This is a genomic window from Curvibacter soli, assembly GCF_029211125.1.
Taxonomy (GTDB): domain Bacteria; phylum Pseudomonadota; class Gammaproteobacteria; order Burkholderiales; family Burkholderiaceae_C; genus Curvibacter_A; species Curvibacter_A soli.
In genome coordinates this window covers 1,756-58,800 of record NZ_JARGEN010000005.1, presented here as the reverse complement: position 1 = coordinate 58,800, position 57,045 = coordinate 1,756, and the positions used below count along the sequence as shown (strand labels likewise).

General features: G+C 65.6%; 51 protein-coding genes and 3 pseudogenes (1 of these 54 only partly in view). 21 read left to right on the top strand and 33 right to left on the bottom strand.

Annotated elements, in window-relative coordinates:
• Positions 1-163 carry the start of a bifunctional demethylmenaquinone methyltransferase/2-methoxy-6-polyprenyl-1,4-benzoquinol methylase UbiE gene (gene ubiE / locus PY257_RS00955; protein ID WP_275737840.1) on the bottom strand. It extends 569 nt beyond the left edge of the window, so 163 of the gene's 732 nt are visible here — the first part of the coding sequence; the start codon lies at positions 161-163; its stop codon lies beyond the left edge, outside the window.
• 179 nt (positions 164-342) lie between these two features.
• Positions 343-759: a gamma-butyrobetaine hydroxylase family protein gene (locus PY257_RS00950; RefSeq protein WP_275737838.1), complete on the bottom strand. Its 417-nt coding sequence runs from the start codon at positions 757-759 to the stop codon at positions 343-345.
• Positions 760-874: 115 nt separating this feature from the next.
• Here PY257_RS00950 and xrtH point away from each other — a divergent pair, with 115 nt between their 5' ends.
• Together xrtH and PY257_RS00940 are read left to right on the top strand one after the other, a co-directional pair.
• On the top strand, positions 875-1,387 hold the full coding sequence (xrtH, locus tag PY257_RS00945) for an exosortase H (protein ID WP_275737836.1): 513 nt from the start codon (positions 875-877) through the stop codon (positions 1,385-1,387).
• Positions 1,371-2,141 carry an exosortase H-associated membrane protein gene (locus PY257_RS00940; RefSeq protein WP_275737833.1) on the top strand — a complete coding sequence of 257 codons (771 nt, stop codon included), beginning with the start codon at positions 1,371-1,373 and terminating at the stop codon, positions 2,139-2,141. Before xrtH ends, PY257_RS00940 begins: the two co-directional genes overlap by 17 nt.
• Here the strand turns inward: PY257_RS00940 and PY257_RS00935 are convergent.
• From PY257_RS00935 to PY257_RS00890, 10 genes are all read right to left on the bottom strand, one after another.
• Entirely contained in the window at positions 2,080-2,517 is a 438-nt protein-coding gene (locus PY257_RS00935) for an HIT family protein (protein WP_275737850.1), read from the bottom strand. The two genes, PY257_RS00940 and PY257_RS00935, sit on opposite strands and share 62 nt — an antisense overlap.
• 5 nt (positions 2,518-2,522) lie before the next feature.
• Positions 2,523-6,455, bottom strand: coding sequence for an FAD/FMN-binding oxidoreductase (locus PY257_RS00930; protein ID WP_275737831.1), 3,933 nt, complete (start codon positions 6,453-6,455; stop codon positions 2,523-2,525).
• A gap of 344 nt (positions 6,456-6,799) precedes the next feature.
• Positions 6,800-7,075 (bottom strand): hypothetical protein, encoded by a 276-nt coding sequence (locus PY257_RS00925; protein WP_275737829.1) that lies wholly within the window; start codon positions 7,073-7,075, stop codon positions 6,800-6,802.
• A gap of 113 nt (positions 7,076-7,188) precedes the next feature.
• Positions 7,189-7,731 (bottom strand): shikimate kinase, encoded by a 543-nt coding sequence (locus PY257_RS00920; RefSeq protein ID WP_275737828.1) that lies wholly within the window; start codon positions 7,729-7,731, stop codon positions 7,189-7,191.
• On the bottom strand, positions 7,728-9,605 hold the full coding sequence (locus PY257_RS00915) for an Ig-like domain-containing protein (protein WP_419095638.1): 1,878 nt from the start codon (positions 9,603-9,605) through the stop codon (positions 7,728-7,730). Before PY257_RS00915 ends, PY257_RS00920 begins: the two co-directional genes overlap by 4 nt.
• Positions 9,606-9,660: 55 nt before the next feature.
• On the bottom strand, positions 9,661-11,811 hold the full coding sequence (gene pilQ, locus PY257_RS00910; RefSeq protein ID WP_419095636.1) for a type IV pilus secretin PilQ: 2,151 nt from the start codon (positions 11,809-11,811) through the stop codon (positions 9,661-9,663).
• On the bottom strand, positions 11,808-12,260 hold the full coding sequence (locus tag PY257_RS00905) for a pilus assembly protein PilP (RefSeq protein WP_419095637.1): 453 nt from the start codon (positions 12,258-12,260) through the stop codon (positions 11,808-11,810). The genes pilQ and PY257_RS00905 overlap by 4 nt, the downstream gene beginning before the upstream one ends.
• A gap of 89 nt (positions 12,261-12,349) precedes the next feature.
• A complete protein-coding gene (locus tag PY257_RS00900; protein WP_275737821.1) occupies positions 12,350-13,015 on the bottom strand; it encodes a type IV pilus inner membrane component PilO in 666 nt (221 codons plus the stop codon).
• A gap of 7 nt (positions 13,016-13,022) precedes the next feature.
• Positions 13,023-13,640, bottom strand: a complete 618-nt coding sequence (locus PY257_RS00895) for a PilN domain-containing protein (protein ID WP_275737819.1) — start codon at positions 13,638-13,640, stop codon at positions 13,023-13,025.
• On the bottom strand, positions 13,637-14,716 hold the full coding sequence (locus PY257_RS00890; protein WP_275737817.1) for a pilus assembly protein PilM: 1,080 nt from the start codon (positions 14,714-14,716) through the stop codon (positions 13,637-13,639). Before PY257_RS00890 ends, PY257_RS00895 begins: the two co-directional genes overlap by 4 nt.
• 388 nt (positions 14,717-15,104) lie before the next feature.
• Here PY257_RS00890 and PY257_RS00885 point away from each other — a divergent pair, with 388 nt between their 5' ends.
• On the top strand, positions 15,105-17,381 hold the full coding sequence (locus tag PY257_RS00885) for a penicillin-binding protein 1A (RefSeq protein WP_419095635.1): 2,277 nt from the start codon (positions 15,105-15,107) through the stop codon (positions 17,379-17,381).
• A 7-nt stretch (positions 17,382-17,388) separates the two neighbouring features.
• Here PY257_RS00885 and cyaY read toward each other — a convergent pair whose 3' ends face one another.
• The gene (gene cyaY, locus PY257_RS00880; protein ID WP_275737814.1) at positions 17,389-17,718 is read right to left on the bottom strand and encodes an iron donor protein CyaY; all 330 of its coding nucleotides are present in this window, start codon (positions 17,716-17,718) and stop codon (positions 17,389-17,391) included.
• A 12-nt stretch (positions 17,719-17,730) separates the two neighbouring features.
• On the opposite strand from cyaY, the gene lptM reads away from it, so the two are divergent.
• The 3 genes from lptM (at position 17,731) to PY257_RS00865 (ending at position 20,220) form a co-directional block, all read left to right on the top strand.
• Positions 17,731-17,931, top strand: a complete 201-nt coding sequence (gene lptM, locus PY257_RS00875; protein ID WP_275737813.1) for an LPS translocon maturation chaperone LptM — start codon at positions 17,731-17,733, stop codon at positions 17,929-17,931.
• A complete protein-coding gene (gene lysA, locus PY257_RS00870; protein ID WP_275737811.1) occupies positions 17,928-19,208 on the top strand; it encodes a diaminopimelate decarboxylase in 1,281 nt (426 codons plus the stop codon). Before lptM ends, lysA begins: the two co-directional genes overlap by 4 nt.
• Before the next feature lie 181 nt (positions 19,209-19,389).
• The gene (locus tag PY257_RS00865) at positions 19,390-20,220 is read left to right on the top strand and encodes an oxygen-binding di-iron domain-containing protein (protein ID WP_275737809.1); all 831 of its coding nucleotides are present in this window, start codon (positions 19,390-19,392) and stop codon (positions 20,218-20,220) included.
• On the opposite strand, the gene PY257_RS00860 is transcribed toward PY257_RS00865, so the two are convergent.
• From PY257_RS00860 to PY257_RS00840, 5 genes are all read right to left on the bottom strand, one after another.
• Complete coding sequence (locus PY257_RS00860) at positions 20,180-20,803, bottom strand: protein-methionine-sulfoxide reductase heme-binding subunit MsrQ (RefSeq protein WP_275737846.1); 624 nt, start codon at positions 20,801-20,803, stop codon at positions 20,180-20,182. The genes PY257_RS00865 and PY257_RS00860 overlap by 41 nt on opposite strands.
• A 13-nt stretch (positions 20,804-20,816) precedes the next feature.
• Positions 20,817-21,803 carry a protein-methionine-sulfoxide reductase catalytic subunit MsrP gene (gene msrP / locus PY257_RS00855; protein WP_275737807.1) on the bottom strand — a complete coding sequence of 329 codons (987 nt, stop codon included), beginning with the start codon at positions 21,801-21,803 and terminating at the stop codon, positions 20,817-20,819.
• A gap of 146 nt (positions 21,804-21,949) precedes the next feature.
• Entirely contained in the window at positions 21,950-23,311 is a 1,362-nt protein-coding gene (gene ccsB, locus PY257_RS00850; RefSeq protein ID WP_275737844.1) for a c-type cytochrome biogenesis protein CcsB, read from the bottom strand.
• Positions 23,311-25,479, bottom strand: coding sequence for a cytochrome c biogenesis protein ResB (locus tag PY257_RS00845; RefSeq protein ID WP_275737805.1), 2,169 nt, complete (start codon positions 25,477-25,479; stop codon positions 23,311-23,313). The genes ccsB and PY257_RS00845 overlap by 1 nt, the downstream gene beginning before the upstream one ends.
• 93 nt (positions 25,480-25,572) lie before the next feature.
• Complete coding sequence (locus tag PY257_RS00840) at positions 25,573-26,217, bottom strand: c-type cytochrome (RefSeq protein WP_275737803.1); 645 nt, start codon at positions 26,215-26,217, stop codon at positions 25,573-25,575.
• A gap of 76 nt (positions 26,218-26,293) precedes the next feature.
• Here PY257_RS00840 and yihA point away from each other — a divergent pair, with 76 nt between their 5' ends.
• Positions 26,294-26,983, top strand: coding sequence for a ribosome biogenesis GTP-binding protein YihA/YsxC (yihA, locus tag PY257_RS00835; protein ID WP_275737801.1), 690 nt, complete (start codon positions 26,294-26,296; stop codon positions 26,981-26,983).
• An 85-nt stretch (positions 26,984-27,068) separates the two neighbouring features.
• Here the strand turns inward: yihA and PY257_RS00830 are convergent, their stop codons facing one another.
• Positions 27,069-27,935 (bottom strand): LpxL/LpxP family acyltransferase, encoded by an 867-nt coding sequence (locus tag PY257_RS00830; protein ID WP_275737799.1) that lies wholly within the window; start codon positions 27,933-27,935, stop codon positions 27,069-27,071.
• Complete coding sequence (locus PY257_RS00825; protein WP_275737797.1) at positions 27,932-28,777, bottom strand: lysophospholipid acyltransferase family protein; 846 nt, start codon at positions 28,775-28,777, stop codon at positions 27,932-27,934. Before PY257_RS00825 ends, PY257_RS00830 begins: the two co-directional genes overlap by 4 nt.
• A 150-nt stretch (positions 28,778-28,927) precedes the next feature.
• Between PY257_RS00825 and metK the strand changes: the two genes are divergently transcribed.
• The 3 genes from metK (at position 28,928) to groL (ending at position 32,295) form a co-directional block, all read left to right on the top strand.
• Positions 28,928-30,109 carry a methionine adenosyltransferase gene (metK, locus tag PY257_RS00820; protein WP_275737795.1) on the top strand — a complete coding sequence of 394 codons (1,182 nt, stop codon included), beginning with the start codon at positions 28,928-28,930 and terminating at the stop codon, positions 30,107-30,109.
• Between the two features lie 203 nt (positions 30,110-30,312).
• Entirely contained in the window at positions 30,313-30,603 is a 291-nt protein-coding gene (locus PY257_RS00815; protein WP_275737793.1) for a co-chaperone GroES, read from the top strand.
• 51 nt (positions 30,604-30,654) lie between these two features.
• Complete coding sequence (gene groL, locus PY257_RS00810; RefSeq protein ID WP_275737791.1) at positions 30,655-32,295, top strand: chaperonin GroEL; 1,641 nt, start codon at positions 30,655-30,657, stop codon at positions 32,293-32,295.
• A gap of 441 nt (positions 32,296-32,736) precedes the next feature.
• On the opposite strand, the gene pgi is transcribed toward groL, so the two are convergent.
• Positions 32,737-34,284, bottom strand: coding sequence for a glucose-6-phosphate isomerase (gene pgi, locus PY257_RS00805; protein WP_275737789.1), 1,548 nt, complete (start codon positions 34,282-34,284; stop codon positions 32,737-32,739).
• A gap of 25 nt (positions 34,285-34,309) precedes the next feature.
• The gene (gene tal / locus PY257_RS00800; RefSeq protein ID WP_275737787.1) at positions 34,310-35,257 is read right to left on the bottom strand and encodes a transaldolase; all 948 of its coding nucleotides are present in this window, start codon (positions 35,255-35,257) and stop codon (positions 34,310-34,312) included.
• Between the two features lie 154 nt (positions 35,258-35,411).
• Between tal and zwf the strand changes: the two genes are divergently transcribed.
• Complete coding sequence (zwf, locus tag PY257_RS00795; protein WP_275737786.1) at positions 35,412-36,878, top strand: glucose-6-phosphate dehydrogenase; 1,467 nt, start codon at positions 35,412-35,414, stop codon at positions 36,876-36,878.
• A 6-nt stretch (positions 36,879-36,884) separates the two neighbouring features.
• Positions 36,885-37,730 carry a MurR/RpiR family transcriptional regulator gene (locus PY257_RS00790; RefSeq protein ID WP_275737784.1) on the top strand — a complete coding sequence of 282 codons (846 nt, stop codon included), beginning with the start codon at positions 36,885-36,887 and terminating at the stop codon, positions 37,728-37,730.
• 159 nt (positions 37,731-37,889) lie between these two features.
• Here the strand turns inward: PY257_RS00790 and PY257_RS00785 are convergent.
• From PY257_RS00785 to PY257_RS00740, 9 genes and pseudogenes are all read right to left on the bottom strand, one after another.
• Positions 37,890-38,126, bottom strand: a pseudogene (locus tag PY257_RS00785) (hypothetical protein); the annotation flags it as partial.
• Between the two features lie 515 nt (positions 38,127-38,641).
• On the bottom strand, positions 38,642-39,658 hold the full coding sequence (locus PY257_RS00780; RefSeq protein ID WP_275737842.1) for an ABC transporter ATP-binding protein: 1,017 nt from the start codon (positions 39,656-39,658) through the stop codon (positions 38,642-38,644).
• Positions 39,659-39,706: 48 nt separating this feature from the next.
• Positions 39,707-40,678, bottom strand: a pseudogene (locus tag PY257_RS00775) (ABC transporter ATP-binding protein); the annotation flags it as partial.
• Entirely contained in the window at positions 40,675-41,586 is a 912-nt protein-coding gene (locus PY257_RS00770) for an ABC transporter permease (RefSeq protein ID WP_275737782.1), read from the bottom strand. The pseudogene PY257_RS00775 and the gene PY257_RS00770, both read right to left, overlap by 4 nt.
• Positions 41,587-41,617: 31 nt before the next feature.
• Positions 41,618-43,198 carry an ABC transporter substrate-binding protein gene (locus PY257_RS00765; RefSeq protein WP_275737780.1) on the bottom strand — a complete coding sequence of 527 codons (1,581 nt, stop codon included), beginning with the start codon at positions 43,196-43,198 and terminating at the stop codon, positions 41,618-41,620.
• 31 nt (positions 43,199-43,229) lie between these two features.
• Positions 43,230-44,453 (bottom strand): M20 aminoacylase family protein, encoded by a 1,224-nt coding sequence (locus PY257_RS00760; protein WP_275737778.1) that lies wholly within the window; start codon positions 44,451-44,453, stop codon positions 43,230-43,232.
• Positions 44,453-45,433: an ABC transporter permease gene (locus PY257_RS00755; RefSeq protein WP_275737777.1), complete on the bottom strand. Its 981-nt coding sequence runs from the start codon at positions 45,431-45,433 to the stop codon at positions 44,453-44,455. The genes PY257_RS00760 and PY257_RS00755 overlap by 1 nt, the downstream gene beginning before the upstream one ends.
• An 86-nt stretch (positions 45,434-45,519) precedes the next feature.
• Positions 45,520-47,105, bottom strand: a pseudogene (locus tag PY257_RS00750) (ABC transporter substrate-binding protein).
• 377 nt (positions 47,106-47,482) lie between these two features.
• Positions 47,483-48,562, bottom strand: coding sequence for a porin (locus PY257_RS00740; RefSeq protein ID WP_275737775.1), 1,080 nt, complete (start codon positions 48,560-48,562; stop codon positions 47,483-47,485).
• 267 nt (positions 48,563-48,829) lie between these two features.
• Between PY257_RS00740 and coq7 the strand changes: the two genes are divergently transcribed.
• Complete coding sequence (coq7, locus tag PY257_RS00735; protein ID WP_275737773.1) at positions 48,830-49,447, top strand: 2-polyprenyl-3-methyl-6-methoxy-1,4-benzoquinone monooxygenase; 618 nt, start codon at positions 48,830-48,832, stop codon at positions 49,445-49,447.
• Here coq7 and PY257_RS00730 read toward each other — a convergent pair.
• Positions 49,444-49,893, bottom strand: a complete 450-nt coding sequence (locus PY257_RS00730) for an OsmC family protein (RefSeq protein WP_275737772.1) — start codon at positions 49,891-49,893, stop codon at positions 49,444-49,446. The two genes, coq7 and PY257_RS00730, sit on opposite strands and share 4 nt — an antisense overlap.
• A 280-nt stretch (positions 49,894-50,173) precedes the next feature.
• On the opposite strand from PY257_RS00730, the gene ilvA reads away from it, so the two are divergent.
• From ilvA to PY257_RS00715, 3 genes are read left to right on the top strand one after another with little or no spacing between them, the layout of a single operon-like run.
• A complete protein-coding gene (gene ilvA, locus PY257_RS00725; RefSeq protein WP_275737770.1) occupies positions 50,174-51,721 on the top strand; it encodes a threonine ammonia-lyase, biosynthetic in 1,548 nt (515 codons plus the stop codon).
• Positions 51,722-51,742: 21 nt separating this feature from the next.
• Positions 51,743-52,555: an adenosylcobinamide-GDP ribazoletransferase gene (gene cobS, locus PY257_RS00720; RefSeq protein WP_275737768.1), complete on the top strand. Its 813-nt coding sequence runs from the start codon at positions 51,743-51,745 to the stop codon at positions 52,553-52,555.
• Positions 52,552-53,100, top strand: a complete 549-nt coding sequence (locus tag PY257_RS00715; protein WP_275737766.1) for a histidine phosphatase family protein — start codon at positions 52,552-52,554, stop codon at positions 53,098-53,100. The genes cobS and PY257_RS00715 overlap by 4 nt, the downstream gene beginning before the upstream one ends.
• A 23-nt stretch (positions 53,101-53,123) precedes the next feature.
• On the opposite strand, the gene PY257_RS00710 is transcribed toward PY257_RS00715, so the two are convergent.
• Positions 53,124-53,564 carry a type II secretion system protein N gene (locus PY257_RS00710; RefSeq protein WP_275737764.1) on the bottom strand — a complete coding sequence of 147 codons (441 nt, stop codon included), beginning with the start codon at positions 53,562-53,564 and terminating at the stop codon, positions 53,124-53,126.
• A gap of 54 nt (positions 53,565-53,618) precedes the next feature.
• On the opposite strand from PY257_RS00710, the gene gspG reads away from it, so the two are divergent.
• The 5 genes from gspG (at position 53,619) to gspK (ending at position 56,804) form a co-directional block, all read left to right on the top strand.
• Positions 53,619-54,059 (top strand): type II secretion system major pseudopilin GspG, encoded by a 441-nt coding sequence (gene gspG, locus PY257_RS00705; protein WP_275737762.1) that lies wholly within the window; start codon positions 53,619-53,621, stop codon positions 54,057-54,059.
• Positions 54,060-54,179: 120 nt separating this feature from the next.
• Positions 54,180-54,659 (top strand): prepilin-type N-terminal cleavage/methylation domain-containing protein, encoded by a 480-nt coding sequence (locus PY257_RS00700; protein WP_275737760.1) that lies wholly within the window; start codon positions 54,180-54,182, stop codon positions 54,657-54,659.
• Complete coding sequence (gene gspI, locus PY257_RS00695; protein ID WP_275737758.1) at positions 54,656-55,120, top strand: type II secretion system minor pseudopilin GspI; 465 nt, start codon at positions 54,656-54,658, stop codon at positions 55,118-55,120. Before PY257_RS00700 ends, gspI begins: the two co-directional genes overlap by 4 nt.
• A 2-nt stretch (positions 55,121-55,122) precedes the next feature.
• Entirely contained in the window at positions 55,123-55,815 is a 693-nt protein-coding gene (locus PY257_RS00690; RefSeq protein ID WP_275737756.1) for a PulJ/GspJ family protein, read from the top strand.
• Entirely contained in the window at positions 55,812-56,804 is a 993-nt protein-coding gene (gene gspK, locus PY257_RS00685; RefSeq protein WP_275737754.1) for a type II secretion system minor pseudopilin GspK, read from the top strand. Before PY257_RS00690 ends, gspK begins: the two co-directional genes overlap by 4 nt.
• Positions 56,805-57,045 lie beyond the last annotated feature (241 nt).

The following is a 57,045-nucleotide window of genomic DNA, read 5'->3' as shown; positions in this document are numbered from 1 at the left end:
TGGCCACCGCGACGGCGTAGGCCTTCCACAAGCGGTGCAGGCCACCCGACATCAGGTCGTTCATGATGTCGTACTTGGGCGCGACCGAGTCGAACACGCCGCGCACGCGGCGCGCCTTGTCCTGCTCGTCCACCGTCTCGAAACCAAAATGCGTCGTCGTCATGCGTCGAATGCTAGGCCGCATGGCAGCGTGCGTACAGCCACAACCCCGCACCGACACGGGGAATCGCATGCCGCTTCTGGTGCATGACCATTGCGGAACGTACACCACTCCACGCCATCCACGCTACTTATTTGATAGCTGCAAGCGCTGGTATATCAAGCGCTGGAGGCCAATATGGTTCAATGGTGCCCGCAGGTACCGCAGCCCTTGGGGGGCATGGGTGCATCGCGGTCCAGGCCCGCAGCCTGCAGGCGGGCGATGTATTCCTCCCACAACCGCTGCTGCTGCGCGCCGAGCCAGTAGAGGTAGCTCCAGGTGTAGATGCCGCTTTCATGGCCGTCGGAGAACACAGGCTTGACGGCGTAGTGGCCCACGGGTTCGAGCGCGGCGATCAGCACCTGCCGCTTGCCCGTCTGCAGCACCTCCTGCCCCGGCCCGTGGCCCTGCACCTCGGCGGAGGGGGAATACACGCGCAGCAGCTCGAACGGGATGCGGAACGCCGCGCCGTCGGCAAACGCCACCTCCAGCACGCGCGACTGGCCGTGCACGGTGATGGACTGCGGCGCGGGAATGTCGTCGGGGGTTGTGCCGGGCATGGGGCTTTCACGAAATGACAAGTCGGGGACGGCATTGTCCCACCCATCGCCGACCAGCCGCGGCCCGTGCCGCGCGCGTGCGCAACGGCGTGGCGCTGGCCTAGAATCCGCCACCATGCGCCGCTTCTTCGTGGTCTTCATCGGCCTGCAACTGCTGCTGTTCGGCATCGAGCTGCTGGAGCCCGTGCAGACGCACTTCGTGCTGCCTGTGACGGCGCTGCTGGCGCATGTGTGCTCGTCGCTCATCGGCGCGGTGGACGCGAACGCCGTGGCCTACGGCAAGGTGCTGATGAACCCGAAGACGGGCTTCGGCATCTCCATCGAGCCGGGCTGCAACGGCATCGAGGCCTGCATCGTGCTGCTGGCGGCCATCGTGGCCTTTCCATCCACCTGGACGCACAAGCTCATCGGCCTGGGCGTGGGGCTGGTGGCGGTGCAACTGCTCAACATCGTGCGCGTCATCAGCCTGTTTTACCTGGGGCAGTGGAACATGGCGTGGTTCAACTTCGCGCACAGCTATCTGTGGCAGGCGCTGATCATGCTCGACGTGCTGGTGGTGTTCATGGTCTGGGCGCGGCGCTATGCCCGCCCGCCCACCGGGCCTTCCGTCCATGCCGCAGCAGCCTGAGCCGCAACGGCGCGCGCCGCGCTTTTCGCCGCTGACGCGCTTCTTCGCACGGGCCGTGGCGGCGTTTCTGGCAGCCACCGCGCTGTGGTGGCCGGTGTCGGACTACGCATCGCGCCCGGCGGCTTTCGTGGCGCGCGTCGTGCTGGAAACCGCCTTCGATGGCTGGGTGCGCCGCACGTCGTCCTCGCCGCACAAGCTGGAGGTGGAGACACGGCTCACGGTGCGCATGCCGCAGCAGCCCGGCATGCCGCGCAACATGGTGGCCGAGCTGACCGGCGAGGTGGACCCGGCCAAGTATGGCTACAGCCTGCCGCTGCTGCTGGCGCTGCTGGTGGCGGGCTCGCGCCGGCACCTGCTGCGCAACGCGCTGGTGGGCGCGGCCTGCCTGGTTCCGTTCCACGCCTTCAGCATCGCGGCCACGCTGCTCAAGGACATGGTGCTCGGCGGCGGCCCCGGCGTGCTGGCGCAAACGGGCTTCGCACAGTGGCAGATCGAACTGCTGGCGTTCTGCTACCAGTTGGGCGTGCTGCTGATGCCCACGCTGGCACCCATCCTGGTGTGGCTGGGACTGGACTGCAGCTTCGCATCGACGCTGCTGCGGCAAGAAGAGCCGCATCCCCCGTCGACGCCGACGCAGCCCGAGCCGCCAACCGCCGCGCCTGCGCCGCAAATGCAGGAGCCGCAAGGCCTCGTCAGTACATCGCCTGCAGCCGTGCCGCCACGGCGGCCTCCACCGCCGGCAGCGCCGCGCTGACGGCGGCCTCCCGCGCGGGCTGGCGCTCGCGCTGCGCGGACGCCCAGACGGATGCGGGGAAGTGGCTGTCCCAGCCGAAGCGCGCAATCACGTGCCAATGCAGGTGCGGCACCATGTTGCCCAGCGCCGCGAGGTTGACCTTGGCCGGCGCCAGGTGCTCGCGCAGCACCTGCTCCACCACGGTCACCGCCTCCATGCAGTGGATGCGCTCGGGCGCGGAGAGGTCGGAGAATTCCGCCGCATGGCCGCTCCAGACCACGCGGTAAAAGGCCGGAAAGCCCGCCTCGTCGGCACGGATGACGCGCAGCCGTGCGCCGCGCCAGACCAGCGCACCGCCGTCGGTGCTGCACAGGGGGCAACCGGGCTGGTGCGGCACCGCGGTCACACCAGCACGCGCTCGATGCCGCCGGCGTTGGCGGCAGCCACGTACTGCGGCATCCAGTCTTCGCCCAGCAGCTTGCGCGCCATCTCGACCACGATGTAGTCGGCTTCGAGCAGGCCGTTGCTCAGGTCGTTGCCGTAGCGCGAGAGGCCCTGCAGGCAGCTCGGGCAACTGGTGAGGATCTTCACGTCGGCGTTCTCCCCTATCGCCCCCGATGCACGCAGCGCGGCCTCGCCCTTCCTGATTTCTTCCTCCTTGCGGAAGCGGACCTGCGTGGAGATGTCTGGTCGGGTAACACCCAGCGTGCCCGATTCGCCGCAGCAGCGCTCGCTCTTGAGCACCTGGGGCCCCAGCAGCGCCCGCACAGTCTTCATCGGCTCTTGCAGTTTCATCGGCGTGTGGCAGGGGTCGTGGTACAGGTAGGCGCCCTGTCCTTGCGTCGGCAACGTGATGCCTTTCTCCAACAGGTATTCATGGATGTCCACGATGCGGCAACCCGGAAATATCTTGTCGAACTCGTAGCCCTGGAGCTGGTCGTAGCAGGTGCCGCAGCTCACCACCACGGTCTTGATGTCGAGGTAGTTGAGCGTGTTGGCCACGCGGTGGAACAGCACCCGGTTGTCGGTGATGATCTTTTCGGCCTTGTCGAACTGGCCGCTGCCGCGCTGCGGGTAGCCGCAGCACAGGTAACCGGGCGGCAAAACCGTCTGCACGCCCGCGTGCCACAGCATGGCCTGCGTGGCCAGGCCCACCTGGCTGAACAGGCGCTCGGAGCCGCAGCCGGGGAAGTAGAACACTGCCTCCGTCTCGGCCGTGGTGGCCTGCGGGTTGCGGATGATGGGCACGACCTCGTTGTCCTCGATGTCGAGCAGCGCGCGCGCGGTCTTCTTGGGCAGGTTGCCCGGCATCTTCTTGTTGATGAAGTGGATCACCTGCTCCTTGACCGGCGGCATGCCCACGGTGGCCGGCGGGTGCGCGGTCTGCCGCTTCGCCAGGCCGCGCAGCAGGTCGCTGCCCAGGCGCTGCAGCTTCATGCCCACGCCAACCATGGCGCCGCGTGCGAACTTGATGGTCTCGGGGTTGGTGGCGTTGAGCATGAACATTGCCGCCGCGTTGCCGGGGCGGAAGCTCTTCTGCCCCATCTTGCGCAGCAGGTTGCGCATGTTCATCGTCACGTCGCCAAAATCGATCTTCACCGGGCAGGGCGACAGGCACTTGTGGCAGACCGTGCAGTGGTCGGCCACGTCCTCGAATTCCTGCCAGTGCCGGATGCTGACGCCGCGCCGCGTTTGCTCTTCGTACAGGAACGCCTCTACCAACAGCGAGGTGGCCAGGATCTTGTTGCGCGGGCTGTAGAGCAGGTTGGCGCGCGGCACGTGGGTGGCGCACACGGGCTTGCATTTGCCGCAGCGCAGGCAGTCCTTCACGCTGTCGGCAATGGCGCCGATGTCGCTCTGCTGCATGATGAGCGACTCGTGCCCCATCAGGCCGAAGCTCGGGGTGTAGGCGTTGGTCAAGTCCGCCATCAGGGGGGCATGCAAACGGTTGTTTGAAGCGTTTTTGGCCTCCATCGCCCGTCCAGCCTGCGCTGGCAGCTCCTTATTTCGTAGCAACTTGCCCTTGTTGAAGCGGCCTTCGGGATCGACCTGGGCCTTGTATTCGGTGAACGGGCGCAGTTCCTCGTCGGTCAGGAATTCGAGCTTGGTGATGCCGATGCCGTGCTCGCCGGAGATCACGCCATCGAGCGAGCGCGCCAGCACCATGATGCGTGCCACGGCCTCGTGCGCGGTCTGCAGCATCTCGTAGTCGTCGCTGTTGACCGGGATGTTGGTGTGCACGTTGCCGTCGCCCGCGTGCATGTGCAGGGCCACCCAGACGCGGCCCTTGAGCACGCGCTTGTGGATGGCGCCGCATTCGTCTAGGATGGGCTGGAGCGGCGCGCCGGCGAATATCTGCTGCAGCGGCTGGCGAATCTGCGCCCTCCAGCTCGCGCGCAGGGTGTGGTCCTGCAACTGGGGAAAGAGCGGGTCCGCGTCGGCCAGCCACTGCGCCCACAGCGCGCGCACCTCGGCCACCAGGGCCACGGCCTGCGCCACGCGGTCTTCCAGCAACTCGGCGGACGGTATCTCGTCGGCATCGTCGCTCTTGCCCAGCGGCAGGTTGCCGCGCTCAAAAAAGGCGGTGAGCGCGTCGCACAGCGCGATCTTGTTGCGCAGGCTCAGCTCGATGTTGATGCGCTCGATGCCGTCGGTGTATTCGGCCATGCGCGGCAGCGGAATCACCACGTCTTCGTTGATCTTGAAGGCGTTGGTGTGGCGGCTGATGGCGGCCGTGCGCTTGCGGTCCAGCCAGAATTTCTTGCGCGCCTCGGGGCTGATGGCGATGAAGCCTTCGCCCCGGCGCGAGTTGGCAATGCGCACCACTTCGCTGGTCACGCGTGCCACGTCGTCGGCGTTGTCGCCCGCAATGTCGCCGAACAGCACCATCTTGGGCAGGCCGCCGCCATGCTTCTTGCTCTTGGTGGCGTAGCCCACGGCTTTCAGGTAGCGGTCGTCCAGGTGCTCCAGTCCAGCGAGCAGCACACCACTGCGCTTTTGCTCGGCAAACATCAAATCCTTGATCTCGACGATGCTGGGCACGGCATCCTTGGCGTTGCCGAAGAACTCCAGGCACACGGTGCGCGTGTGCGCGGGCATGCGGTGCACCACCCAGCGTGCGCTGGTGATGAGGCCGTCGCAGCCCTCCTTCTGGATGCCCGGCAGGCCGCTGAGGAACTTGTCCGTCACGTCCTTGCCCAGGCCCTCCTTGCGGAAGGTCTTGCCAGGGATGTCCAGCCGTTCAGTGCGGATGGGGGTCTTGCCGTCGGCCTCGAAATACTGCAGCTCGAAGCTGGCCATCTCTGCATCATGGATCTTGCCCAGGTTGTGGCCGATGCGCGTGACTTCGAGCCACTGCGCATCGGGCGTGACCATGCGCCAGCTCGCCAGGTTGTCCAGCGCCGTGCCCCACAGCACGGCCTTCTTGCCGCCCGCGTTCATGGCGATGTTGCCGCCGATGCAGCTTGCCTCGGCGCTGGTGGGGTCGACGGCGAAGACGAAGCCGCCGCGCTCGGCCGCGTCGGCCACGCGCTGGGTCACCACGCCGGCCTCGGTCCAGATGGTGGGCACGGGCTTGTCGAGGCCGGGCAGCGACACCATTTCCACCTCGGTCATGGCTTCGAGCTTCTCGGTGTTGATGACCGCGCTCTTCCACGTGAGCGGAATCGCGCCGCCCGTGTAGCCGGTGCCGCCACCACGCGGGATGATGGTCAGGCCCAGCTCGATGCAACCCTTGACCAGGGCGGCCATCTCCACCTCGGTATCCGGGGTGAGCACCACGAAGGGATATTCCACGCGCCAGTCGGTGGCGTCGGTGACGTGGGCCACGCGCGAGAGGCCGTCGAACTTGATGTTGTCGCGCCGCGTTTGGCGGTGCAGCGTGCGCTGGATCTGGCGGCGCAGCGCGGCGGCTTCTTCGAACGTGGCGTCGAACGCCTGCACCGCGCCGCGGGCGGCGGCCAGCAACTCGCCCACGAGCGCGTCGCGCGCGGGGTCAGCCTGCGGCGTGCGGCGGCGCTCCACTTCGGCAAGCCGGTGCTCCAGCGCCTCCACCAGCAGGCGGCGGCGCCTGGGGCTGTGCAGCAGATCATCCTGCAGGTAGGGGTTGCGCTGCACCACCCAGATGTCGCCCAGCACCTCGTAGAGCATGCGGGCGGAGCGGCCCGTGCGGCGCTCCTCGCGCAACTGGTTCAGCACCTCCCAGGCGCGGGAGCCGAGCAGCCGGATCACGATCTCGCGGTCGGAGAACGAGGTGTAGTTATAGGGAATCTCGCGCAGTCGAACAGGCTCGGCGGCCTGCGAAACCAGGGCGGTCAGCGCAGTGGGAGCATTCATGGGGTAGACCTGGGCTGGGCGCTGCGCGCCCATGGACCTTGGGGGTGGCGATTTTAAGCGACCGGGGTGAATCGCGCACTGGCGCGAGGCGACTGAGCATTCAGCCTAGAAACGGCAGTTGGATGCGCCTGCCGGTGCCGTGATCGGGGTGCCAGGCAAGGCGCGACGACGCGGCGGGCTACTGCCCGCAAGGAGGAGCAACGCCGCATGGCGCGCCGAGCGCGGTGCTGGCAGGTGCATAGCGCTCTCACCCACGAGGTGAACGCCATTGAAGCCGTCAACGCTTGATTTCATGCGGCTTGTCAAGGGATACAAAGCGGTCAACTGCCGTTTCTAGGTTCAGTTCATACGCCGGCACCCAGGCGTGTTCCATGCGGATTGGTTGTGATCTGCCCGCCGCTGACCAGGCCGCGCGTGGCTATGGCCGCCTTGGGCCATGATCTGCTGCGCGGCCTGCGGGTTGCCTTGGTGTTGGTCACCAGCAGCAGCTTGTCCTCGAGCAGTTCCAGGTAGCGTTTTTTGTCTTCGTCAATCGTGTACTGAACAACTGCGCTTTCAAGACCGTTGAGACCACCGAGGGCCAAACGCTGACCGGCTTGACCGAGATCACGCCCGTTCAAAAGTCGCTGTTTGCGGCCTTGGAATTGACTCCAACCACCCCATCAGACCTCGCCAAACACGTTTTGTAGTCTGCGGTTTGACATCCATTTCTAATGGAATCAAACACTTACATTCAGGAAGTGTCGAACTTATGCGACCCCGAGTCAGACAGTTCCAACTGCATGAGAATCTTGCCGAGCAGTATGTTGACCGTGGGACGCCCGGTCTCGAAAGTAAAGTGCGCCACCTCCGCATACAGGGGATCGCGTTCTTCCTGCAACTGCCGCAAGCGCTCCAGCGGGTCGTCCCCCTGCAGCAAAGGGCGGCTCGCATCATGCCGCAGACGGCGGAAGATGTCCTCGGGCGTGGAATGCAGATAGAAGACGCGGGAGCGCTCGCGCAAGCGCTGGCGGTTTGCTGGGCGCAGCACCACGCCCCCCCCCGTGGCCAGGACGCCCACGCCGTCTGAGCCAGCGGTCAACTCATCGATGACCTGCTCCTCGATGTCACGGAACGCTGACTCCCCATTACGCGCGAAGTACTCGCGGATGGAGCAGCCGATGCGCTGCTCTATCACATGGTCGCTGTCCACGAATGGCCACCCCAGGCGCCGGGCTAGCTGCCGTCCAATAGTAGTCTTGCCCGAGCCTGGAAGGCCGACCAGCGAAACGATCAATTCGGATTGGTACAGTCAGTGGAAACACCAAACGGGCTGACGGCAGATGCCGGAGGCACGTCCGACTTCATGTCTTCGGCCGACGCAGCCAGCGTGTAGTTATACGCAGAGGTCGACTCGGTGCCCGACACGGATGCCCTGGCATTGATAGTCGTCAAACCCCAGTTGGCATACTGCTCACCGTACAGCAGGCTGAAGGTTGCGAACCCATCGCTGTCGGTAGTCACGGTACCGGACAATCCGGTGGTCGTACCGGTTGTCGCATCGGACGCAATCAGCACCACTCCTCCTGGGGTCAGGTGGCCATCACTGTTTCCGGGGGGGGGATTATCCTCTCCCGGATCCAAAAACCCGTTCCTGTTGGCGTCCTCATTGACGCATTGAGTCAAGCTAGCGTAATGCCATTGTGAACCGTCATAAGCCAATGCCCCTTTGCCGTAGTAGTCCATGTAGACCGAAAGCACGATGGCCTGGTTTCCAACAGCGGCACCATTTGCATCGGTCACGTAGAGCGTGAATGGCTTGCTATAGGTATTGGTGTCGCGATTCGTGATCTCGTTGCCCGTCGCGATGCTGATGAAAAGGGCCTTGGTACTGACCGTGAGGGTCGTGGTGCCCGTTACGCTGGGATTGCTGGCGACGAATGCGTAAAGCTCCACCCCATTCGCCGCAGTCGATAGCGTGCCCGGGATGAAGTTGGCTTCCACCGTACCGTTCGAATTCGTGATCCCGGAGGCAGGATTGATGGTGCCGCCACTCAGATCCTTGCTAGCGGCAAAGTTCACGATCGCATCCTTGACTGGATTGCCGTTCACATCACGCACCAATGCCTGCAAAGTCACACGGTTCGCGCTGCTGCCAGCGACATTGGGAGCCACCGCATTCGGATTCGCCTGCAAAATCAGCGTTGCAGGTTCTGTCGCAACGAATTCGATTTGCTGCGTAGCCGTCAAGGTCGTGCCTTGTCGAGCCGTGAGCGTGGCGGGCCCAGCCGTCGTCGAGCGAAGCTTGACAGTCGCGACGCCATTGGCGTCCGTCGTGGCCTGGGTGGGAGTCACACTCCCGCGCGTGGTGCTGAACGTGACCACTTGGTTGGCCACACCAACCCCCGAAGACAGCAGGTGCACCGTCATATCGGTGTCCACGTCGATGGCAACAGTAGCGCCACTTGTAGGTTTCACGAACGAGAAGTCCTGCCCTTGGCCCGATACTGATATTCTCAATTGAGCCTGGGCCCCCAAACCGGTCAGCGTCACCGTATCCGTACCCGAATTCGCAGGCGTATAGGCAATGGAAGCATAACCCGAGGCATCCGTCGTTACGCTGGCAGGGCTCAGAGGATTTCCAAGAGCCGACTTCACGGCCAAGATGGCATTGGCGATCGGCGCACCTGCAGAGTCCAGCGCCCGTGCGGTCAATGGGGCCGGTGTATTCGATAACAGCAGCGCGCTGTTACCCGCCAAGGTTAACGTCGTTCCGACGACAGGAATCTCGATGCTGCCGCTCTTGGAGTTGGCCGTCGCGGTCACGGTAATCATGCGGTTCGATCTATCGACGCCAGGACTCAAAGTCACGGTTGCCGCCCCACTACTATCGGTAGTAGCGGTTGCATTCTGGAGTGTGCCTGAACTAGCTGCAAAACTGATAGCCTGGGATGCCATGCCATTATTTGTGGCATCTTTCACAATCGCAGTCACCGTGACAGTACCAGCAGCGGAGGCAAGGGATTCCGCCGAAGCCAACAGATCCACCGATGCGACAACCGGTTTGTCAGCGCCACCACTCCCTCCCGTTGGTGTGCCAGCGCTCCCCCCCCCACCTCCACAGCCTGAAAGCAAGGCCAATAAACAAGCGCCCCACAGATACTGCCGCATCTGCATTACAGCTTTTCTTAACATACTATTCTCCACTTTTGAATTAATCATCGCCTCACCGAGCCGCAGAACGCTCCGCAATCATCTTGGGAGTAATAAAAACCAGCATTTCCTGTTTATTCGATGAGCGAGAACGGCTCTTGAAGAGATTACCTACCGCCGGGATGTCACCCAATAAAGGGACCTTGTTTTCATTTTCAGATTCTGTTAGCTCAAAAATACCACCGATCACAACCGTGCCTCCATTTTCCACCAGAACTTGGGTCTGAATATGCTTGGTATTAATGGCAACTCCCTGGGTAGTTTCTTCACCTTTGGAGTCTTTATTTATATCAAGATCAAGAATTATGTTTCCCTCTGGAGTTATCTGGGGAGTAACCTCTAGCTTGAGATTGGCCTTCCTGAATGCAATCGAAGTAGCGCCACTGGACGTGGCCTGCTGATAGGGGAATTCGGTGCCTTGCTCTATCAGCGCTTTGGTCTGGTCTGCCGTAATCACACGGGGACTGGAAACAATGCGTCCTTTTCCATCAGCCTCCAGTGCAGAGATTTCCAAATTCAAAAATCGATTTGCCGCAGAATTAAATATAGACACAGCAAAAGATGCTGGATCAGCCCCCCCCTGGGAAACTGCGGGGAGATTTACAAAACTTCCGGCAGTGTTGACCGTGCCACCCGCTCCACTTGTTGCGATTGCATTGCTATAACTGGTTCCAAATGCAATCCGGTTATTGCCGCTCACCCGATACCCAGCATCACCGCCATTTTGAGCCCGTAAATCCGTGCCGCCAAGACGCACTCCCAGTGAACGGCCGAATGTATCAGAAGCCTCCACAATACGTGCCTCAATAAGCACCTGCCGAACTGGAACATCCAATTTGGCCAGCAATTGCCTGATCTCCTCAAGCTTGGTTGCCGTATCAGATACAAATAACTGATTCGTTCGAGGCTCAGCAATTACTGTCCCTCGATCGCTCAAGAACCTGGCATTAGTACCACTCGACCCACCAGATTGGCCAGTTCCAGTCCCATTCAATTGTTTTATCATGTCCCCGGCCTTGGCATAATTCAGTTGGAACGATTGCGTCCGCAAAGGCTCAAGTTTTTCGATTGCTATCGCTGCTTCATAGTCCTTTTTGGTGCGTGCATCAATTTCATCCTTGGGAGCAATCCATAAAACCGTTCCGGTTTTCTTCATGCCAAGACCTTTGGCATCCATGATAATCTGCAATGCCTGATCCCATGGCACATCCTTCAAGCGAAGAGTCAAGGCACCATTCACGCTATCGGAAGTTATAATATTGAAATTCGTGAAATCGGCAATGACTTGAAGCAAAGATCTCACATCGATATTTTGGAAATTCAGCGACAGCTTTTCTCCACTGTACCCAGGGCCTTGCGTCAGTCTGGATAGATCCACTTTTTTCTGCCGCACCTCAACTACGAATTGATTGTCGCTTTGATAGGCGCTGTGCTCCCAGTCGCCTACTGGTTCGATAGTCATCCGTACCCTATCGCCCGCCTGCGTCGACGCAACGGCCCGCACGGGCGTACCAAAGTCCGCCACATCAATCCGGCGGCGCAGGCCTTCCGGCAAGGATGATCGCAGAAATTCCACTACCAGCCCTTTGCCTTGCTGCCGCAAATCCACACCAACCTGATTATTAGGCAAAGAAACAATCACTCGCCCAGAACCATCTGCGCTACGGCGAAAATCAATGTCTTTAATCGGCAAGACATCCGTGTTCTTCCCCTCAGCGAAAACAGTTGCTCCTGAGGACGCTACCGCTGCAGGACCAGCAACAGGCTCCAAAATAACATAAACACTATTGCCTTTTATTTCAGCCTTGTACGAGGTGGCCTGCTTCAAATTCAGGACAATCCGGGTCCGGTCGCCTGCCTGCACCACATTTGCACTTTTGATATTTCCCTGCGAAATGTCAAAAGAGTTACGCCCAGTGGAATTTCCAGTAGCAGGAAAATCCAGAGCAATACGCGCCGGTGACTGGATTGCAAACCCCGAGGGAAGTGCCGAGGGCGGTTGATTCAAATCAATACGAAGAACATCTGATCCGGCCTGCATTAAACCTGATACAGATTCAATCGTTAATTGCGCATAAGCCATCTGACAGCTTAAAAACGCAGCTAACGCCAACATGAGTCGGCAGGCCCACAGCGGCTGATATTTGACGAGGCAATGATTCATTTTTTTCCCTCTTGGAGTTCCAGCGTGGTCGGTCGTTCAATCCAGTCCCCCGTGGAATCCTGAACTATTTCACGCATTACTATCGCAGTTTCGGTGATTTTCAAAACTCTTCCGTAATTTTGCCCAAGATAATCACCAACATGAACTTGGTACAACAGATTGTCCACCCGCAACAACGCTATGGGAGTGCCATTTTTATCAAGGCTTCCCACCATGGCCATTGCATCTAGCGGGAAAGCTTCCAAAGGCTGCTTTCTACGTGTTAACTCGGGGCTGATAAGAGAGGTATTTGCCACGGCTTGGTTACTGTCGCGCCGCAACGCCTGAGTGAGTCTTTGCCGATTAAATGGCTCCAATGCCGATTCCTGTGTGTAATCTTCAGGAGAAAATTTCTTCGGCTCTGTGATGGGTGTCACACGAGGCTTGGTTTGGCTACGCAATTCTGCCATCCATTGGCGTAGGTCATCATCCGATGAGCCACACCCAGCAAGGGAAAATATACCAAAGCATAGTAAAATAGATAATCCACCTATCTTCCTCACTTCTTGCCTCCCGTTGCTTTACGCTGAGCCGCAACTTCGTCGCCATCGAGATAACGGAATGTTCTCACCGTACTGTCCAAGGCAAGGCCACCATCTTTGGTTGGCGTAATCGCCATATTGTTCAGTGTCACAATCCGAGACAGATGCGCTATGTCAGAGGCAAAAGCTCCCATGTCGTGATATTTTCCCGTCACCCGTACTGCAATTGGCAATTCAGCGTAGTACTCTCGCACCACAATCTGTCCCGGTCGAAAAAGCTCGAACTGCAAGCTTCGCCCCAATCCCGCCTGGTTGATGTCGGACAGCAACGCCGCCATTTCAGCTTTGCTGGGAAGCTGCTTCTCCAATTGGAGCACGTACTGCTGTACCTGTTCACGCTGCTTTTTCAGTGCTTCTAGGCTGACGGCCTTTGTCAGCTTCTTTTGATAATCTTCGCGAAGGCCAACTTCTTTGGCTCGCTCCCTATCCAATTCATCTTGAGACTCGGATAGTTTGATAAACCAAAGCACAATAACTACAGCAACAGCGATTACTATGCACAAGAGTAATCTAGGGACGATTGGCCACAATGACGGATCTTTGGGATCCAGATTCTTAAACTGCCGACTTAAAGATCTACCAATGGCAGGAAAATCTATATTGACTATCGTTTTTTTTGCCATGTGCAGCCTACTTTCCCGACGTCGACACGCCCCGCGCAGCGGGCTCTTGCGCCTTTTGCACCTCGCCTGAATTCAGCAAACGGACTCGCATGTTGAAACTTGCAACACGGCGCTGCTCCTTCGGGCTCAAACTCACATTACTGGCAACAATTTCGATAAGTTCCGGCTTGGAAAGCCAAGGCGTACCGCTTCCAAAATTCCGCAGCATTTCAGAAATTCGCTCGTTAGACTGAGCCATGCCCTGAATTGCGATATTTTGGCCTTCCTGGCGCATGTTGGTGACGTACACCCCATCTGGTAATTGCCGGACAATCTCATTCAGCAAATGAACCGGCATATTACGATCGGACTGCAGATCTTCCACCGCTTTTTGGCGCGCACGTAACGCAGCAATTTCCGATTCGATATTGGCAATTTCCTTGATCTGATTTTCAAGAATTGCGATTTCCCGATGCAAAACCGCATTGCGCTCCTGTTGACTCGTAATCATGGCCTGAAAAGCCAAATGAATTCCGCCAGCGATTACCAAGCCCAGCAGCAAAGAAGCAACCATCGTCGCTTGAAATGCCTCTTTCCTCCGCTTACGGGCCGCCTCTCTGTGCGGAAGCAGGTTGATTAAAATCACTGCAGGAACCTCCGCATTGCCAGACCACAGGATGTCAGATAGGAAGGCGCTTCACGCACCATTTTCTTGAGGCGCACTGAACTTCCCATGGCCATGCCCTCGAACGGGTTGACCAAAGTACAGGCAAAAGAAGTCTGCTCTTTGACCGCTTGCGTCAAGCCGGGTAGCGGAGCAGAGCCCCCGGCAAGCATGACTTGATCGATTCTGTTGTACGGCGTGCTCGTGAAGAAAAACTGCAGCGCACGCGCTATTTCCTGTGCCGTACTTTCGACAAAGGGCCGCAAGACGACGGAGTCATAGTCTTCCGGGAGTTCGCCGCTGCGCTTTTTGCTTTCGGCTTCCTCCGGTGAAAAGCCGTACTGGCGCACGATCAACTGCGTCAACTGCGCACCGCCGAATGCCTGGTCGCGTTCATACAGGACTTCGTCGTCACGAATCACCTGCATGCTGGTGGTCAAGGCGCCCACCTCGAAAAGTGCAACCATCACGCCTTTGCCTTTGCCGGGAAATGTCTCGATGAGCCGGCCTGCGGCCAGCCGCGATGCATACGACTCGATATCTATCACCACAGGCTTCAGGCCCGCCGCTTCCGCCAGCCCCTGGCGATCCTGGACTTTCTCGCGACGCGACGCGGCAATCAGCACATCGACATCCCCTGTCGAATTGGTGTTGGGCCCCACCACGCAGAAGTCGAGGCTCACTTCGTCTAGCGAGAACGGAATGTATTGGTTTGCCTCGGACTCCACCTGCACTTCCAATTCCTGCTCGCTCATTCCCCCAGGAAGAATGATCTTCTTGGTGATGACGGCAGAAGGCGGCAATGCCAGCGCCACATTTTTCGTACGCGTTCCGCTTTTCTTGACGAGCCGCCGCAAGGCATCGGAAACCTCATCGAATTTTTCGATGTTTCCATCGGTGATCCACCCCCGCTCCAGCGGCTCGATGGCGCAGCGCTCCAGCACCAATCCGCCCGACTTGTCGCGCCCTAGCTCCACCAGCTTAACGCTGGAAGAGCTGATGTCGATGCCCAGCAATGGTGCTGCCTGCCGACTGAATAACGACCCCAAAGAGATCAAGATTGGTCCCCCGAAACACGCCAAAAAGAGGCAACAAAACTTAACAGTTCACATGAATGCTATCAGTAAGATAGCTATCGGGCAAAGGATTTTCCTTTTGCAATCGTTTCGCATCGTTGTCAAAACCCGACGTTTGCGCTGACTCTGGGCCATTGACCGACGCAGGCCTTCTGCCGCCATGGTGGGCGCCCCCCGGTTTGCGCATCACCCGTTTTCTATAATGCCGGTCTTCCCTTTCCTTCGGAGTGTCATGCCGCCCTCCCGTCCCATCGGCTCCGAAAAGGCTGCCTCAGCCCACCCCGCCTCACCAAAACCTCGCTGGCTTTCATGGAGTCTGCGGCTCGCCGCCTGGGCCCTGGGGCTTTTCGCAGCTTCCGCCATTGCCGCCATGCTGGTGGTTGCGGTCGCATTGAGTGTGGCTTACCCGAACCTCCCCGACATTTCGGCGCTGTCCGACTATCGGCCCAAACTCCCGCTGCGCGTGTTTTCCAGCGAAGGGGCATTGCTGGGCGAGTTCGGGGAAGAGCGCCGCAACCTGACACCGATCCAGGACATCCCCCAGGTCATGAAGGATGCCGTGCTCGCCATCGAGGACACACGGTTCTTTGAACACAGCGGCGTGGACTACAAAGGCATGCTGCGAGCTGGACTGGCCAACCTTGGCCGCATGAAGAGTCAGGGGGCATCGACCATCACCATGCAGGTCGCGCGCAACGTCTATCTCTCTTCCGAAAAGACGTTCACGCGCAAGATCTACGAAATCCTGCTGACCTTCAAACTGGAACATCTGCTCAGCAAGAACCAGATTCTGGAGATCTACATGAACCAGATCTACCTGGGCAACCGCGCCTACGGCTTCGCCGCGGCATCGGAAGCCTATTTCGGCAAGCCGCTCAAGAACATTTCGGTTGCTGAAGCCGCCATGCTGGCGGGATTGCCCAAGGCCCCTTCTGCCTACAACCCCATCAACAACCCCAAGCGCGCGCGCGCGCGGCAGCTCTACATCATCGAGCGCATGGAGGAAACAGGCTTCATCACCCACGCGCAAGCCGAATCCGCGCGGCAAGAAAGCCTCAAGCTCCGATCCGCGAGCAATGACAGTACCCGCGTGCATGCCGAATACCTAGCGGAGATGGCGCGCCAGTTCATCTTTGCGCAATATGGCAATGACACCTACACCCGCGGCCTGAATGTCTATACGAGCATCAACGCCGCCGACCAGGAGGCGGCCTACCGCGCATTACGGCAAGGCATCATGAACTATGAACGTCGGCAGATCTACCGCGGGCCGGAAAAGTTTGTCGACCTTCCCACCGACCCGAAGGAACTGGAAGACGCGATCGACGACGCGCTGGCCGACCATCCCGACAATGGCGATGTCATGTCCGCGATGGTCCTCGACGCCACGCCCAAGAAGATCCTCGCCGTGCGGCAAAATGGCGACAGCGTGGAGATCACGGGCGATGGGCTCAAGCCCGCGCAGTCCGGCCTGGCCGACAAGGCCCCCCCGCACATCAAGATCCGCAGAGGCGCCATCATCCGTGTCGTGCACACGCCCAAGGACACCTGGGAAATCACGCAACTGCCCGAAGTCGAGGGCGCCTTCGTAGCCATGGATCCGCGCAACGGCGCCATCAAGGCACTGGTGGGCGGGTTCGACTTCGGCAAGAACAAGTTCAACCACGTCACCCAAGCCTGGCGGCAGCCGGGCTCCAGCTTCAAGCCCTTCATCTATTCCGCCGCGCTCGAAAAAGGCTTCACGCCAGCGACCGTGGTGAACGACGCGCCGCTCTTCTTCGATGCCGGCGTCACCGGCGGCCAGCCCTGGGAGCCCAAGAACTTCGATGGCAAGTTCGAAGGCCCCATGACCCTGCGAGCCGGCTTGGCGAAGTCCAAGAACATGGTCTCGATCCGCGTGCTGCAAGCCGTGGGCCCCAAGAACGCACAGGAATGGGCCACGCATTTCGGCTTTGAAGCGGAAAAGCACCCTGCCTACCTGACCATGGCGCTGGGAGCGGGCTCGGTCACACCCATGCAGATGGTGGGCGCGTACTCGGTGTTCGCCAACGGCGGTTTCCGGGTCAATCCATGGGTCATCAGCAAGGTCACGGACTACAAGGACCGCGTTCTCTCCGAAACGGCACCTGCCGCGCCGACCGAAGACCAGCGCGCAATCCCGGCGCGCAATGCCTTCATCATGAGCAGCCTCTTGCAGGAAGTCACGCGCGCAGGAACCGCGGCGCGTGCCCAGGCCACGCTCAAGCGCCCCGACGTGTATGGCAAGACAGGCACCACCAACGATGCCATGGACGCATGGTTTGCAGGCTACCAGCCGACGCTCGCGGCGGTCACGTGGATCGGCTACGACACGCCGCGCAATCTGGGAAGTCGGGAAACCGGTGGCGGGCTCAGCCTTCCGGTGTGGATCAGCTTCATGGAAACCGCACTCAAGGGAGTGCCCGTGATGGAGCCGCCCGTGCCGGAGGGTGTTGTGAACGTGGGCGGCGAATGGTTCTATGACGAATATGCACGCAATGCGGGCATCGCCAGCGTGGGCCTGGAAGAGCACGCCCAAGGCGCCCCTGCCGGCTTGCCCGACAGCGGCGCCGCAACGCCGCCTGCGTCCGAGGAGCGCAACCGCATCCTGGACCTGTTCCGCAATTAGGCGCGGCTCAGGCTGCGAATCTGAGGGCTAGCCCAGCCTGGGTCGTCGCGTTGTCGGACAAGGTTGCATAAAACTCGCCCGCGCCCTTGGTGTCGCGCCAGCCTTCGTCTTCGAAACGAAAGTGGTAGCCGCCCGATCGGGCGGCCAGCCATATCTCGTGCAGGGGCTTCTGCAGGTTGACGATGATCTGGCTGCCGTTGCGAAAGGTCAGCGTCACCATGCCCCCGACCCGCTGGCTGTCGATGTCGGCATCGGTCGTGTCGTTGATGCGGTCGCACCCCTCCTCGATGGATAGCAACAAGCGCTCCGCACGGTCCATGAATTCTGTATCGGTCATTACAATTCCGCGATGTTGAATGTTCGCCAAATTCTATGCAGGGGCCTTGTCCTTGCGGCCAGCACGGTGGCTCTTGGTGGCTGCGGGCAAAAAGGGCCGCTGTACCTGCCCCCACCGCCGCCGGCAGTTCCGCCGGCCCATGCGCCGGCAACTCCTGCCACCACATCCCCGCAAGCCACCCCGCCACGCCCCTCGTCCAACACCGCGCCATGAATCCACCCGTGCTACCCGGGCATCCCCACATCGCCTACCAGGGCGCCGATCTTTATCTGGAGGGCGTGCGCCTTGCAGACTTGGCGTCGCATTTTGGCACGCCGCTGTTCGTGTACTCGCAGGCGGCCATGCTGGCCGCACTCTCGGCCTACCAGCGCGGCTTCGCGGGGCGCGATGCGCAGATCTGCTATGCCATGAAAGCCAATTCGTCGCTGGCGGTACTGCAGTTGTTCGCGCACCAGGGCTGCGGGTTCGACATCGTTTCCGGCGGTGAACTCGAACGCGTGCTCGCCGCAGGCGGCAACCCGGCCACGGTGATCTTCTCCGGCGTGGGCAAGACCCGGGCCGAGATGCGCCGCGCACTGGATGCCGGCATCGGCTGCTTCAATGTCGAGAGCGAGGCCGAACTGGACGTGTTGAACGAAGTGGCCCTCGCGGCAGGCCAGCGCGCGAACATCAGCATCCGCGTGAACCCCGACGTGGACGCCAAGACCCACCCCTACATCTCCACGGGGCTCAAGGACAACAAGTTCGGCATCCCGCACGACCGCGCCGTCGCGGCCTACCGCCACGCGGCCGGCCTGGGCGGCCTGCGCGTCGCGGGCATCGACTGCCACATCGGCTCGCAAATCACGGAGGCAGGCCCCTACCTGGATGCGGTAGACCGCATCCTCGACCTCGTGGAAGCCATCGAGGCCCAGGGCATCGCCATCCGCCACCTCGACTTCGGCGGCGGCCTGGGCATCGACTACCACGGCGACATCCCACCCGCCGCGGACGCTCTGTGGGCGCAACTGCTGGGCCGCATCGACGCGCGCGGCTTCGGTCGCCGCAGGCTCATGATCGAGCCCGGGCGCTCGCTGGTCGGCAACGCCGGCGTCTGCCTTACGCAAGTGCTGTACCTCAAGCCCGGCGAGCACAAGAACTTCTGCGTCGTAGACGCAGCCATGAACGACCTGCCGCGCCCCGCCATGTACCAGGCGTTCCACCAAATCGTGCCGCTCGCCACGCGCGCTGCCGCGCCCGCCACCTACGACGTCGTAGGCCCGGTCTGCGAAAGCGGCGACTGGATCGGCCACGACCGCAGCCTGGCCGTGCAGGCCGGCGACCTGCTGGCCGTGCTCTCCGCAGGGGCCTACTGCATGTCCATGTCGAGCAACTACAACTCGCGCCCGCGCGCCGCGGAACTGCTCGTCGACGGCACGCGCGTGCATGTCATCCGGGAGCGCGAAACCGTTGCCGATGTATTCCGGCATGAAAGGCTGCTGGCCTATTGATCCGGCCCCATGGATTTTGAATTTTCGTGAGTCGTTTGCTTGTGGCAGTCCGTCCACGACGATTCTCGACTTCAAAGGGCCGGATCAATAGAAGCATCGCGCTTGATCTTGCTCAAGCCTGCTTGCGCCAGCGCGGCCTACAGTGGCACATCGCTTCCAACAGCACCTGTCAGGGCTCTCCATGTCCATCGAACTCTACCGCGACAAGCAGCACGCCTGCCTGATGTTCACCGACCTCATCGAGGAAGACGGCCAGGCGGTGCAGGCCAACCAGTTCCTCGTGGTGGACAGCGGCACCGGCGCCGTCATCGACCCGGGCGGCAATCTGGCCTTCAACGAGCTGTACCTCAGCATGTCGCGGCATTTCTCGCCGCAGCACCTGTCCTACCTGATCGCCTCGCACGCGGACCCGGACATCATCGCCTCGCTGGACCGCTGGATGACGAGCACGCCGCGGGCCAAGCTCGTCATTTCGCGCCTGTGGGCGCGTTTCGCCCCCCATTTCACGAAGGTTGGCAAAACGGAGGACCGGGTGATCGGCGTGCCCGATGCCGGCGGGCTGCTGCCGCTGGGGAAATCCGAGCTGTGGCTGCTGCCCGCGCACTTCATGCATTCGGAAGGCAACTTCCATTTCTACGACCCGATCAGCCGCATCCTATTCACCGGTGACTTGGCCGCATCGATGGTGTCCGGCGCGGAAGCGAGCCGGCCCGTGACCGACTTGGCTCCGCACATTGCGCGCATGGAAGGCTTCCACCGCCGCTACATGGTGTCCAACAAGATCCTGCGGCTGTGGGCACGCATGGCGCGCCAGCTCGATATCGCCATGCTGGTGCCGCAGCACGGCGCGCCCATCGTGGGCCGGCAGGCCATCAACGACTTCTTCGACTGGATCGAGAACCTGATGTGCGGCGTGGACCTGTTCGACGACCGCGCCTACCAGATCCCCACGGCGCGCATCGATCCCGCGATCAACGATACCCGGGCGCAGTTGCGGGCCGTGTCGCGATAGCGCGCCAAAGGCGCCAGCCCACCAGCACGGCGACGATGGCCGTGTAGACGCCGACTTCGGTGAAGTTGTTCTTGCCCGCACGCATCCAGAGGAAGTGCAGCAGCGCCAGGCCCGCCGCCGCGAACACCAGCCGGTGCAGCATGCGCCAGCGCCGCGCGCCCAGGGCGCGGATGGCCCGGTTGAACGAGGTGGCCGCCAGCGGCGTCAGCAAGACGAACGCACTGAACCCCACGAGGATGAAGGGCCGCTTGGCGATGTCGCGCACGATATCGCCCCAGGCGAAACCCATGTCGAACCACGCATAGCACAGCAGGTGCCATGCCGCATAGAAATAGACATACAAACCCAGCATGCGGCGGTAGCGTGCCAGCGCGGCCCAGCCGGCCAGCACGCGCAGCGGTGTGACGGCCAGGGCGATGCACAGCATGCGCAGGGTCCAGTCGCCCGTGGATCGGATCAGGCGCTCGGCCGGATTCGGCCCCAGTCCATCGGTCAGCGCTCCCGCCAGCAGCCAGGCGAACGGCAGCAGGCACAGCACGAACACCAGCGGCTTGGCCTCGCGGCGCAGCAGCAGCGCATTCACCACCACGGCACGCTCAAAAGTTCCGGCGCAGATCCATGCCAGCGTAGAGCGCGCCGACCTGGGCCTCGTAGCCGTTGAACAGCAGCGTCCTGCGCTTCTTGGCGAACAGGCCGTCCTCGCCGATGCGCCGCTCGGTGGCCTGGCTCCAGCGCGGGTGGTCCACGTCGGGGTTGACGTTGGAATAGAAGCCGTACTCGTTGGCCGCGGCCTTGTTCCAGGCCGTGCCGGGCTGCTGCTCGGTGAAGCGGATCTTCACGATGCTCTTGGCGCTCTTGAAGCCGTACTTCCACGGCACCACGATGCGCACCGGTGCGCCGTTCTGCTTGGGCAGGACCTCGCCATACATGCCGAATGCCAGCAGGGTCAGGGGGTGCAGCGCCTCGTCCATGCGCAGCCCCTCGGCATAGGGCCAGGAGAGCACGCGAGAGCCCACGAACGGCATGGTCTTGGGGTCGGCCAGCGACAGGAACTCGATGTACTTGGCGCTGCCCAGGGGCTCGACCTTGCGGATCAGCGCGGCCAGCGAATAGCCGACCCACGGGATCACCATGGACCAGCCCTCCACGCAGCGCAGACGGTAGATGCGCTCTTCCATGGGGCTGAGCCTGAGCAGGTCTTCCAGCGCGAACTTGGCGGGTTTCTTCACCAGCCCCTCGACCTCCACCGCCCAGGGCGAAACCGGCAGCGTGTGGGCATTGCGCGCCGGGTCGGCCTTGTCGGTGCCGAACTCGTAGAAATTGTTGTAGCTGCTGGCGTCCTGGTACGCGGTGGTTTTTTCCATCGTCGCCGCCCCGGCCACCGCCGACCTGGCGCCCGGCAGCGCCGCCAGCCTGCCCGACTGGGCGCGCGCGTCGCGTGCCGCCCACGCGGCCAGCGCCAGGCCTGCCGCGCCGCCCGCCATGCGCGCCAGCAGCGCGCGCCGCGCTTCGTAGACGCCGCGCGGCGTGATTTCGCTGGCATGCGGGTGGACGCAACCGGAGTCGCGGGAAGGAATCAGCATGGCGGGCCTTTTGCGCAAAGTGCTGGGCTGTTGGACAGGCGCCGGCAGAGATAGTTCGCCGGTGGTCGCAACAGCCCAAAAATGTAAGCCAAATCGGCCCGCAGCGCTTGCAGTATCTGCGGTAGCAGCTACTGTTTTAATAGCGCCTACAGCGTACCATAGCTGTGCAGTCCGCTGAGGAACATGTTGACCCCCAGGAAAGCGAAGCTCGTCACCACCAGCCCCATGAGCGCCCACCAGGCCGCCATGCTGCCGCGCAGGCCCTTCATGAGCCGCATGTGCAGCCAGGCCGCGTAGTTGAGCCAGACAATCAGGGCCCAGGTTTCCTTCGGGTCCCAGCTCCAGTAGCCGCCCCAGGCTTCCGCCGCCCACAGCGCCCCCAGCACCGTGGCGATGGTGAAGAAGGCGAAGCCGACCGCAATGGACTTGTACATCACGTCGTCAAGCACCTCGGCCGATGGCAGATGCGCGGCGATGCGCCGCCGCGCGAACAGGATGCCCCCCACCACCAGCGCGGCAATGCCGAAGTACACGGCCCAGTAGCCGCCGCCCGCCTCCGTGGTCGTCTTGCGCAAGACCAGGGGCTCGAAACACAGCACCACGCCCAGCAGCCACAGCGGCGCCAGCTTGTACCAGCGCTGTTCATCAGGAGGTATGCCGGCCTGCTGCTTGACGAGGTAGGCGAAGGCCACCATGGCGGCGAGCGCGAAGGTGCCGTAGCCGATGAAGTTGGCCGGCACGTGCAGCTTCATCCACCAGCTCTTGAGGGCCGGCACCAGCGGCTGGATCTCGTGCGCCTCGCGCACCAGCGTGTACCAGAGCAGGAAGCCCACCGCCGCGCTGACCACCAGCATGGCGAACGCGCCCAGCGCGCGCGTGCGGTACTGGGCCTCGAAGTACAGGTAGAACGTGGCGGTCATCCAGCAGAACAGCACGAACACTTCATAGAGGTTGCTGACCGGGATGTGGCCGATGTCGGGGCCGATCAGGTAGCCCTCGTACCAGCGCACCATGGTGCCGATGAGCGCCATGCCGACTGCCGCCCAGGCCAGGCGCGAACCCAGCCGCTCCATCGCGGCGGACTGGCCGCGCGCGAACATGCCGATCCAGTAGAACACCGTGCTCATGAAGAACAGCATGCTCATCCAGAGGATGGCCGACTGGCTGGAGAGGAAGTACTTGAGCCAGAACACCGTGTCGGCCCGCGCGAGGCCGGCCTGCCCGTCCGCCCCCGTGTAGGAGCGGATGGCCAGCAGCGAAAAGCCCGCCACCGCCACCATCAGCACCGCCAGCGGGCGCCAGAACCAGCCCAGCCACACGGCGGCGGGAATGGCCGCCAGCAGGATGCCCTTCTCGTAGCCGTCCATGAAGGCGCCGTAGCGCGCGAATGCAAAACAGCCGCCCGCCACGGCCAGCACGGCAAACACCCAGTCGAAGGCGTTGCGGCGCGAAAAATAGCCGTCCTGGAGCGTGATGGTGGCGGTCGTGGCTGCGGCGGAGGTATTCATCATGGTCGAATGGCTTTCAGGGGCTCGGTATTCAGCAGCTTGGCGGCAAGGCGGTTGAACTCGCGGTCCGTCTCCAGCGTCTTGCGGTTGGAGGAATACGCCATCATGGCATGCGCCCCGCCGCCCGCGCGCGGCGCCACCCAGATCCAGAGCCGGCGCTCGCGCACGTAGAGCATGGCAAAAACGCCCAGGATCAGCAAGCCGCAGCCCAGATAGACGACGTTCCTGCCCGGCGCGCGCGCCACCTGGAACACGCTGGCCTGCACCTGGCGAAAATCCTGCAGCGTGAACGCCATGGGCGCCGGGTAGGCGAACACGTCGGACAAGGCCAGCACCGACTGCGTCATGAACGCCTGCGCCTGCTCGCCGGGTGCCAGCGGCTGCAGGCCCGCCTGGGCCCGCGCGAGCTGGTTCAGCTCGAACAGCGCACCACTCAGGATGCGCACCAGCACGTCGCCGGCCCGCGCGCGCTCGGCCTCGGGCACGTTGGCTTCCATGAACTCGGACACCGCCTGCAGCCCGCCAGGGCGGCGGCCCTGCGCGTCCGGCATGCCGCCCTCGCCCGCGAAAAGCGCCAGCGCGCGCGCTGCCGACGTGGCCAGTTGCTGTGCCAGTTCGGGCCGCGACGCATCGATGGCCTGCGCCGTGTAGCGGCGCACCGCCTGTTCGCGCAGCGCCTTGTCGGCCAGCGCAGCGCGCAGGCGCGCGAAGCCATCCATGCCGCCCTGGTCGTCGGCGGGCACGCGCAGGTAGCGGAACGGCTCGCCAGGCGTGTCGCGCACGCCGAGCAGAAACACCGGCGACTGGCCGTCGCCCATGTCCACCGGCAGCATGTAGTTGTGGAATTCGCGCGCCTGACCGGCGGCGTCGCGCAGCTTGTAGGTGATGCTGGGGCCGACGTTGCGCAACTCTTTTTTCGCCTTCGTCTTGTTGGCCGCGCCCAGACGCGCATCGATGGCGGCGTGCAGGTCGACGCGGCGAACGTCCACCGCGCCGCCGGATTCGGCGCCCGCCATGTTCTCGACGTTGATGACCCGCAGCGCGGCGTATTCGAGCGTCATCGCCTCGCCGCCGGAGGCACGCGCGAGCTGCGTGGAGCCGCCGATCACGCCTTCGACCTCGAACGGCTGCACGCCCGCGGCCATGGGCATGGCGCGCAGCCGGACGCTGGAGCCGCCGTCGTCGAAGCTGGACTGGTAGATCTCCACGCCGTCGTAGCGCACCGGGTGGTTGACCTCCACGCGCGCGGGCACCTGCGCGCCCGTGGCCTTGTCGTGGATCACGATGTCGCTGGCGAACAGCTTGGGCATGCCGGTCGAGTAGTACTCGATGACGAACTTCTTGAGCTCCACCGAGAACGGCAGGTCCTGCAGCACCACGCCGTCGGGCTGGCTCAGGATGGCGGTGGCCGACTGCGTGCCCTCGGCCACCAGCAGGTTGCCGCGGAACGTGGGGTTGCGCGCGGACAGGCGGTGCTCGGGCGCCACGTCGGCCACCAGGCCGCCGCCGGTGTAAGGCGTCTTGCCCTGCAGCCACATCTGCGCTTGCACGACCAGATCGCCGTCGAGCAGGCCGCCCAGGCAGATCAGCACGATGGCGCCGTGCGCGGCAATGTAGCCGAGCTTGTTGGCCACTCCCGCCCTGGCGGCCACCATCCAGCCGCTGCCCGCCGCCTCCCCGCCCGCCGCGGATTCGCGCTGCTGCAGCCGCACCTTCCAGCCGCCCCGAACCAGCGCTTCGCCCAGGCGGCGCGCCGCCGCCTCGGGCGCGTCCGCCACGTCGGCCTCGGCGCGCTGGCCGAAGGCGCGCAGGCTCTGCTCGCGTATGCCTTCCTTGAACGATTTCAGATCCTTCACGATCCTGGGCGTACTGCGCGCGATGCACAGCGACGTGCTGGTCACCAAGAAGGCCAGGATCAGCAGGAACCACCAGGCACCGTATACGGAATACAGGCCCAGCAGGTCGAACACCTGGGCCCAGAACGGCCCGAACTGGTTGACGTAGTTGGGGTATGGCCGCTGCTGCTGGAGCACGGTACCGATGACCGAGGCGATGCAGATGACCGTGAGCAGCGAGATCGCGAACCGCATGGACGACAGCAGCTCCACCGCCGCGCGCAGCGCGTGCGAGCGGGTGTCAAGGCGCAGGCCGTGGGTCGATGGGCGCATGGAGGGGGACTGAAAACAAAGGGCGGGCCATCCGGTGATGGACCCGCCCTTCTTGGGTCTGGTTGTCGGCGGTTAGTTCACGCGGCGGCCAAATCAGCGCAGGCCTGCGATGTAGTCGGCCACTGCCTTGATTTCGCGGTCGTTGAGCTTGGCGGCCACCTGGCCCATCGGCAGGCTGTTGGCGCGCACGCCGTCTCGGAACGCCACGAGCTGGGCGGCGGTGTAGTCGGCATGCTGGCCCGACAGGCGCGGGTACTGGACCGGGATGCCGGCGCCGTTGGGGCTGTGGCAGCCGGCGCAGGCGGCGATCTGGCGCTCGGCGATGCCGCCGCGGTAGATGCGCTCGCCCAGGGCCACGAGGTCCTTGTCCTTGGCGAAGCCGGCCTTGGCGGGCTTGGCGGTCACCCAGTAGGCGATGTTGCGCATGTCTTCGTCGCTCAGCATGGCGGCGAAGCCCTTCATGATGGCGTTGTTGCGCTTGCCGGACTTGAACTCCTGCAACTGCTTGACCAGATATTCGGGGTGCTGCTGCGCCAGCTTGGGCTGCACGGGCACGCTGGAATTGCCGTCGGCGCCATGGCAGGCCGCGCATACGGCGGTGTAGCTGGCCTCGCCCTTCACGAGGTCGGGCTTGGCGACCTTGGCGGGCGTCTGCGCGGGGTTTTCGGCGGCGGCAAAGGCGGGCAACGCGGGCGCCGCCAGCATGGCAGCCATCAAGGCGGGGACGAGCAGCTTCATATCGAGGGCTTTATGGGTGTAGGCGCAAATCCAGCAAATTCTAAATTCTACAATGGGGGCCCATGAAGCGCGCTCTATGATTAACCCTCCCGCACCGCCTTTGCGCGACGTCAACAAAGCTCTCGGCTGGATGCACACGGCACGGTTCCTGACGACCGCCGCCCAGCTCCACCAGCTTCCCGCGCTGGAGGTGCCCGAAATCGCGTTCGTGGGCCGCTCCAACGCGGGCAAATCCACCTGCATCAACACCCTCGCGCAGCAGCGGCAACTGGCCTTCGCCTCCAAGAAGCCGGGGCGTACGCAGCACATCAACCTGTTCCAGCTCGGCCGCGGGGGCGTCATGGACGCGGTGCTGGCCGACCTGCCCGGCTACGGCTACGCGGCGGTGCCGCAGGCCGACAAGGTGCGCTGGCAGCGGGTGATGGCCAACTACCTCATGAGCCGCGGGAACCTGACGGGCGTGGTGCTGCTGTGCGATCCGCGCCTGGGCCTGACCGAACTCGACGAGATCCTGCTCGAAGTGATCCGCCCGCGCGTCGAGCAGGGGCTGAAGTTTCTCGTGCTGCTGACCAAGGCCGACAAGCTCACGCGCGCCGAGGCGCAGAAGGCGCTGTCCATCGCCCGGCTGCAGGCCGGCGGCGGGCAGGCGATGCTGTTCTCGGCCCTCAAGCGCCAGGGCGTGGAAGAGACGGCGCAGCGGCTCTGGGACTGGACCCACCCGGCCGCCGAGGCCGCTGCGGAAATCACCGCGGCCGCGCCCGCCTGAAGCCGGAACTCATAGCCAAATCGGCCTCCAGCGCAATAAAAACGGGCGGTAGCAGCTATTAAATTAGTAGCAAACAGGATGGCTGTCAGTACAGGGATTTTTCGCCCGAAGGCCGGGTCTTGAAGCGCTTGTGCACCCAGTAGTACTGGTCGGGCATGGTGTCGATATAGCCCTGCAGTTCCGCGTTCATGCGGGCGGTGTCGGCCTCCAAGTCGTTGCTGGGGTAGCCATCCCAGGCCGGCATGACCCGCACCTCGTAGCCCGCGGGCGTGATGCGCCCCACGATGGGCACGACCTTGGCGCGGCCCAGGCGGGCGAAGCGCGGCAGCGACGGCACGGTGGCCGTGGGTATGCCGTAGAACGGCACGAACAGCGCTTCGCGCGCGCCGAAGTTCATGTCGGGCAGCAGATACAGCAGCCCCCCCTTGCGCAGGCCCGCGATGATGGGCTTGATGCCCTCGTCGCGGTTGAGCATGCGCACGTCCCCGAAGCGCGTGCGCCCGGCCTTGAGCCAGGCGTCGAGCGCCGGGTCGGGCTGCGGCTTGAAGATCGAGGTGAAGGGCCGCATGGTGTGCAGCGTGAGCGCCGTGCCCGCCGCGTCCATGCCGTAAAAATGCGGCGCGAACATGATGGTGGGCGCATCGCCCTCCAACTCGCGCACCGCGCCCCGCAGCACGACGCGGCGCTCCAGCACCGCGCGCGGCGCGTGCCAGAGCCAGCCGCGGTCCAGCCACGCCTGCGAGAAATAGACGAAGTTGCGCCGCGCCATCGCTCGCCGCACGCGCGGCGGCAGCGCCGGGAAGCACAGCGCCAGGTTGCGCATGACCACGCGGCGCCGCGGCACCACCAGCACATACAACACCATGCCCATGCTCCAGCCCAGCGCACGCACCGCGCGCAGCGGCAGCCACGCCATCAACCGCATGAACGCCACCACGATGCGTCCGGTCACGCCGCCTCTCCAGGCGCATCGCCACGCGGCGCCTTGTAGCGCGCGTAGCCCCATAGGTACTGCTGCGGGCACTGGCGGATGATGCGCTCCATCTCGCGGTTGAGCTGGGCGGCGGCCTGTGCGGTGTCCCCGGCCAGCGGCGCGCCCAGGCCGCGCACGTGCACCACGAAGCCGCGCGCGCGCGGCAGCCGCTCGACCCAGGCCAGCAGCACCGCGGCGCCGGTCTGCAGGGCCAGCCGCGCGGCCAGCGTCATGGTGTAGGCATCGCGCCCGAAGAACGGCGCCCACACGCCCTGCCCCGCAGGCGGCACCTGGTCGGGCAGCAGGCCCACGGCCTGGCCGCGGCGCAGCGCGCGCACCATCTGGCGCACGCCGGCCAGCGTGGTGGGCACGGCCTGCAGGCCGGCGCGCGTACGCGCGCCGGCCATCACGCGCGCCAGCCAGGCCTTGCGCGCGGGCCGGTACAGGATGGTGATGGGCCCGTGCCGCGCACCATAGTCATAAGCCGCCGCCTGCGGCGATATCTCGAAGCAGCCGATGTGCGGCGTCAGGAAGACGATGCCGCGCCCGGCCTCGTAGGCGCGCGCGATCAAGCCCGGGTCGTCCCACGCATAGGGCAGGCGCGCGCCGAACCACAGGCGCGGCAGTTCGGCGGCCATGCGCCCCGCATGGGCCACGCCCGCGCGCACCTCGGCGAACCCGTAGCCCGCCTGCCGCGCATTCGCCAGGAAGCGCGCGCGGTACCCCGGCGATGCGAGGAATGCGGCCCACCCCAGCAGCGCCCCCATGCCATGCAGCAGCCACAGCGGGCACAGCGAAAACAGGCGAAACACCAAGGGCATGCAGGAAATCTTTAGAATGGGCGCGTCGCCGAGTTAATTCGAGCAACTTGCAGGGCGACGTTAAACACAACTGCTAAAGCGTTCGCCAAAGCTCCAGACAGCTTGGGCAGCGCCCAAAAGCCGCAAGTGCAAAGACTGGAGTTTATTCAAATGGCGAACGACTTTCTCTTCACCTCCGAATCGGTTTCCGAGGGACACCCCGACAAGGTGTCCGACCAGATATCGGATGCCATCCTCGACGCGATCTTCGCGCAGGACCCGCGCAGCCGCGTGGCCGCCGAAACTCTGTGCAACACCGGCCTGGTGGTGCTGGCCGGCGAGATCACCACCAACGCGCACGTGGACTACATCGAGGTGGCGCGCAACACCATCAAGCGCATCGGCTACGACAACACCGATTACGGCATCGACTACAAGGGCTGCGCCGTGCTGGTGGCCTACGACAAGCAGAGCAACGACATCGCGCAAGGCGTGGACCAGGCGAGCGACGACCACCTGAACACCGGCGCCGGCGACCAGGGCCTGATGTTCGGCTACGCCTGCGACGAAACGCCCGAGCTGATGCCCGCGCCCATCTACTACGCGCACCGCCTGGTCGAGCGCCAGGCGCAGTTGCGCAAGGACGGCCGCCTGCCCTTCCTGCGCCCCGACGCCAAGAGCCAGGTGACCATGCGCTACGTGGACGGCAAGCCGCACAGCATCGACACGGTGGTGCTCTCCACCCAGCACCATCCGGACCAGAGCGAAAGCCCCAAGAAGATGAAGGCCAGCTTCATCGAGGCCGTGATCGAGGAGATCATCAAGCCCGTGCTGCCCAAGGAGTGGCTCCAGGACACCAAGTACCTCATCAACCCCACGGGCCGCTTCGTCGTCGGCGGCCCGCAGGGCGACTGCGGCCTGACCGGGCGCAAGATCATCGTCGACACCTACGGCGGCGCCTGCCCGCACGGCGGCGGCGCCTTCAGCGGCAAGGACCCGACCAAGGTGGACCGCTCAGCCGCCTACGCCGCGCGCTACGTGGCCAAGAACATTGTGGCCGCCGGCCTGGCGCGCCAGGCGCAGATCCAGGTCAGCTACGCCATCGGCGTGGCGCGGCCCATCAATGTGACGGTCTACACCGAGGGCACGGGCGTCATCCCCGACGAGAAGATCGCCACGCTGGTGAACGAGTACTTCGACCTGCGGCCCAAGGGCATCATCCAGATGCTGGACCTGCAGCGCCCGATCTTCGAGAAGACCGCCGCGTATGGGCACTTCGGGCGCGAGGAACCAGAGTTCACGTGGGAGCGGACGGACAAGGCGGCAGCGTTGCGCGCCGCGGCAGGGCTATAGGCCCCTCTTCTTTTTCCAGCCAGTTCTTCGTTCTTTCTTCGCACCGGCCCGACTTGAAACTACGTGAAATGCCTATATGATTAGCACTCGAAGGCTGTGAGTGCTAGCAACGCTGGTGCGCCGCCTCCGCCACTTGCCAACAGCGGTCGGCTCGTCCGCCCGCGTGGTGATCGAAACTTTCCAGTTGCAAACCAGGAGATGCAATGAAACTTCGTCCTCTGCACGATCGCGTGATCGTCAAGCGTATCGACAGCGAAACCAAGACTGCCTCGGGCATCGTGATTCCCGACGCAGCCGCCGAAAAACCCGACCAGGGTGAAGTGCTGGCCGTGGGTCCGGGCAAGAAGACCGACAAGGGCGAACTGCTCGCCGTTGGCGTGAAGGTCGGCGACCGCGTCCTGTTCGGCAAGTACAGCGGCCAGACCGTCAAGGTCGATGGCGACGAGCTGCTGGTGATGAAGGAAGAAGACCTGTTCGCTGTGGTCGAGAAGTAAGCCTTCGCCCACATCCGCATCTGATTTAACCGAATTTCTGGAGAAACCAACATGGCAGCAAAAGACGTAGTCTTCGGCGGCGAAGCCCGCGCCCGCATGGTCGAAGGCGTGAACATTCTGGCCAACGCGGTCAAGGTGACCCTGGGCCCGAAGGGCCGCAACGTGGTGCTCGAGCGCTCCTTCGGCGCCCCCACCGTGACCAAGGACGGTGTGTCCGTGGCCAAGGAAATCGAACTCAAGGACAGGCTGCAGAACATGGGCGCCCAGCTCGTGAAGGAAGTGGCTTCCAAGACCAGCGACAACGCCGGCGACGGCACCACCACCGCCACCGTGCTGGCCCAGGCCATCGTGCGCGAAGGCTCCAAGTACGTGGCCGCCGGCCTGAACCCGATGGACCTCAAGCGCGGCATCGACAAGGCGGTTTCCGCCCTGATCGATGAGCTGAAGAAGGCTTCCAAGGCCACCACCACGTCCAAGGAAATCGCCCAGGTCGGCTCCATCTCGGCCAACAGCGACTCCTCCATCGGCGAGATCATCGCCTCGGCCATGGACAAGGTCGGCAAGGAAGGCGTGATCACCGTCGAGGACGGCAAGAGCCTGAACAACGAACTCGACGTCGTCGAGGGCATGCAGTTCGACCGAGGCTACCTCAGCCCCTACTTCATCAACAACCCCGACAAGCAATCCGCGATTCTGGACAACCCCTTCGTGCTGCTGTTCGACAAGAAGATCAGCAACATCCGCGACCTGCTGCCCACGCTGGAGCAAGTGGCCAAGGCCGGACGTCCGCTGCTGATCATCGCCGAAGAAGTCGAAGGCGAAGCGCTGGCCACGCTGGTGGTCAACACCATCCGCGGCATCCTGAAGGTCGTGGCCGTCAAGGCCCCTGGCTTCGGCGACCGTCGCAAGGCAATGCTCGAAGACATCGCCATCCTGACGGGCGGCAAGGTGATTGCCGAAGAAGTCGGCCTGACGCTCGAAAAAGTGACGCTGGCCGACCTGGGCCAGGCCAAGCGCATCGAAGTGGCCAAGGAAAACACCACCATCATCGACGGCGCCGGCGCTGCTGCCGACATCGAAGCCCGCGTGAAGCAAGTGCGCGTGCAGATCGAGGAAGCCACCAGCGACTACGACCGCGAGAAGCTGCAAGAGCGCGTGGCCAAGCTGGCCGGCGGCGTGGCGGTGATCAAGGTCGGCGCCGCCACCGAAGTCGAGATGAAGGAAAAGAAGGCCCGCGTAGAAGACGCGCTGCACGCCACCCGTGCCGCCGTGGAAGAAGGCATCGTGGCCGGTGGTGGCGTGGCGCTGCTGCGCGCCCGCCAGGCCGCCGGCACGATCAAGGGCGACAACGCCGACCAGGACGCCGGCATCAAGCTGATCCTCAAGGCCATCGAAGCCCCGCTGCGCGAGATCGTCTACAACGCCGGTGGCGAGCCTTCGGTCGTGGTGAACGAAGTGCTGAACGGCAAGGGCAACTACGGTTTCAACGCCGCCAACGACACCTATGGCGACATGATCGAAATGGGCATCCTGGACCCGACCAAGGTGACCCGCACCGCGCTGCAGAACGCCGCCTCCGTGGCCTCGCTGCTGCTGACGACCGAAGCCATGGTCGCAGAAGCGCCGAAGGACGAAGCGGCCGCTCCGGCCATGCCCGGCGGCATGGGTGGCATGGGCGACATGGGCATGTAAGAACTGCCTGCCTGGCGCGCTGGCTCAACCGCGGCGCGCATATGGCGCCAACCCCGCAGGCCCCCGGCCTGCGGGGTTTTTTTAACCTAAATCCGACAGTTGAATCCCCAAAATTCGAGCAAGTGCCTGTCACGCATTGAGTTTCCATGCTTTCCTGACTCACCCATCTGGAACTGCTCTGCAGTCACGCGAAGTCTTTGGAAACCCGCATGGATATTGGGTTTCTTCAGTTTTTCGGTTGGTTCAACTGCCGTTTCCAGGTTAATTCCGGGCGTCCGCCTCGCTGACCGGGAACCGCACTGCCACCAGCAGCCCATGCACCGCGCGCCGGCTCGCGCACGATGGCCAGACCCACAGACCCAGGCCCGTGCCCTCGGTGCCCGGCGCGGCGCGGTAGAAGCGCTCGAACCCTGTAGATTTCCGGGAGACGGGGAATTGGCCTCAGCACAGCCGCAGCAGCAAGCTCGCTGTGGAAGCGTCGAGCCCCGTCACGTCGCCCGTGGCCAGGCGCGGCTCGATGTCTTGGGCCAGCACCTTGCCCAGCTCCACGCCCCACTGGTCGAAGCTGTTGATGCCCCACACCGCGCCGCTCACGAACACGCGATGCTCGTATAGCGCGACCAGCGCACCCAGGCTGGCCGGGTCCAGCCGCTCCAGCAGCAGGAACGTGCTGGGCCGGTTGCCGGGGAAATCGCGGTGCCCGCCCGCGTCCGCCCTGCCTTGCAGCAGCGCCTGTGCCTGTGCCAAGGCATTGGCGAGCAGCTTGGGCTGGTGGCCCGGCAGGCCGTGGGCGGCGTGGCGCGCGGCGATGAACTCCACCGGCACCACGTCCGTGCCCTGGTGCAGCATCTGGAAGAATGCATGCTGGCCGTTGGTGCCGGGCTCGCCCCAGACCACGGGCGAGGTGGCGAAGGGCAGTCGCTGGCCCGCCAGATCGACGCGCTTGCCGTTGCTTTCCATCTCCAGTTGTTGCAAATAGGCCGGCAGGCGCCGTAGCCCATGGTGGTAGGGCGCCACGCAGCGGCTGGTGAAACCCAGGAAGTCGCGGTACCACACGTCCAGCAAACCCAGCCGCACGGGCAGGTTGGCCGCCAGCGGCGCGCTGCGGAAGTGCTCGTCCATGGCGTGCGCACCGGCCAGCAGCTCGCCGAAGGCCGGAGCGCCGATGGCGATGGCGATCGGCAGGCCGATGGCCGACCACAGCGAATAGCGCCCGCCCACCCAGTCCCAGAAACCGAAGGTGGTGCTGATGCCGAAGGCGCGCGCGGCGTGCACGTTGGTGGTCAGCGCGGCGAAGTGGCGCGCCACATCGGTGCCACCCTGCTGCATGAACCAGTCGCGCGCCGAACTGGCGTTGGCCATCGTCTCCGCCGTGGTGAAGGTCTTGGAGGCGATCAGGAACAGCGTGCCGTGCGGCTGCACGCGGCGCAGCACGGCGGCCAGTTCGTGGCCGTCGACGTTGGAGACGAAATGCATGCGCTTGCCCGGCACGGCGAATTCGTCGAGCGCCAGCGTGGCCATCTGCGGGCCGAGGTCGGAGCCACCGATGCCGATGTTCACCACGTCGGTGATGGCGGCGTCCGCGCGCACAGCCTCGGCGTAGGCCAGCATGGCGGCCAGCGTGGCGTGCACCTCGGCCAGCGCGGGCGCCAGCGCCGCGGGCACGGGCGCATCCGCGGGCGCGCGCAGCAGCCAGTGCATGACGGCGCGGTCCTCTGTGCTGTTGATGTGCGTGCCCGCGAACATCGCGTCGCGGTGCTGCTCCACGCCGCATTCGCGGGCCAATTGCAACAGCAGCACCTCGGTCGCGGCGTCGATGCGGTTCTTCGACAGATCGGCGAACACGCGCGGGGCCTGCTGGCTGAAAGCGGCGAATCGACCCGGGTCGTCGGCCAGGGCTGCACGCGCGTCGAAGGCATGGGCACCGCCCTCGGCGTGGCGGCACAGGGCGCCCCAGGCGGGGGTGCGGTCGCAGCGGGTACGGGTCATGGAATGCGTTCTCCCGGTGTGTCCATCACGCCGCACGCATCAGGCCTTCGAGCTGCACCGCGTCGGCGGCGAAGGCGCGGATACCCTCGGCCAGCTTCTCGGTAGCCATGGCGTCCTCGTTGAGCGCGAAGCGGAATGCCGGCTCGTCGTACTGCACGGGCTCGAGCGCCAGGCCGCGTGCCGCCTGCGCGTCGAGCGCGCGCGGCGCGGGCGCGGCACTTTCGGCCAGTTGCGCCAGCAACTCGGGGGCGATGGTCAGCAGATCGCAGCCCGCCAACGCCAGGATCTGCCCCGTGTTGCGGAAGCTCGCGCCCATGACTTCGGTGGCGATGCCGAAGTGCTTGTAGTAGTCGAAGATGCGGCGCACCGAGCGCACGCCAGGGTCACTGGCGCCAGCGTTGTCCGCCTCTACCCAGGCCGCGCCGGCGGTCTTCTTGTACCAGTCGTAGATGCGGCCCACGAAGGGCGAGATGAGCTGCACCCGGGCCTGCCCGCAGGCCACGGCCTGGCAGAACGAGAACAGCAGCGTGAGGTTGGTATGGATGCCGCGCCGCTCCAGCCGCGCGGCGGCCTGAATGCCCTCCCAGGTGGCTGCGACCTTGATGAGCACGCGCTCCACCGGTACGCCCTCGGCCTGGTACAGATCGACGATGCGTTCGGCGCGCGTGTAGGTGGCCTCGGTGTCGAACGACAGGCGCGCATCGACCTCGGTGGAAACGCGGCCCGGGACGATGGACAGGATTTCGCAGCCGAAGCGCACCAGCAGCCGGTCGATCACTTCGTCCTGCGGCCTGCCCCGGAAGCGCGTCACGGTTTCGACCAGCAGCGGCGCGTAGTCGGGCTTCTGCACTGCCTTGAGGATCAGCGACGGGTTGGTGGTGGCATCCTGCGGGCGGAAGGTGCCGAGCTGCTTGAAGTCGCCGGTGTCGGCAACGACGGTGGTGGTCTGCTTGAGGGCGTCGAGCTGGTTCATGGCTGGCATTATCGAGCGTGAGCGCCGATGGTAGGTAATTCGATTACCTATATAAATACCGCCGTCTCAGCATATGGATGAAAAAATTATCTACCGTGCGGATTATGGTGAAACCAAGTTACATTAACACGACAACACAACGCACCCATCATCCATGAGTTTCGATCTCGTCCTGTTCGGCGGCACCGGTGACCTGGCCTGGCGCAAGCTGATGCCCGCCTTGTTCCAGTCATTCCGCCATGGCACGCTGCCCGAGGGCGGACGCATCATCGGCGTGGCGCGCGACGACCTGGACGACGCGCGCTACCGCGCACTGATCCAGTCGCGCTTCGACCAGGTGGAGGGTGCCAAACGCCCCAGCGCCGAGGAATTCGCGCGCTTTGCCGCGCTGCTGCACTTCGTGCGCATGGACCTGTCCCAACCCGCTGCCTATGCCCGCCTGGCTGAAAGCCTGCGCCAGCGCGACGCAGCCACGGTGGTGCTGTACCTGGCCACCGCACCCGCGCTGTTCACCACCGTGTGCGAGCAACTCGCCGCTGCCGGGCTGAACACGCCGCGCACCCGCATCGTGCTGGAAAAGCCGCTGGGCCACGACATGGCATCCAACCGCGCCATCAACACCACCGTGCTGCAGACCTTCAGCGAGGGGCAGGTGTTCCGCATCGATCACTACCTGGGCAAGCCCTCGGTGCAGAACCTGTTCGCGCTTCGCTTCGGCAACGCGCTGTTCGAGCCGGTGTGGCGGCGCGAGCTGATCGCCAACATCCAGATCAGCATCGCCGAGGAACTGGGCGTGGAAAAGCGCGGAGCCTTCTACGACAGCACCGGCGCGCTGCGCGACATGGTGCAGAACCACGCGCTGCAACTGCTGTGCGCCATCGGCATGGAGCCACCCATCAGCGCGCACGCCGACGCCATCCGCGACGAGAAGCTCAAGGTGCTTCGCTCGCTCAAGCGCTGGACGCCCGAGACGCTGTCGCAGCACGTGATCCGCGGCCAGTACGCGGCCGGCAGGGCGGGCGGCGCGGCCGTGCCGGGCTACCTGGGCGAACCCGGCGTGAACCCGCAGAGCACCACCGAGACCTTCGTCGCCCTGCGCACCGAGATCGAGAACTGGCGCTGGGCCGGCGTGCCGTTCTACATCCGCACCGGCAAGCGGCTGGCGGGGCGCGACGCGCACATCGTGGTCAACTTCCGCCCCACGCCGCACCCGATCTTCCGCACGCCGCTGGCGGGGGCGACGAACCGCATGGTCATCAACTTGCAGCCGCGCGACGGGCTCACGCTGCACCTGCTGGCCGAAGGGCAGCAGAGCCGCACGTCGCCCGGCGCGGCGCAGACGCTGGCGCCGGTACAGCTGGACCTGGACTTCGACCGCCGCTTCGGCTCCGAGCGCGTGGGCGCCTACGAGCGGCTGCTGCTCGACGTGATCGCCGGACGCCTGAACCTGTTCGTGCGCAGCGACGAGCAGGAAGAAGCCTGGCGCTGGGTCGAGCCCATCCTCGACGCCTGGCACGCCGGCGGCGACGGCCTGCGGCCCTATCCCGCCGGCACCTGGGGGCCGAGTGCGGCCAGCGCCATGATCGCCCGGGACGGTTCCTGCTGGTTAGAGGAGTCCTGAACCGCCATGCTCGACCGCATCAAGGCCAGCCTCCCCTCGCTCGCGCCCGCCGAGCAGCGCGTGGCGCGACTGGTGCTGGCCGACCCGCGCGCCTTCTCCAGCCTGCCCGTGGCCGAGCTGGCGGCGCGCGCGGGCGTGAGCAAACCGACCGTGGTGCGCTTCTGCCGCAGCATGGGCTACGATGGGCTGTCGGACTTCAAGCTCAAGCTCGTGGGCAGCGTGAGCGAGGGCGTGCCCTTCGTGCACCGCAGCGTCGATGCCGACGATAAGACCGCCGACGTGCTGGTCAAGGTGGTGGACAACACCGTCGCCGCCTTCCTCAAGTACCGCAACGACGCCAGCAGTGCCGCCATCGAGCGCGCCGCCATGGCGATCGCCGCCACCTACAAGACCGGACGGCGCATCGAGTTCTACGGCGTTGGCAATTCGGGCATCGTGGCGCAGGACGCGCAGCACAAGTTCTTCCGCCTGGGCGTCACTGCCATCGCCTACAGCGACGGCCACATGCAGGTGATGAGCGCGTCGATGCTCGGGCCCGGCGACTGCGTGGTGGTGATCTCCAACTCGGGCCGCACGCGCGACCTGATGGACGCCACCGACATCGCGCGCAGGAACGGCGCCACCACCATCATCGTCACCGCCAGCGGCTCGCCGCTTGCCGCCGCCGGCCACATCCACCTGGCCGCCGACCACCCCGAGGGTTACGACCGCTATAGCCCCATGGTGTCTCGACTGCTGCATCTGCTCGTCATCGACGTGCTGGCCACCTGCGTGGCGCTGCGCCTGGGCAGCGCGCTGCCGCCCAGGCTCAAGGAAATCAAGCAGAACCTGCGCAGCAAGCGCTATGCGTGAGCCACTCCACGAACCGTAGCCAGGATAAAGAAGGGAAGAAGGCAGTGGCGCGCGCGGCCTCAGGCCCGCGCGTAGGTGGAAGTGAAGTTGGCCTTGGCAAGCGTGTTGGCGTTGACCATGAAACCAGCAGGCTCGGCGGGTAGCGTCCTCGGGCAGGTCCAGGCTTTCCACGCCGAGCGCATGCACGGTGAAGATGTAGCGGTGCGGCTTGTCGGCGGGCGGCGGGCGGCGGGCAGACGCCACCCCAGGCGGCGATACCGTAGTCGTTGCGGATCTGGCGCGCGGGTGCTGGCAGCCTGGCGCCTCCCCTTGGCGCCGGCATCGGGTGCGAGCTGCGTCACGCCGGCCGGCAGGTCCACCACGAGCCAGTGCCGCAGCCCGAGCCAGTGGGCGCATCGGGGTCGTAGACTCTGGGCGCCGAGAGAATCAGGTCGTATTTCTTTCCGGGCACGAGCGTCTGGCCGATGATCCTGGAACCGGCAGTTGGATGCGCCTGCCGGTGCCGTGATCGGGGCGTCAGGCAAGACGCGACGACGCGGCGGGCTACTTGCCCGCAAGGAGGAGCAACGCCGCATGGCGCGCCGAGCGCGGTGCTGGCAGGTGCATAGCGCTCTCACCCACGAGGTGAACGCGATCGAAGCCATCAACGCTCGATTGCATGCGGCCTGGCAAGGGATACGAAGCGGTCAACTGCCGTTTCCAGGATGATCCCGCCCCACTGCCCGCTGTCGTAGACGTTGTCCGCCACGCCGGCCTAGCCGCCCAGCGTCGCCGTGGCGAGGGCCGGCGCCACGGGTCAGTTGGAACCCGTCGCCGAGTTCGTAAAGCGACAGCGTGAACGTGCCCGCCATGCCATTGCCGTCGAGCTTGAAAGCCGCTTCTCGCATGTGGCGGTCGCCGGGGCCGTTCCTTCACACGCGCCCTTCCTCCACCGCATGGCAGGCCACGCGCACGCTGTCGCGCCTGAGCAACACGGGTCGCTCAGCGCGGCAGCGGTCGTTGGCATGCGGGCAGCGCGGGTGAAAGGCGCAGCCTGCGGGCGGCGCCAGCGGGTTGGGCACCTCGCCCTGCACCGGCGTGCGGGCGCGGCCCGTGTCGTGCAGAGCGGGAATGGCGTCGAGCAACATGCGCGTGTAGGGGTGGCACGGTGCCGCGAACAACGTGCGCTTGGGCGCCAGTTCCACCAGGCGGCCCAGGTACATCACGCCCACGTCGTCGCTCACATGGCGCACAACGGCGAGGTTGTGGCTGATGAACAGGTACGTCAGGCCCTGCTTGCGCTGCAGCTCCTTCATGATGTTGAGCACTTGGGCCTGCACCGATACGTCGAGCGCAGAGGTAGGCTCGTCGCAGACCAGGAACTCCGGCTCGGTGGCCAGCGCGCGGGCGATGGAGATGCGCTGGCGCTGCCCGCCCGAGAACTGGTGCGGAAACTTCGCCCCGTCGTGCGGCGACAGCCCCACCGACTGCAGCAGCGCGCCCACGCGCTCGGCCAGTGCGGCGCGTGCGGTGACGATGCCGTGCTCGCACAGCGGCTCGCCCACGATGTCCTCCACCTTCCAGCGCGGGTTGAGGCTGGCGTACGGGTCCTGGAAGATCATCTGGATGCGCCGCCGCAGCACGCGGCCCTGGGGCGTGCGCAGGGTGGCGTGCACATCCCGGCCCTCGAAACGGAAGTTGCCGCGCGTAGGCGCATACAGGCCCACGAGCAGCCGCGCCACGGTGCTCTTGCCGCAGCCCGATTCACCAACCAGGGCCAGCGTCTTGCCGCGTTCGATGTCGAAGCTCACGCCATCCACGGCGTGCAGCAGGGTGCGCGGGGCATGAGCGAGCATGCGGTTGAGCCAGGGCGCGGAAACGTCGAAGTGCATGGCCAGGTCGTTGGCCTGCACCAGCACCGGAGCGGCTTGCGCCACGTCCTGCGGCAGCACGCATCGCACGGCCTGCGGCAACGGCTGCGCAACAGTTGCCAGGCAGGACGCCTGCGAGTCGTGCAGCCAGCAGGCCGCGCGCGTGGCGCCCGCAGCCATCAGATCGGGCCGTTCGGCACGGCAGCGGTCGAACACGCGCGCGCAGCGTGGGTTGAAGGCACAGCCACGCGGAATGGCGTTCAGGCGCGGCATGGCACCGTCGATCTGGTGCAGTTGCTCGCGGTACTCGTCCATGGACGGTATGCAGGCCATGAGGCCTGCGGTATACGGGTGCGCCGGGTGGTTGATGACGTCGTGCACCGGGCCGACCTCGGCCACGCGGCCCGCGTACAGCACCGCTACGCGGTCGCAGGTTTCGGCGATCACGCCCATGTCGTGCGTGATGAGCATCACCGCCGCGCCGCGCTCGCGGCACACGCGCTTGAGCAGCGTGATGATCTGCGCCTGTATGGAGACGTCGAGCGCCGTGGTGGGCTCGTCGGCCACGATGAGCTGCGGTTCGGCGGCCAGCGCGAGTGCAATCACCACACGCTGGCGCATGCCGCCGCTGAACTGGTGCGGGTAGTGGTCCACGCGCTGCTCGGGCGCGGGAATGCCGGTGTCGCGCAGCAGTTGGACGGCGCGCCGACGCGCTTCGGCCGAGCCCACGGGCAGGTGGGCCTGGATGGTCTCGGCAATCTGGCGGCCCACGGTGTAGAGCGGGTTCAGCGAAGTCAGCGGGTCCTGGAAGATGGCGCCGATGCGCCGTCCGCGGATGGCGCGCAGGCGCTGCGGCGGCAGGTTGTCGATGCGCTGGCCTTCGAACATGATGCGCCCACCGGCCACTCGGCCTGGAGGTTCCAGCAGGCCGATGATGGCCGCCCCGGTGAGCGACTTGCCAGCGCCCGATTCACCCACCACACCGAGGATTTCGCCCGGCGCGATGGAAAAGGAAATGTCGTCGAGCGCGCGCAACGTACCGTGGCGGCCCGGGAATTCGACGACGAGGTTCCGGACTTCGAGCAGGGGCGTGGTCATCTGAGCCGGGGGTTGAGCGCGTCGCGCAGCCAGTCGCCCAGCAAATTCACGCTGAGCGCGATGAGCACCAGCATGGCACCGGGGAACACGGTGATCCACCATTCGCCCGAGAACAGGTAGTCGTTGCCCACGCGGATCAGCGTGCCCAGCGAGGGCGCGGTGGGCGGCGCGCCCACGCCAAGGAACGAGAGCGTGGCTTCTGTGATGATGGCCGTGGCGACCTGGATGGTGGCCAGCACCAGCACCGGCCCAAGCACGTTGGGCAGCACATGGCGCCGCATGATGCGCAGCGGCGCCACGCCGGTCACGCGGGCGGCCTGCACATATTCCTTGTTGCGCTCCACCAGCGTGGAGCCGCGCACCGTGCGCGCGTACTGCACCCAGCCGGTGAGCGAGATGGAGAGGATGAGCACGCCGAAGGCCAGCGATTCGTGCGCGTTGGGAAACAGCACCCGCCCCACGCCCGCGATGAGCAGCGCCACGAGGATGGCGGGGAACGACAGCATCACGTCGCACAGCCGCATGAGAAGCGTATCGACCCAGCCGTCCAGGAAGCCCGCGAGCAGCCCCAGGGACACGCCGACGACGACCGACAGCGCGACCGACGCCACGCCCACTATGAGAGAAATGCGCGCACCGCAGATCACCGCCGAAAGGATGTCGCGGCCCTGGTCGTCGGTGCCGAGCAGGTATTTGCCGGTGCCTTCGGGGTACCACGCGGGAGGCAGCCGCGCGTCCATGAGTTCGAGCGTGGCGAGGTCGAACGGATCGTGCGGCGCCACCCAGCCCGCGAACAGCGCGCAGAAGATGCAAACGAAGGCGATCAGCGCCGCCAGCATGGCCATGGGCGCATGGCGGAAGCTGTAGACGACGTCGCTGTCGAGCCAGCGGGCGAGCGTCCTGGCCATCGCTATGCGCGGCATCCGGGCAACGGGGTGGTCATTTGATGCTCATCCACTTGAAGGGCATGTAGTTGTCGGCGAGCTGTACCAGTTCGACCTTCTTGGAAACGCCCCAGGCCAGCGACTGCTGGTGCAGCGGCAGGTGGCCGATGTCCTCGGCGTGGATGGCGAAGGCTTGCCGGATCATGGCGTCGCGCTTGGTCTTATCGGTTTCGGCCTGGATTTGCAACGTCAGCTCGTCCACCTTGGGGTTGCAGTAGGCCCCGAGGTTGAACTGGCCCGCGCCCTTGTCGTCCGCGCAGCGCATCAGGGCATTCAGCGCGTTGTGCGCGTCGTAGGTGGAGGGCGTCCAGCCCAGCAGGTAGAAGCTGGTGTCGCGGCGCAGGATCTTGGGGAAGTAGGTGCCCTTGGTCTCGGCCTGCAGGTTGATTTTGACCCCGATGCGCGCGAGGTTGGCGGCCACGGCCTGGCAAATCTGGCCGTCGTTGACATAGCGGTCGTTGGGGCAGTTCATCGCCACCTCGAAGCCGTTGGGATAGCCGGCCTCGGCCATGAGCTTGCGGGCGGCCTCGGGGTCGTAGGGCAGGCGCTTGTCCTGCTCGGCCGTCCAGCCATTGATGCCAGGACCCACCATGAGCGCCGTGGGGCGCGATGCCCCGCGCATCACGGTGCGCTGGATGCCATTCATGTCGATGGCCTGGTAGAAGGCCTGGCGCACGCGCTTGTCCTTGAACGGGTTCTTGCCCTTGACGCTGGAATACAGCAGTTCGTCGCGCTTCTGGTCCATGCCGAGGAAGATGGTGCGCAGCTCCGGCCCGGTAATGACGCGCGCGTTGGGGCTGGCGTTGATGCGCGCGATGTCTTGCACCGGCACGGGCTCCATCACATCCACCTCGCCCGAGACGAGCGCCGCCACGCGCGTGGCGGCGTTGGCGATGGGGGTGAACACCACCTCCTGCGCGTTGCCCTCGATCTTGCCCCAGTAGTTGCCGTTGCGCACGAAGGCCGTGCGCACGTTGGGCTGGCGCTCGCGCAGACGGTACGGGCCAGTGCCGTTGGCCTTGAACGAGGCGGTGTTCTCGATGCCCTTGCGGCGGTCCACGGGCTTGGTGGCGTTGTTGGCCTCGCACCACTTCCTGCTCATGATGAGCACCTGCGAGAGGACATCGGGCAGGATGGGGAACGGCCCCTTGGTCTCGATCTCGACCGCGTAGCCGCCCACCTTGCGCACCTCCTTGATGTCGTTGGCATAGCTCTGCATGTCCGAGCCCTCGCCCGCGATGCGCGCGAAAGTGAACAGCACGTCGTCGGCCGTGAACGGCGTGCCGTCGTGGAACTGCACGCCTTTGCGCAGTTCGAAGCGCCAGACGGTGGGCGATGTCTGCTTCCAGCCCGTGGCGAGCGCGGGCGCGAGGCTCAGGTCCTTGTTGCGGCCCACGAGCGGCTCGTAGACATTGCCGGTGATGCTGAGCTGCAGCGACTCGTTGAGCGAGTGCGGGTCCATGGAAAGAGCGTCGCCCTGGTTGGCAATGCGCACCGTCTGGGCCTGGGCCGGCAAGCACGCCGCTGCCAGTGCGCAGGCGGCAACGGCGGCGAGCAATGTCTTCTTGGGATGCATGGCGGGCTCCTTCGGAAAGGGTGGGTGGAAATCAATCGGAAACGGGCTGCATGGGCATGGCCTGTTCCACCAGGCCCGCGTGCAGCGCCGCGCCCAATGGCAGGATATCGTCGTTGAAATCGTAGCGGCTGTTGTGCAGCAGGCTGTTGCCGGCGCCCTGGCCGATGCGCAGGTAGGCACCGGGCTTGATCTGCAGCATGAAGGAGAAGTCCTCGGCGCCCATACTGGGCTCCATGTCGCGCACCACCTGCTCGGGGCCGACGATGGACTCGGCCACGTCGCCCGCGAACAGGGACTCGCGTTCGGAATTCAGGGTGGCGGGGTAGATGTGCTCGTAGTTCACGCTGGCCGTGGCGCCGAAGCCCAGCGCCACGGCGCCGCAGAGCTCGGACAGGCGGCGCTCGACCAGTTCCTGCACGTCGGGGGCGAAAGTGCGCACGGTGCCCACGAGAGTGGCCTTGCCGGGCAGCACGCTCATGGCGCCCAGGTCGCCGGCCTGCATGGCGCAGATGCTGATGGTGGCGCTGTCGATGGCGCGCACGTTGCGCGAGACGATGCTCTGCACGGCAGTGATGATGTGGCCCGCCACGAGCACCGTGTCCACCGTCTGGTACGGATGGGCGCCGTGGCCGCCGCGGCCCGTGATGTCGATGGTGATGCGGTCGGCGGCGGCCATCATGGGGCCGGGGTTGATGCCGACCATACCGGGCTTCATGGCGGGCCAGTTGTGCATGGCATAGATGGCATCGACGGGAAAGCGGTCGAACAGACCGTCCTCGATCATCACGCGCGCGCCCGCAAAACCCTCCTCGCCGGGCTGGAAGACCAGCACCGCCGTGCCGTCGAAGCGGCGCGTAGCGGCCAAGTAGCGAGCGGCGCCCAGCAGCATGGCGACGTGGCCGTCGTGGCCGCAGCCGTGCATGAGCCCGTGCGTGGCGGACTTCCAGGGAAAGTCGTTGTGCTCAGCCATGGGCAGCGCGTCCATGTCGGCACGCAGGCCGGTCATGCGGCCGCTGGCCGTGCTGCGCCCGCGGATGACGGCGACGACGCCGGTGCGGCCCAGGCCGTCGTGGACCTCGTCCACGCCAGCGGCGAGCAGCGCCTCGCGCACGCGGCGGGCGGTGTAGTGCTCCTCGAAGCCAAGTTCGGGGTGGGCATGCAGATCGCGCCGCAGCGCAGTGAGTTCTGGATGGAACTGCGCGATCTGCGCGAACGCGGGCCCGCTGGCCCTGTAGCGGAAGGCGGCTGCCTGCATCAATGGCCTCCGGTGCGCGACAGCCTCAGCCGTGGGTCTACCGCGAAGTACAGCAAGTCGACGACGAGGTTGATCGCGACGAAGATCAGCGCGATCAGGCACAGGTAGGCCGCCATGACCGGGATATCGGCGAAGGTGACGGCCTGGATGAACAGGAGGCCCATGCCGGGCCACTGGAACACGGTCTCGGTGATGATGGCGAAGGCGATCAGGCCGCCGAGCTGCAGACCGGTGATGGTCATGACCGGTACCAGCGTGTTCTTCAGCGCATGGCCGAAGTAGATGGTGCGCTCGTGCAAGCCGCGGGCACGGGCGAACTTGATGTAGTCGGTGCGCAGCACCTCCAGCATCTCCGCGCGCACGAGGCGCATGATGAGTGTGAGTTGAAATACCGCCAGCGTCACCGCTGGCAGCACGACATGCATCCAGCCATCGGCGGTGAGCAGCCCCGTGCGCCACCAGCCCAGCGGCACCACCTCGCCGCGCCCGAAGCTCGGGAACCAGCCCAGGTGCACCGCGAACACGAGGATCAGCAGGATGCCGATGAGGAAGGTGGGCAGCGACACGCCCATCAGCGATGCGGTCATGAACACCTGCGCCATGGCGCTGCCGCGTCTGAGGGCCGCGTATACACCCATGGGCACGCCCAGCGCCACGGCCATGATGGCGGCGACCAGCGCCAGTTCGACCGTGGCGGGAAAGCGTTCGGCCAGCAGGCGCGACACCTTGGCCCCCTGGCGCAGGCTCAGACCGAACTCGCCCTGCGCGGCATTGGCAAGGAAGTGCCCGAACTGCACGAAGAACGGCTTGTCGAGCCCCAGGTCGGCGCGCAGCGCCTGTATCTGCTGCGGCGCAGCGTCCTGCCCCAGCAGGAACACGACCGGGTCGCCCACGTACTGGAAAAGCAGGAACGCGATCAGCGCGACGGCAACCATGACGATCACCGCTTGCACAAGCCGACGCAGTAGGAATGCCAGCATCAAGTGTTCAGCCGCAAAGAGGCCATGCTAGCAGAGCAAGTCGCATGCCGGGACTCTCAGAGCCGCCTGTCATGGATGCGGGTGTTTCAGTGGATCTGCACCCGGCGCCAGTCGATGCGGTTATCGGCCCGGTGGATGACATCGACGTTCTTCTTCATGGCCCAGGGGATGAGCTGGTTGTAGAGCGGGATGTGGGCCACGGTGTCGTTTTGCAGTTGCAGCGCCTCGGTCAGCAGCCGTGTGCGGACTTGACGGTCGGATTCGGTCTTGGCCCGGTCCACCAGAGAGTCCATGCGCGGGTTGCTGTAGCGGCCCGCGTTGAAGTTGCCGTCGCCGCCCGCGCCCACGGTGCGCACCAGCGACTGCAGGGTGTAGAGCGCATCGAAGGTGGGCACGCCCCAGCCCAGCAAATAGACCTCGGCCTGGTAGCGTTGCAGCACTTGCATGTAGGCGACGAAGGGCAGCGTGCGCAACCTGGCGTGCACGCCAACCTGGGCCCACATGGCGGTGATGGCGCGGCATACCTCCGCATCGTTGACGTAGCGATTCTTGGGGCAGGCGAAATCGACCGTGAAGCCATCCGGATACCCCGCATCGGCCAGCAGCCTGCGCGCGGCGTCAGGTGCATAGGGCGGGCGGCGGTGCACTTCCTCGCTCCAGCCGTTGACCTGCGGCGCCACAAGCGCGCCCGTGATCTGACCCAGGCCCCGCATGGTGCCGCGCACGAGACCCTGGACGTCGATGGCCTGGTAGAGCGCACGGCGCACACGCAAGTCCTTCAAGGGATTGGCGCCCTTGGTGCCGGGCAGTTCGTCGCGGTATTGGTCCATGCCCAGGAAGATGGTGCGGTTCTCGATGCCGTCGATGACCTTGAGCGCCGCATCGCCGCGCACGCTGGCCAGATCCTGCGGCTGCGGGTCGAGCACCAGGTCCACCCGGCCCGACAGCAGCGCGGCGATGCGGGCACTTGCCTCCTTGACCGGCAGGAAGACGATCTCGGTCACGTTGGTTTCCAGCGGCCCCCCGCTCCAGCGCGGGTTGCGCACGAGCACCAAGCGCTGGCCCCTCGCCCATTCCTTGACCATGAAAGGGCCGCTGCCCATGGCGTTTCGGTGGGCATAGTGCCCGCCGGACGACTGCATGTCCTTGGGCTGCACTGCCTTGTGCCTTTCGGCCCAGGCGCGGCTCATGACGCGCAGTTCCGTCAACTGATTGAGCAACACCGGGCTGGGGCCCTTGAGGAAGATATCCACCGTAGCGGCATCCACGGCGGCCACGCGGTCTATGCCCTGGGTGTAGATGGCATAGGTGGATGTCCGGGCCATGGCGCGGTTGAGCGAGAACACCACGTCGTCCGCGGTGACCGGCGAACCATCGCTGAACAGCGCACCGGGCCGCAGCGTAAAGCGTATCTGCGTGGGCGACACCTCATCCCAGCGCGTGGCCAATTGCGGCTCGGGCTTGAACGTCCGGCTGTCGTAATAGACCAGCGACTCATAGATGGATAGATGGCCGCGTGGACGCCGCTACCGAGCGCGCTGATCTGCGCATGGATGTCGAGCGACGGAATGTCGCTGGCCGCGGTCCACGTGAGCGTTCTGGCCTGGGCCAGCGACATGCCGGCGAGCACAACGATCATCAACAAGGCTTGCAAAAACGCGCGCATGCGCATGGCGTTCTCCCCAATGGAGGCACTATGCAGCAACGGCATGCAAGGCGTCAAAGGCTCCGGTGCCTGCACAGGGATAAAAGTTTGCGCAGGCGGTTCCTGCGGCGGCACATGCCGTGCGGCATGTGCGTGGCTGCTTCACGCGATGAAAATGTAGTCCCCACGCTCCGCCGCTGCGCGGGTCGCTGCCCCCCGAGGGGGCCGCTTTTCATCTTGGGGCGGCCCGGCGATGAAAAATGTGGCCCCCACGCTCCGCCGCTGCGCGGGTCGCTGCCCCCCGAGGGGGCCGCTTTTCATCTTGGGGCGCACCGATGAAAAAAGCCAGCCATTTCTGGCTGGCTTTTGCATCTCATGCAAACCAGGCGAATGCCTGGCGCGCATCAGAAGGAGTGACGCAGACCGAACTCGTAGCCGGTGCTGTTCTTGCCAGCGGCTGCCGTACCAGCCAAAGAGATGGCAGCCCCGCCATCGTTGCTGATGTGGGCAACCGTGCCATACAAGGCCGTGCGCTTGGACAGGTTGTAGACATAGCCCACGGAAAACTTCGAGGCGTCGTTGCCGTTAAAACCAGAAGTCTTGTTGTCCAGGTCTTGGTACGAGATCTTCGCCACGCCATTGCCCACGGGAGCGGTCAGGCCGACCAGGTAGCTGGAGAACTTGACTTCGGTCGGAACCTTGAGCTTTTCTTCATTCCACACGAACATTGCCTTGGCGACGCCGAAGTCATAGCTGGCGCCGATGTTGTACGAATCGGCATCCGCGGTATTGCCAACGGTCTTGTTGGTCGGGGCATGGCCTTCGTAGAGCTTGGTGTAGCCGCCGCTGACACTCAGAGGACCATTGGCATAGCCGCCGGCAATGCTGAAACCGTTGCCCTTGGGACCAGTGGTTTGTTCACCCATGATGATTTGCGCCTGGCCGAAGAAACCACCCAGGTTCGACGGCAGGAAGTAGGCAATCGTGTTGCCCTTGCGGTTTTCGAAGGTGCCATTGCCCGAGGTGGAGCCCGTCGGATTGGCCCTGTTGTAGATGAAGCCGATGGCGCCAATGCCGTTATCGCCGAACGGATCATAGGAGCTCAACGTGTTGTAGCTGGCCAGAAAGTCACGGCCCAGGCGCACTTCACCAAAGTTGCCCAGCAGGCTGACCGTGGCACGGCGCTTGAATTCCAAGCCCGATCCGGCGCCGCCGCTGACGTTACCTTCGCCCGTGTCAGCAGCGATGCCGGCTTCCAGCCAGAAACCAGCCTTCAAGCCACCGCCAAGATCTTCCACGCCGCGGAAACCAATGCGGCTGGTACTGAGGCCGCCACTCACCAGGCGGGTGACAGAGTTGCCGGCGCCGCTGTTGGACACATGTTGAACGGCCTCATCGACCACACCGAACACCGTGACGGACGACTGGGCCATGGCGGCGCCGGATGCGGCCAGCACAGCCAAGGCGATTAGGGATTTTTTCATTGCGAGTTTCTCCAAGGTTGAACATCGGGCGCCGGCTTGGGGGCTCTTTATCGTCAGGTCCGCCAAGGTGCCGCGCCAACTTCCTTTATGGAAGCTATGCACATTGCAACAGACGCCAAGGCGATGCGCAAAGAATTTGCTTCTCTGATGAACAGAAAAGCATTGTTTCGTTGTTGTGGTGCAACGTTGAATGCACCCTCTCAAAGCAGCACCACTCTGGTGCAATTTATGGCGGCTTACACTTGGCGCCCATCAGGAGAAATAGCCATGGACCGCTTGCTGTCTGCCGCCGATTCCGCGCTGCGCACGCTGTTTGCCGAACCCCGGCCAGCGCGCCCCACGCCGGCAGGCGCGTCGGATGCTGCGCCACTCGACGAGCGCCAGCGCCAGTTGTCCGCCGCCCTCATGCGCGTGAACCACGTGGGCGAAGTCTGCGCGCAGGCGCTCTATACGGGCCAGGCAAGCGTGACGCGCGACCCCGCGCTGCGCACCCACCTGCTGCGCGCCGCCAAGGAAGAAGCCGACCACCTGGCCTGGACGCGCCAGCGGCTCGGCCAACTGCAGGCGCGCCCCAGCCTCCTGAACCCGCTCTGGTACGCCGGCGCCTTCACCCTGGGCGCCGTGGCCGGCAAGGTGAGCGACCGCGTGAGCCTGGGCTTCGTCGCCGAAACCGAGCGCCAGGTATCCGAGCACCTGCAGGGCCACCTGGGCCGGCTGCCGGTGAACGACCAGGCCTCCCGTGCCATCGTGGCGCAGATGAGAACCGACGAGGAGCGCCACGCGGCGGACGCACGCGCGGCCGGCGCAGTGGAGTTGCCGCGCCCGGTACGGATGCTGATGCGCGCCGCGGCCAGGGCCATGACCGCGACGGCGCATTACATCTAAGCGTCCAGCACCTCGAAGCTGGTGGTGATCTCGGCGGTCTTCTCCAGCATGATGGTGGCCGAGCAGTACTTCTCGTGGCTCATGGCCACGGCCCGCGCCACCGCCGACGTGGGCACGTCCTTGCCCGTGACGGTGAAGTGCATGTGGATCTTCGTGAACACCTTGGGGTCGGCAGGCGCGCGCTCCGAGGTCAGGCGCACCGAACAGCCGCGCACGTCGTGGCGCCCGCGCTTGAGGATCAGCACCACGTCGTAGGCGGTGCAGCCGCCCGTGCCGGCCAGCACCGTCTCCATGGGGCGCGGCGCCAGGTTCTGGCCGCCGTTCCCGGGCCGCTCGGCATCGGGCGCGCCGTCCATCGCCAGTACATGGCCACTGCCGGTTTCCGCCACGAAACCCATGCCCGAGCGCGTGCCCGCGTTCCCCGTCCAACTTACCGTGCATTCCATGCGCACCTCTACTTTCAGACTTTTCTAATGGCCTATAAATCAAACTGATATTGCCAATTTTGCAACACTTCGAACCGTTGCTTGTTGCAATGCAGCATGCACTCGATAGAATACGGCCTATCGCATGCGGCAAACGCCTCATGCACCGGTTGTCTCCTCCACCTCCTCCTTTGGTGGATTTAGCCCCGAGTCTCACGACTCGGGGCTTTTTTCTTGGAGCGCCTATGATGCGCCAGCCCGCCGCGCCGCGTGCGCCGGGCTGCGAGAACATCCGAGCACAATGACCAAGAAGCACCTCTCCCCCGCAGACTACCTCCAGCGCATCCTGACCGCCCGCGTATACGACGTGGCCGTCGAATCCCCTCTCGAAGCCGCACGCACCCTGGGCCGGCGCCTGCACAACAAGGTGCTGCTCAAGCGCGAGGACCAGCAGCCCGTGTTCAGCTTCAAGCTGCGCGGCGCCTACAACAAGATGTCCAGGCTCACGCCGCAGCAGCTCAGGAAGGGCGTGATCTGCGCCTCGGCGGGCAACCACGCGCAAGGCGTGGCGCTGAGCGCCAGCCGCCTGGGCACGCGCGCCGTCATCGTCATGCCCACCACCACGCCGCAGCTCAAGGTGGACGCCGTCAAGGCCCTGGGCGGCGAGGTGGTGCTGGCGGGCGAGAGCTATTCCGACGCCTACACCCACGCCGCCGCGCTGGAGAAGAAGCAGGGCCTGACCTTCATCCACCCCTTCGACGACCCCGACGTGATCGCCGGCCAGGGCACCATCGCCATGGAAATCCTGCGCCAGCACCAGGGCCCGCTGGACGCGGTGTTCGTCGCCATCGGCGGCGGCGGGCTGGTGTCGGGCGTGGCCAACTACGTCAAGGCCGTGCGGCCCGAGGTGAGGGTGATCGGCGTGCAGATGGACGACTCCGACGCCATGGCGCGCTCGGTCGCCGCCCGCAAGCGCGTCACGCTGCCCGACGTGGGGCTGTTCTCCGACGGCACCGCCGTCAAGCTGGTGGGCGAGGAGACCTTCCGCATCGCCCGCGGCCTGGTCGATGAATACATCCGCGTCGATACCGACGCCGTGTGCGCCGCCATCAAGGACGTGTTCGTCGACACCCGCAGCATCGTCGAGCCCGCCGGCGCCATGGCCGTGGCCGCCATCAAGCAGTACGTGGCGCGCCACAAGACGAAGGGCCAGACCTACGTTGCCATCCTCTGCGGTGCCAACATGAACTTCGACCGCCTGCGCTTCGTGGCCGAGCGCGCGCTGGTGGGCGAGGAGCGCGAGGCGCTGTTCGCCGTCACCATCCCCGAGGCGCGCGGCAGCTTCCGCCGCTTCTGCGAGACCGTGGGCTCGCTGCCCGGCGGTCCGCACAACGTGACCGAGTTCAACTACCGCATCAGCGATGCGAAGAACGCCCACGTGTTCGTGGGCCTGAGCATCTCCGGCCCCGGCGAGTCGGCCAGGATCGCCGCCAACTTCGCGCGCAAGGGCTTCCAGGCGCTGGACCTCACGCATGACGACCTCGCCAAGGAGCACCTGCGCCACATGGTCGGCGGCCACTCCGCACTGGCGCAGCACGAACGGCTGCTGCAGTTCGTCTTCCCCGAGCGCCCCGGCGCGCTGCTGAAGTTCCTGAGCCTGATGCGGCCCAACTGGAACATCAGCCTGTTCCACTACCGCAACCAGGGCGCCGACTACGGCCGCACGCTGGTGGGCATGCAGGTGCCGCAGGCCGACAACAAGGCGTTCAAGCAGTTTCTCGACACGCTGGGCTACCCCTACGTGGAGGAAACGGGGAACCCCGCGTACCGGCTGTTCCTGCAAAGCTGACGCACCAGCGGAGAAGCGCCCGTGCTGACCCGCTTCGCACGCCACTGGCTCACCGCGCTGCAGTTCTTCACGCGCGTGCCGGTCGCGGGCCGGCTCGGCGCCTGGGTCGGCTACGGCCCGGCGCAGTTGCGCGCCAGCGCGGCGCACTTCCCCTCCATCGGCTGGCTCGCCGCGGCGGCGGCGGGCGCGGCCTACTTCGCGCTGCACCGGGGCCTGGCCGGCAACCCGTTCGCGCCGCTGGCGGCGGCGGTGGCCTGCACCATCGCCACCGTGCTGCTGACCGGCGGCTTTCATGAGGACGGCCTGGCCGACGTGGCCGACGGCCTGGGCGGCAGCGCCGACCGCGACCGGGCCCTGGAGATCATGAAGGACTCGCGCATCGGCGCGTTCGGCGCCATGGCGCTGGCGCTGGCGCTGCTGGCCAAGGTGGCGCTGCTGGCCGCGCTGGGCGCGCACGGCGCCGGGCCGGCGCTGGTGGCGCTGGCGGGCGCGCACGTGCTCTCGCGCTTCTGGCCGCTGCTGCTCATGCGCACGCTGGCGCACGTGGGCGACAGCGCGCGCTCCAAGAGCAAGCCGCTGGCCGACGGCATCTCCGGGCCCGCGCTCGGCGTGGCTCTCTTATGGTGTTTTCCGCTCGCAGCGCTTGTATTACCTGCGGTGGCAGCTATGTTTTTGATAGTGCCCGCGATCACCAGCGGCATCGCGCTGCTGTGGCTGCGGCGGCTGTTCGTGCGGCGCCTGGGCGGTTTCACGGGGGACTGCCTGGGCGCCACGCAGCAGGTCTGCGAGATCGCCTTCTACCTCGGTGCCGCGCTGGCGCTGCCGGGGCGGTGAAGCTCTGGCTCGCCCGCCACGCGCGGCCCCTGCTCGACACGGGCATCTGCTACGGCCGGCTCGATGTGCCCGCCGACCCGCAGGCCACGCGCGAGGCCGCGCAGGCGCTCGCTGCCGCGCTGCCCGCGGGCGTGCCCGCCTGGTTCTCGCCGCTACGCAGATGCGAGCAGCTTGCGCAGGCGCTGCAAGCGCTGCGGCCCGATGTGGCCTGCAAGGCCGACGCGCGGCTCGTGGAGATGGACTTCGGCGCCTGGGAGGGCCGGCCCTGGAGCGGCATCGCCCGCGCGGAGATCGACGCCTGGACCGCGCGCTTCGCCCACCACGCGCCGGGCGGCGGCGAGACAGTGGCGGCCTTGCTGGCGCGCGTGAACGCGGCCTGCGACGATGCCCATGACCGCGCGGCTGGCGGCGAAATGCTGTGGATCACCCATGCCGGCGTGGCGCGCGCCGTGGCGCTGCGGGCGGCAGGCAGACGCGAGGTGCGACAGGCCGGCGACTGGCCCGTGGCGGCGCCGGCCTTCGGCACCTGGGAAATGTTGGCTTGAACTCCGGGACCGCGCTGCGACTACTACTTGAACCGCGCCGGCATCTCCAGCGTCAGCGCCGCCGGCCCCGCCGCGTCCGGCCCCAGCCGCGCCTGGCGCGTGGAAACCGACTGCAGCACCATCCCGTCGACCACCGCCGTGCCCACGCGAAACGGGCGGGCCGGCTTGCCGTCGATGGCGATCAGCGCCGCGCCGCCGCTGGAGCGGCCCGCCAGCACGCCCACCAGCGCCAGCCGGCTCGCCAGCCCTGGCTGGGGCGCGGCGGCCTGCGGGCCCGCGCCGAGCAGGCGGGCCAGCGCCTGCGCATCGGGCTGCGCGGCAGCGGCGGGCGGCGGCGGCGGTGCCATGCCCGTGTCCGCGGGTGCCATGCGCAGCCCCCAGTACACGGCGCTCGCGGCGGCCAGCGCCCACACCGCGAACGTGCCCGTTCCCACCACCCAGCGGCTTTGCAAAGTCGTCACCATGCGGCGATTATGATGGACGGCTCCGCTGCCCCACCCCGCTCCTTTTCGACTGCGATGACCTCTACCGTCCCTTCCCCGCGCCGCCGCGTCCAGGCCGGCTTCACCCTGATCGAACTGATGGTCGTGCTGGTCATCATCGGCGTGCTGGCCGCGCTGATCGTGCCCAACGTGCTCGACCGCGCCGACGACGCCCGCGCCACCGCCGCGCGCACCGATGTCAACAACCTCATGCAGGCGCTCAAGCTCTACCGCCTGGACAACCAGCGCTACCCCACCGGCGAACAGGGCCTGCAGGCGCTCATCGCCCGCCCCACCGCGCAGCCGGTGCCGCCCAACTGGCGCCCCTACGTCGAGAAGCTGCCGAGCGACCCCTGGGGCCGCCCGTACCAGTACCTGAACCCCGGCGTGAAGGGTGAGGTGGACGTGATGTCCTTCGGCGCCGACGGCCAATCGGGCGGCGAAGGCAAGGACGCGGACATCGGTAGCTGGCAATGAAAAACCCCCACGCTCCCCACTGCGCGGGGTTCGCGGCCCGGCAGCGGGGCAGGCTTCCATGCTTGCCCGCTTTGCGCACTGCGCTCCTTAAACCATAGCTTCCACCGCAGTTTGAACGCCATGTTCCAGTGGTTTTCATATGGAAACCGGCGAAACACGTGCGGTGGCAGCTATGAAAAACGTAGCGTCCGCGGCTTCACGCTCATCGAGCTGCTGGTCGTCATCGCCATCATCGCCTTCGCCAGCGCGGGCGTCGGGCTGGCGCTGCGCGACGGCAGCCAGGGCGGGCTCGACCGCGAGGCCGACCGGCTGGCCGCGCTGCTCGAAGCCGCGCGGGCGCAGTCGCGCGCCAGCGGCATCGCGGTGCGCTGGGTGCCCGTGGCCGGCGGCTTCCGTTTCGACGGCCTGCCGCCCGGCACGCTGCCCGCCGGCTGGCTCGACGCATCCACCGGCGTTGCCGGGCCCGGCAACGGCACCCTGGTGCTCGGGCCCGAACCGCTGATCGGCGCGCAGCAGGTGCTGCTGGTCAGCGCGCGCCAGCCGGACCGCGTGCTGCGCGTGGCCACCGACGGGCTGCGGCCCTTCGCCGTACAGCCATGAGAACGTGGCCCCCACGGTCGCTCACTGCGTGCAGCTCCCTGCCCCCAGGCGCAGGCTGGCCCTGCGCTTCGCTGGTGCAAGGGGCCGCGTTCCGCCTTGGGGCGGCCCGGCGGCGCAACGGCTTCACCTTGGTGGAGGTGCTGGTGGCGCTGGGCATCGTCGCCATCGCGCTCATGGCCGGCCTGCGCGCCACCGGCGCCCTGACCGCCAACGCCGAGCGCCAGAGCAGCGTACTGCTGGCCCAGGTCTGCGCCGAGAACGAGCTGGCCCGCGTGCGCCTGGCCGCCGAAATGCCCGGCGTGGGCGACAGCACCCTCGACTGCGGGCAGGGCGGGCGCAATTTCAGCGTGGCACTGAGCGTGCGCCCCACGCTCAACCCGAGCTTCCGCCGCGTGGATGCGCAGGTGCGCGAAGGCGAACTGCCGGTGCTCAGGCTGTCCACCATCGTGAGCAAGTACTAGCCATGCGCGCAACCGCCCCGCGCACGCAACACGGCTTCACACTGGTCGAGCTGCTGGTCGCGCTCGGCGTGATGGCGCTGATCGCCATGCTGGGCTGGCGCGCGCTCGACGGCATGGCGCGCACGCAGGAGGTGGTGCAGCGCCATACCGACGCCGCCCTGGCCCTGCAGGCCGGCCTGGGCCAATGGGGCGCGGACCTGGACGCCATGGCGAGCGTGCCGCACACCGTGCCCATCGACTGGGACGGGCGCGCGCTGCGCATCACGCGGCGCAGCAGCGCCGTGCCCGATACCGGCCTGGTCGTCGCGGCCTGGACGCGGCGCGGCGTGGGCGGCAGCGGCGAATGGCTGCGCTGGCAGTCGCCGCCGCTCACCACGCGCGGCGCCTGGCAGCAGGCCTGGCAGCAGGCCGCCGCCTGGGCCCAGAACCCGGGCGATGCCGAGCGGGGCGCCGAGGTGCCGGTGCTGCCGCTCGACGACTGGCAGGTCTTCTACTTCCGCGGCAACGCCTGGACCAACCCGCAGTCCAGCGCGGGCACCGATGCCGGCGCCGACGCCAGCGCCGCCCCGAACGCCAGCGCCACCGCACCCGAGGGCGTGCGCCTGGTGCTGGTGCTGCCGCCGGGCCAGGCCGCCACGGGGCGCATCGTGCGCGACTGGGCGCAGCAGGGCAGCAACCCCAACAAGCCGTCATGAACGCGCAAAAGACCGCCCCGCCGCTGCGCCGCAACCGCTGCCGCGGCGCTGCCCTGCTGCTGGCCATGCTCACCGTCACGCTGGTTGCCACCTTCGCCTCCGCGGCGCTGTGGCGCCAGTGGCGCGGCGTGGAGGTGGAAACCGCCGAGCGCGCGCGCGTGCAGGCCGGCTGGATCCTGGTGGGCGCGGTCGACTGGTCGCGCGTGATCCTGCGCGAGGACGCGCGCGCGAGCGGCATCGACCACCTCGACGAGCCCTGGGCCGTGCCGCTGCAGGAGGCGCGTCTGTCCACCTTCCTGGCCGCCGATGCCGGCGGCACCGCCAGCGCCGACGCGGGCGATGCCGCGCAGGACACGTTCCTCTCGGGCCGCATGATCGACCTGCAGTCGCGCATGAACGTCTACAACATCGCCGACGGCGGCCAGCGCCAGGACGCCGCGCTGCGGCAGTTCCAGCGCCTGTTCGCGCAGCTCGGCCTGCCCGAAGGCGAGCTGGAACTGCTGGCGCGCAACCTGGTGCGGGCCCAGTCGAGCGCCAGCGGCGACGCCGACGCGCCGCTGATGCCGCAGAAGTTCGAGCAGCTCACATGGCTGGGCCTGTCGCCCGCCACGCTGCGGGCGCTGGCACCCTACGCCACGCTGCTGCCGCTGCGCACGCGCGTGAACATCAACACCGCCAGCGCCGAGGTGCTGCAAGCCAGCGCCGCGGGCCTGGACCGCGCGGGCGCGGAGCTGCTGGTGCAGGCGCGGCGCAGCGACCATTTCCGCAACCTCGCCGCGGCCGGCAAGCTGGTGGGCGGCGACACCGTCCTGCCCGACACGGACTTCGGCGTGGCCTCGATGTTCTTCGAGGCCCGGGGCCGGCTGCGGCTGGGCGGCGTGGCGGTGGAGGAGCGCTCGGTGCTGCGCCGCGACGGCGCCACCGTGCGCACGCTCTGGCGCGAGCGCGGCGCCATCGGCGGCATGGACGCCGACATCCTGGCGCGCTGAACGCGGCGCGGGGGCCGGCCTCCTGCCACACCCACTCCGTACAATGCCCCGCGAGAATCCCGCATGAGCATCCTGATCGTCCACCTGCCCCCGCCCGGCGCCCCTGCGGCCACGGACTACGCCTACGTGCAAAGCCCCGACGGCCAGGCCGTGGCGCGGCAGGCCAGCGCGCCCGCCGCGCTGCTGCCCAAGCCGGGGCGCGCGGGCGGCGAGGTGGTGGCGCTGGCCCCCGCGCGGGCGC

Coding starts and splice junctions, on each gene's coding strand:
- PY257_RS00950 (WP_275737838.1), bottom strand. CDS start 759: ATGCCCGGCACAACCCCCGACGACATTCCCGCGCCGCAGTCCATCACC.
- xrtH (WP_275737836.1), top strand. CDS start 875: ATGCGCCGCTTCTTCGTGGTCTTCATCGGCCTGCAACTGCTGCTGTTC.
- PY257_RS00940 (WP_275737833.1), top strand. CDS start 1,371: ATGCCGCAGCAGCCTGAGCCGCAACGGCGCGCGCCGCGCTTTTCGCCG.
- PY257_RS00930 (WP_275737831.1), bottom strand. CDS start 6,455: ATGAATGCTCCCACTGCGCTGACCGCCCTGGTTTCGCAGGCCGCCGAG.
- PY257_RS00915 (WP_419095638.1), bottom strand. CDS start 9,605: ATGCGGCAGTATCTGTGGGGCGCTTGTTTATTGGCCTTGCTTTCAGGC.
- pilQ (WP_419095636.1), bottom strand. CDS start 11,811: ATGAATCATTGCCTCGTCAAATATCAGCCGCTGTGGGCCTGCCGACTC.
- PY257_RS00905 (WP_419095637.1), bottom strand. CDS start 12,260: ATGGCAGAATTGCGTAGCCAAACCAAGCCTCGTGTGACACCCATCACA.
- PY257_RS00900 (WP_275737821.1), bottom strand. CDS start 13,015: ATGGCAAAAAAAACGATAGTCAATATAGATTTTCCTGCCATTGGTAGA.
- PY257_RS00885 (WP_419095635.1), top strand. CDS start 15,105: ATGCTGGTGGTTGCGGTCGCATTGAGTGTGGCTTACCCGAACCTCCCC.
- cyaY (WP_275737814.1), bottom strand. CDS start 17,718: ATGACCGATACAGAATTCATGGACCGTGCGGAGCGCTTGTTGCTATCC.
- lptM (WP_275737813.1), top strand. CDS start 17,731: ATGTTGAATGTTCGCCAAATTCTATGCAGGGGCCTTGTCCTTGCGGCC.
- lysA (WP_275737811.1), top strand. CDS start 17,928: ATGAATCCACCCGTGCTACCCGGGCATCCCCACATCGCCTACCAGGGC.
- PY257_RS00865 (WP_275737809.1), top strand. CDS start 19,390: ATGTCCATCGAACTCTACCGCGACAAGCAGCACGCCTGCCTGATGTTC.
- msrP (WP_275737807.1), bottom strand. CDS start 21,803: ATGCTGATTCCTTCCCGCGACTCCGGTTGCGTCCACCCGCATGCCAGC.
- ccsB (WP_275737844.1), bottom strand. CDS start 23,311: ATGAATACCTCCGCCGCAGCCACGACCGCCACCATCACGCTCCAGGAC.
- PY257_RS00845 (WP_275737805.1), bottom strand. CDS start 25,479: ATGCGCCCATCGACCCACGGCCTGCGCCTTGACACCCGCTCGCACGCG.
- PY257_RS00840 (WP_275737803.1), bottom strand. CDS start 26,217: ATGAAGCTGCTCGTCCCCGCCTTGATGGCTGCCATGCTGGCGGCGCCC.
- yihA (WP_275737801.1), top strand. CDS start 26,294: ATGATTAACCCTCCCGCACCGCCTTTGCGCGACGTCAACAAAGCTCTC.
- PY257_RS00825 (WP_275737797.1), bottom strand. CDS start 28,777: ATGCCCTTGGTGTTTCGCCTGTTTTCGCTGTGCCCGCTGTGGCTGCTG.
- metK (WP_275737795.1), top strand. CDS start 28,928: ATGGCGAACGACTTTCTCTTCACCTCCGAATCGGTTTCCGAGGGACAC.
- PY257_RS00815 (WP_275737793.1), top strand. CDS start 30,313: ATGAAACTTCGTCCTCTGCACGATCGCGTGATCGTCAAGCGTATCGAC.
- groL (WP_275737791.1), top strand. CDS start 30,655: ATGGCAGCAAAAGACGTAGTCTTCGGCGGCGAAGCCCGCGCCCGCATG.
- pgi (WP_275737789.1), bottom strand. CDS start 34,284: ATGACCCGTACCCGCTGCGACCGCACCCCCGCCTGGGGCGCCCTGTGC.
- tal (WP_275737787.1), bottom strand. CDS start 35,257: ATGAACCAGCTCGACGCCCTCAAGCAGACCACCACCGTCGTTGCCGAC.
- zwf (WP_275737786.1), top strand. CDS start 35,412: ATGAGTTTCGATCTCGTCCTGTTCGGCGGCACCGGTGACCTGGCCTGG.
- PY257_RS00790 (WP_275737784.1), top strand. CDS start 36,885: ATGCTCGACCGCATCAAGGCCAGCCTCCCCTCGCTCGCGCCCGCCGAG.
- PY257_RS00770 (WP_275737782.1), bottom strand. CDS start 41,586: ATGGCCAGGACGCTCGCCCGCTGGCTCGACAGCGACGTCGTCTACAGC.
- PY257_RS00765 (WP_275737780.1), bottom strand. CDS start 43,198: ATGCATCCCAAGAAGACATTGCTCGCCGCCGTTGCCGCCTGCGCACTG.
- PY257_RS00760 (WP_275737778.1), bottom strand. CDS start 44,453: ATGCAGGCAGCCGCCTTCCGCTACAGGGCCAGCGGGCCCGCGTTCGCG.
- PY257_RS00755 (WP_275737777.1), bottom strand. CDS start 45,433: ATGCTGGCATTCCTACTGCGTCGGCTTGTGCAAGCGGTGATCGTCATG.
- PY257_RS00740 (WP_275737775.1), bottom strand. CDS start 48,562: ATGAAAAAATCCCTAATCGCCTTGGCTGTGCTGGCCGCATCCGGCGCC.
- coq7 (WP_275737773.1), top strand. CDS start 48,830: ATGGACCGCTTGCTGTCTGCCGCCGATTCCGCGCTGCGCACGCTGTTT.
- PY257_RS00730 (WP_275737772.1), bottom strand. CDS start 49,893: ATGGAATGCACGGTAAGTTGGACGGGGAACGCGGGCACGCGCTCGGGC.
- ilvA (WP_275737770.1), top strand. CDS start 50,174: ATGACCAAGAAGCACCTCTCCCCCGCAGACTACCTCCAGCGCATCCTG.
- PY257_RS00710 (WP_275737764.1), bottom strand. CDS start 53,564: ATGGTGACGACTTTGCAAAGCCGCTGGGTGGTGGGAACGGGCACGTTC.
- gspG (WP_275737762.1), top strand. CDS start 53,619: ATGACCTCTACCGTCCCTTCCCCGCGCCGCCGCGTCCAGGCCGGCTTC.
- PY257_RS00700 (WP_275737760.1), top strand. CDS start 54,180: ATGTTCCAGTGGTTTTCATATGGAAACCGGCGAAACACGTGCGGTGGC.
- gspI (WP_275737758.1), top strand. CDS start 54,656: ATGAGAACGTGGCCCCCACGGTCGCTCACTGCGTGCAGCTCCCTGCCC.
- PY257_RS00690 (WP_275737756.1), top strand. CDS start 55,123: ATGCGCGCAACCGCCCCGCGCACGCAACACGGCTTCACACTGGTCGAG.
- gspK (WP_275737754.1), top strand. CDS start 55,812: ATGAACGCGCAAAAGACCGCCCCGCCGCTGCGCCGCAACCGCTGCCGC.